The 55,303-nt window shown below is 63.8% G+C and carries 54 protein-coding genes and 2 pseudogenes (2 of these 56 only partly in view); 29 read left to right on the top strand and 27 right to left on the bottom strand.

Going from position 1 to position 55,303, the window contains the following annotated elements; all coding sequences use genetic code 11:
- From AC0L2K_RS06765 to AC0L2K_RS06745, 5 genes are all read left to right on the top strand, one after another.
- Positions 1-772, top strand: the 3' end of a protein-coding gene (locus AC0L2K_RS06765) for an ABC transporter substrate-binding protein (RefSeq protein ID WP_473530938.1). Its footprint begins 902 nt before the window's first position; the window shows 772 of its 1,674 coding nt (coding positions 903-1,674); the start codon falls outside the window, past its left edge; the stop codon is at positions 770-772.
- Between the two features lie 121 nt (positions 773-893).
- Entirely contained in the window at positions 894-1,922 is a 1,029-nt protein-coding gene (locus AC0L2K_RS06760) for an ABC transporter permease (protein ID WP_287226308.1), read from the top strand.
- Between the two features lie 11 nt (positions 1,923-1,933).
- A complete protein-coding gene (locus tag AC0L2K_RS06755; RefSeq protein WP_287171680.1) occupies positions 1,934-2,896 on the top strand; it encodes an ABC transporter permease in 963 nt (320 codons plus the stop codon).
- Positions 2,886-3,908 carry an ABC transporter ATP-binding protein gene (locus AC0L2K_RS06750; RefSeq protein WP_128171846.1) on the top strand — a complete coding sequence of 341 codons (1,023 nt, stop codon included), beginning with the start codon at positions 2,886-2,888 and terminating at the stop codon, positions 3,906-3,908. Before AC0L2K_RS06755 ends, AC0L2K_RS06750 begins: the two co-directional genes overlap by 11 nt.
- On the top strand, positions 3,905-4,897 hold the full coding sequence (locus AC0L2K_RS06745; protein WP_473530937.1) for an ABC transporter ATP-binding protein: 993 nt from the start codon (positions 3,905-3,907) through the stop codon (positions 4,895-4,897). Before AC0L2K_RS06750 ends, AC0L2K_RS06745 begins: the two co-directional genes overlap by 4 nt.
- 53 nt (positions 4,898-4,950) lie before the next feature.
- Here AC0L2K_RS06745 and AC0L2K_RS06740 read toward each other — a convergent pair.
- Both AC0L2K_RS06740 and AC0L2K_RS06735 read right to left on the bottom strand, forming a co-directional pair.
- Positions 4,951-5,846, bottom strand: a pseudogene (locus tag AC0L2K_RS06740) (arginase family protein).
- Positions 5,847-6,125: 279 nt separating this feature from the next.
- Positions 6,126-7,064 (bottom strand): LysR family transcriptional regulator, encoded by a 939-nt coding sequence (locus AC0L2K_RS06735; RefSeq protein WP_473530936.1) that lies wholly within the window; start codon positions 7,062-7,064, stop codon positions 6,126-6,128.
- Between the two features lie 80 nt (positions 7,065-7,144).
- On the opposite strand from AC0L2K_RS06735, the gene AC0L2K_RS06730 reads away from it, so the two are divergent.
- Positions 7,145-7,633 (top strand): cupin domain-containing protein, encoded by a 489-nt coding sequence (locus tag AC0L2K_RS06730; protein WP_128171848.1) that lies wholly within the window; start codon positions 7,145-7,147, stop codon positions 7,631-7,633.
- Positions 7,634-7,650: 17 nt separating this feature from the next.
- On the opposite strand, the gene AC0L2K_RS06725 is transcribed toward AC0L2K_RS06730, so the two are convergent.
- From AC0L2K_RS06725 to AC0L2K_RS06690, 8 genes are all read right to left on the bottom strand, one after another.
- Positions 7,651-8,727, bottom strand: a complete 1,077-nt coding sequence (locus tag AC0L2K_RS06725) for an ABC transporter ATP-binding protein (protein ID WP_023800441.1) — start codon at positions 8,725-8,727, stop codon at positions 7,651-7,653.
- A complete protein-coding gene (locus AC0L2K_RS06720) occupies positions 8,724-9,524 on the bottom strand; it encodes an ABC transporter permease (protein WP_473530935.1) in 801 nt (266 codons plus the stop codon). The genes AC0L2K_RS06725 and AC0L2K_RS06720 overlap by 4 nt, the downstream gene beginning before the upstream one ends.
- A gap of 1 nt (position 9,525) precedes the next feature.
- Entirely contained in the window at positions 9,526-10,386 is an 861-nt protein-coding gene (locus AC0L2K_RS06715; RefSeq protein ID WP_128245434.1) for an ABC transporter permease, read from the bottom strand.
- 70 nt (positions 10,387-10,456) lie between these two features.
- Positions 10,457-11,461 (bottom strand): ABC transporter substrate-binding protein, encoded by a 1,005-nt coding sequence (locus AC0L2K_RS06710; RefSeq protein WP_128245435.1) that lies wholly within the window; start codon positions 11,459-11,461, stop codon positions 10,457-10,459.
- 55 nt (positions 11,462-11,516) lie between these two features.
- Entirely contained in the window at positions 11,517-12,992 is a 1,476-nt protein-coding gene (locus tag AC0L2K_RS06705) for an aldehyde dehydrogenase (protein WP_473530934.1), read from the bottom strand.
- Positions 12,989-14,041: an LLM class flavin-dependent oxidoreductase gene (locus AC0L2K_RS06700; protein WP_473530933.1), complete on the bottom strand. Its 1,053-nt coding sequence runs from the start codon at positions 14,039-14,041 to the stop codon at positions 12,989-12,991. The genes AC0L2K_RS06705 and AC0L2K_RS06700 overlap by 4 nt, the downstream gene beginning before the upstream one ends.
- Positions 14,038-15,846, bottom strand: a complete 1,809-nt coding sequence (locus AC0L2K_RS06695) for an alpha/beta fold hydrolase (protein WP_473530932.1) — start codon at positions 15,844-15,846, stop codon at positions 14,038-14,040. The genes AC0L2K_RS06700 and AC0L2K_RS06695 overlap by 4 nt, the downstream gene beginning before the upstream one ends.
- Positions 15,839-16,426 (bottom strand): amino acid synthesis family protein, encoded by a 588-nt coding sequence (locus tag AC0L2K_RS06690; RefSeq protein ID WP_023800447.1) that lies wholly within the window; start codon positions 16,424-16,426, stop codon positions 15,839-15,841. The genes AC0L2K_RS06695 and AC0L2K_RS06690 overlap by 8 nt, the downstream gene beginning before the upstream one ends.
- Positions 16,427-16,572: 146 nt before the next feature.
- On the opposite strand from AC0L2K_RS06690, the gene AC0L2K_RS06685 reads away from it, so the two are divergent.
- From AC0L2K_RS06685 to kce, 4 genes are all read left to right on the top strand, one after another.
- Positions 16,573-17,244, top strand: a complete 672-nt coding sequence (locus tag AC0L2K_RS06685) for a GntR family transcriptional regulator (RefSeq protein WP_023800448.1) — start codon at positions 16,573-16,575, stop codon at positions 17,242-17,244.
- A gap of 150 nt (positions 17,245-17,394) precedes the next feature.
- Positions 17,395-18,201 (top strand): SDR family oxidoreductase, encoded by an 807-nt coding sequence (locus AC0L2K_RS06680; RefSeq protein WP_287190188.1) that lies wholly within the window; start codon positions 17,395-17,397, stop codon positions 18,199-18,201.
- 11 nt (positions 18,202-18,212) lie between these two features.
- Complete coding sequence (locus tag AC0L2K_RS06675) at positions 18,213-19,160, top strand: 3-hydroxyacyl-CoA dehydrogenase (protein ID WP_473530931.1); 948 nt, start codon at positions 18,213-18,215, stop codon at positions 19,158-19,160.
- Positions 19,157-20,119 carry a 3,5-dioxohexanoate:acetyl-CoA acetone transferase gene (gene kce, locus AC0L2K_RS06670; protein WP_128171861.1) on the top strand — a complete coding sequence of 321 codons (963 nt, stop codon included), beginning with the start codon at positions 19,157-19,159 and terminating at the stop codon, positions 20,117-20,119. Before AC0L2K_RS06675 ends, kce begins: the two co-directional genes overlap by 4 nt.
- A 69-nt stretch (positions 20,120-20,188) precedes the next feature.
- Here the strand turns inward: kce and AC0L2K_RS06665 are convergent, their stop codons facing one another.
- Positions 20,189-20,386 (bottom strand): hypothetical protein, encoded by a 198-nt coding sequence (locus AC0L2K_RS06665; protein ID WP_473530930.1) that lies wholly within the window; start codon positions 20,384-20,386, stop codon positions 20,189-20,191.
- Here AC0L2K_RS06665 and AC0L2K_RS06660 point away from each other — a divergent pair.
- Both AC0L2K_RS06660 and AC0L2K_RS06655 read left to right on the top strand, forming a co-directional pair.
- Positions 20,385-21,596, top strand: coding sequence for an acyl-CoA dehydrogenase family protein (locus AC0L2K_RS06660; RefSeq protein WP_287245514.1), 1,212 nt, complete (start codon positions 20,385-20,387; stop codon positions 21,594-21,596). The genes AC0L2K_RS06665 and AC0L2K_RS06660 overlap by 2 nt on opposite strands.
- A 31-nt stretch (positions 21,597-21,627) precedes the next feature.
- Positions 21,628-22,659, top strand: a complete 1,032-nt coding sequence (locus AC0L2K_RS06655; protein WP_473530929.1) for a phosphotransferase family protein — start codon at positions 21,628-21,630, stop codon at positions 22,657-22,659.
- Here the strand turns inward: AC0L2K_RS06655 and AC0L2K_RS06650 are convergent.
- The 6 genes from AC0L2K_RS06650 to AC0L2K_RS06625 all read right to left on the bottom strand — a co-directional run bounded on the left by AC0L2K_RS06650 (position 22,625) and on the right by AC0L2K_RS06625 (position 30,114).
- Complete coding sequence (locus tag AC0L2K_RS06650; RefSeq protein ID WP_473530928.1) at positions 22,625-23,179, bottom strand: sarcosine oxidase subunit gamma; 555 nt, start codon at positions 23,177-23,179, stop codon at positions 22,625-22,627. The two genes, AC0L2K_RS06655 and AC0L2K_RS06650, sit on opposite strands and share 35 nt — an antisense overlap.
- A complete protein-coding gene (locus AC0L2K_RS06645) occupies positions 23,172-26,126 on the bottom strand; it encodes a sarcosine oxidase subunit alpha family protein (RefSeq protein WP_473530927.1) in 2,955 nt (984 codons plus the stop codon). Before AC0L2K_RS06645 ends, AC0L2K_RS06650 begins: the two co-directional genes overlap by 8 nt.
- Entirely contained in the window at positions 26,123-26,419 is a 297-nt protein-coding gene (locus AC0L2K_RS06640) for a sarcosine oxidase subunit delta (protein WP_027152496.1), read from the bottom strand. The genes AC0L2K_RS06645 and AC0L2K_RS06640 overlap by 4 nt, the downstream gene beginning before the upstream one ends.
- A gap of 13 nt (positions 26,420-26,432) precedes the next feature.
- Positions 26,433-27,689, bottom strand: a complete 1,257-nt coding sequence (locus tag AC0L2K_RS06635) for a sarcosine oxidase subunit beta family protein (RefSeq protein WP_473530926.1) — start codon at positions 27,687-27,689, stop codon at positions 26,433-26,435.
- 9 nt (positions 27,690-27,698) lie between these two features.
- On the bottom strand, positions 27,699-28,847 hold the full coding sequence (locus tag AC0L2K_RS06630) for a M24 family metallopeptidase (RefSeq protein WP_473530925.1): 1,149 nt from the start codon (positions 28,845-28,847) through the stop codon (positions 27,699-27,701).
- A gap of 76 nt (positions 28,848-28,923) precedes the next feature.
- Positions 28,924-30,114, bottom strand: a complete 1,191-nt coding sequence (locus AC0L2K_RS06625) for a M24 family metallopeptidase (protein ID WP_473530924.1) — start codon at positions 30,112-30,114, stop codon at positions 28,924-28,926.
- Between the two features lie 216 nt (positions 30,115-30,330).
- Between AC0L2K_RS06625 and ehuB the strand changes: the two genes are divergently transcribed.
- The 5 genes from ehuB to AC0L2K_RS06600 are packed head-to-tail and all read left to right on the top strand — an operon-like array spanning position 30,331 to position 34,145.
- Positions 30,331-31,200, top strand: coding sequence for an ectoine/hydroxyectoine ABC transporter substrate-binding protein EhuB (ehuB, locus tag AC0L2K_RS06620; RefSeq protein WP_023800462.1), 870 nt, complete (start codon positions 30,331-30,333; stop codon positions 31,198-31,200).
- Between the two features lie 56 nt (positions 31,201-31,256).
- Positions 31,257-31,985 (top strand): ectoine/hydroxyectoine ABC transporter permease subunit EhuC, encoded by a 729-nt coding sequence (gene ehuC / locus AC0L2K_RS06615; RefSeq protein ID WP_091597301.1) that lies wholly within the window; start codon positions 31,257-31,259, stop codon positions 31,983-31,985.
- On the top strand, positions 31,982-32,641 hold the full coding sequence (gene ehuD / locus AC0L2K_RS06610; protein ID WP_023800464.1) for an ectoine/hydroxyectoine ABC transporter permease subunit EhuD: 660 nt from the start codon (positions 31,982-31,984) through the stop codon (positions 32,639-32,641). The genes ehuC and ehuD overlap by 4 nt, the downstream gene beginning before the upstream one ends.
- The gene (ehuA, locus tag AC0L2K_RS06605; protein ID WP_027152502.1) at positions 32,638-33,417 is read left to right on the top strand and encodes an ectoine/hydroxyectoine ABC transporter ATP-binding protein EhuA; all 780 of its coding nucleotides are present in this window, start codon (positions 32,638-32,640) and stop codon (positions 33,415-33,417) included. The genes ehuD and ehuA overlap by 4 nt, the downstream gene beginning before the upstream one ends.
- A complete protein-coding gene (locus AC0L2K_RS06600; RefSeq protein ID WP_128179680.1) occupies positions 33,414-34,145 on the top strand; it encodes a GntR family transcriptional regulator in 732 nt (243 codons plus the stop codon). Before ehuA ends, AC0L2K_RS06600 begins: the two co-directional genes overlap by 4 nt.
- A gap of 28 nt (positions 34,146-34,173) precedes the next feature.
- On the opposite strand, the gene AC0L2K_RS06595 is transcribed toward AC0L2K_RS06600, so the two are convergent.
- A complete protein-coding gene (locus AC0L2K_RS06595) occupies positions 34,174-34,470 on the bottom strand; it encodes a hypothetical protein (protein WP_473530923.1) in 297 nt (98 codons plus the stop codon).
- Positions 34,471-34,572: 102 nt separating this feature from the next.
- On the opposite strand from AC0L2K_RS06595, the gene AC0L2K_RS06590 reads away from it, so the two are divergent.
- Complete coding sequence (locus AC0L2K_RS06590) at positions 34,573-35,793, top strand: helix-turn-helix domain-containing protein (protein ID WP_473530922.1); 1,221 nt, start codon at positions 34,573-34,575, stop codon at positions 35,791-35,793.
- 9 nt (positions 35,794-35,802) lie between these two features.
- Complete coding sequence (locus AC0L2K_RS06585; protein ID WP_473530921.1) at positions 35,803-36,471, top strand: Vgb family protein; 669 nt, start codon at positions 35,803-35,805, stop codon at positions 36,469-36,471.
- Positions 36,472-36,531: 60 nt separating this feature from the next.
- Here AC0L2K_RS06585 and AC0L2K_RS06580 read toward each other — a convergent pair whose 3' ends face one another.
- Genes AC0L2K_RS06580 through AC0L2K_RS06570 form a run of 3 tightly spaced genes read right to left on the bottom strand, consistent with a single transcriptional unit; the run spans position 36,532 to position 38,420 of the window.
- Positions 36,532-37,020, bottom strand: a complete 489-nt coding sequence (locus tag AC0L2K_RS06580; protein ID WP_473530920.1) for a MaoC/PaaZ C-terminal domain-containing protein — start codon at positions 37,018-37,020, stop codon at positions 36,532-36,534.
- Between the two features lies 1 nt (position 37,021).
- A complete protein-coding gene (locus tag AC0L2K_RS06575; RefSeq protein WP_473530919.1) occupies positions 37,022-38,098 on the bottom strand; it encodes a Gfo/Idh/MocA family protein in 1,077 nt (358 codons plus the stop codon).
- On the bottom strand, positions 38,091-38,420 hold the full coding sequence (locus AC0L2K_RS06570) for an L-rhamnose mutarotase (protein ID WP_091597514.1): 330 nt from the start codon (positions 38,418-38,420) through the stop codon (positions 38,091-38,093). Before AC0L2K_RS06570 ends, AC0L2K_RS06575 begins: the two co-directional genes overlap by 8 nt.
- Before the next feature lie 150 nt (positions 38,421-38,570).
- On the opposite strand from AC0L2K_RS06570, the gene AC0L2K_RS06565 reads away from it, so the two are divergent.
- Together AC0L2K_RS06565 and AC0L2K_RS06560 are read left to right on the top strand one after the other, a co-directional pair.
- Positions 38,571-39,362 (top strand): IclR family transcriptional regulator, encoded by a 792-nt coding sequence (locus AC0L2K_RS06565; protein ID WP_473530918.1) that lies wholly within the window; start codon positions 38,571-38,573, stop codon positions 39,360-39,362.
- 51 nt (positions 39,363-39,413) lie between these two features.
- A complete protein-coding gene (locus AC0L2K_RS06560; protein WP_473530917.1) occupies positions 39,414-40,250 on the top strand; it encodes an amidohydrolase family protein in 837 nt (278 codons plus the stop codon).
- A 19-nt stretch (positions 40,251-40,269) separates the two neighbouring features.
- Here the strand turns inward: AC0L2K_RS06560 and AC0L2K_RS06555 are convergent, their stop codons facing one another.
- The 3 genes and pseudogenes from AC0L2K_RS06555 to AC0L2K_RS06545 form a co-directional block, all read right to left on the bottom strand.
- Positions 40,270-41,394, bottom strand: coding sequence for an ABC transporter substrate-binding protein (locus AC0L2K_RS06555; RefSeq protein ID WP_473530978.1), 1,125 nt, complete (start codon positions 41,392-41,394; stop codon positions 40,270-40,272).
- A 20-nt stretch (positions 41,395-41,414) separates the two neighbouring features.
- On the bottom strand, positions 41,415-42,575 hold the full coding sequence (locus tag AC0L2K_RS06550; RefSeq protein ID WP_473530916.1) for a CaiB/BaiF CoA transferase family protein: 1,161 nt from the start codon (positions 42,573-42,575) through the stop codon (positions 41,415-41,417).
- Positions 42,576-42,578: 3 nt separating this feature from the next.
- Positions 42,579-42,716, bottom strand: a pseudogene (locus tag AC0L2K_RS06545) (amine oxidase); the annotation flags it as partial.
- Positions 42,717-42,873: 157 nt separating this feature from the next.
- Between AC0L2K_RS06545 and AC0L2K_RS06540 the strand changes: the two are divergent.
- The 3 genes from AC0L2K_RS06540 (at position 42,874) to AC0L2K_RS06530 (ending at position 46,249) form a co-directional block, all read left to right on the top strand.
- A complete protein-coding gene (locus tag AC0L2K_RS06540; protein WP_473530915.1) occupies positions 42,874-43,971 on the top strand; it encodes a lactonase family protein in 1,098 nt (365 codons plus the stop codon).
- A gap of 101 nt (positions 43,972-44,072) precedes the next feature.
- Positions 44,073-45,590, top strand: a complete 1,518-nt coding sequence (locus AC0L2K_RS06535) for a S10 family peptidase (RefSeq protein WP_473530914.1) — start codon at positions 44,073-44,075, stop codon at positions 45,588-45,590.
- 77 nt (positions 45,591-45,667) lie between these two features.
- Entirely contained in the window at positions 45,668-46,249 is a 582-nt protein-coding gene (locus tag AC0L2K_RS06530) for a DUF1349 domain-containing protein (protein ID WP_473530913.1), read from the top strand.
- Between the two features lie 59 nt (positions 46,250-46,308).
- Here AC0L2K_RS06530 and AC0L2K_RS06525 read toward each other — a convergent pair whose 3' ends face one another.
- Positions 46,309-47,115: an SRPBCC family protein gene (locus AC0L2K_RS06525; RefSeq protein WP_473530912.1), complete on the bottom strand. Its 807-nt coding sequence runs from the start codon at positions 47,113-47,115 to the stop codon at positions 46,309-46,311.
- A gap of 460 nt (positions 47,116-47,575) precedes the next feature.
- On the opposite strand from AC0L2K_RS06525, the gene AC0L2K_RS06520 reads away from it, so the two are divergent.
- Positions 47,576-48,607: an isopenicillin N synthase family dioxygenase gene (locus AC0L2K_RS06520; protein WP_473530911.1), complete on the top strand. Its 1,032-nt coding sequence runs from the start codon at positions 47,576-47,578 to the stop codon at positions 48,605-48,607.
- A gap of 352 nt (positions 48,608-48,959) precedes the next feature.
- Here the strand turns inward: AC0L2K_RS06520 and AC0L2K_RS06515 are convergent, their stop codons facing one another.
- Positions 48,960-49,760 (bottom strand): IclR family transcriptional regulator, encoded by an 801-nt coding sequence (locus AC0L2K_RS06515; RefSeq protein WP_473530910.1) that lies wholly within the window; start codon positions 49,758-49,760, stop codon positions 48,960-48,962.
- 240 nt (positions 49,761-50,000) lie between these two features.
- On the opposite strand from AC0L2K_RS06515, the gene AC0L2K_RS06510 reads away from it, so the two are divergent.
- Genes AC0L2K_RS06510 through AC0L2K_RS06495 form a run of 4 tightly spaced genes read left to right on the top strand, consistent with a single transcriptional unit; the run spans position 50,001 to position 54,511 of the window.
- Positions 50,001-51,053, top strand: a complete 1,053-nt coding sequence (locus tag AC0L2K_RS06510; RefSeq protein WP_473530909.1) for a substrate-binding domain-containing protein — start codon at positions 50,001-50,003, stop codon at positions 51,051-51,053.
- Positions 51,054-51,072: 19 nt separating this feature from the next.
- Positions 51,073-52,581 (top strand): sugar ABC transporter ATP-binding protein, encoded by a 1,509-nt coding sequence (locus AC0L2K_RS06505; protein WP_473530908.1) that lies wholly within the window; start codon positions 51,073-51,075, stop codon positions 52,579-52,581.
- Positions 52,582-52,586: 5 nt separating this feature from the next.
- The gene (locus tag AC0L2K_RS06500) at positions 52,587-53,543 is read left to right on the top strand and encodes an ABC transporter permease (protein WP_473530977.1); all 957 of its coding nucleotides are present in this window, start codon (positions 52,587-52,589) and stop codon (positions 53,541-53,543) included.
- Positions 53,540-54,511, top strand: a complete 972-nt coding sequence (locus AC0L2K_RS06495) for an ABC transporter permease (protein ID WP_208602530.1) — start codon at positions 53,540-53,542, stop codon at positions 54,509-54,511. The genes AC0L2K_RS06500 and AC0L2K_RS06495 overlap by 4 nt, the downstream gene beginning before the upstream one ends.
- On the opposite strand, the gene AC0L2K_RS06490 is transcribed toward AC0L2K_RS06495, so the two are convergent.
- A protein-coding gene (locus AC0L2K_RS06490; RefSeq protein ID WP_287063069.1) for an amidohydrolase family protein crosses the window boundary here: on the bottom strand, positions 54,485-55,303 show its 3' portion. 120 nt of this gene lie beyond the right edge of the window; only the last 819 of its 939 coding nucleotides appear in the window; the start codon falls outside the window, past its right edge; it ends in the stop codon at positions 54,485-54,487. The genes AC0L2K_RS06495 and AC0L2K_RS06490 overlap by 27 nt on opposite strands.

Below are 55,303 nucleotides of genomic sequence, written 5' to 3'. Positions count from 1 at the left end.
GGCGATGTGGTATGCGCCGATGAACAACAATCTGGCGCCGTTCAACGACATCCGTGTTCGCCAGGCGGTGAACTTCGCCATCGACCGCGCCGCGATCATCAAGCTCTTTGGCGGCAGCAATCTGGCACAGCCGGCTTGCCAGATCCTGCCGCCGGGCTTCCCGTCATTCGCGCCTTATTGCCCATTCACCGCCAATCCGGGCGAAAAGTGGTCGGCGCCGGATATGGACAAGGCCAAACAACTGGTTGCTGAATCGGGAACTGCTGGTCAGGAGGTGACGATCATCACCGAGGACAGCAGCGTCTCGAAGTCGATCGGGGTCCATCTGCAGGACGTGCTCAACCAGCTCGGCTACAAGACATCGGTCAAGCCGATCTCGCAGAACATCCAGTTCACCTATATCCAGAACACCAACAACAAGGTGCAGATCTCGGTCTCGCAATGGTTCCAGGATTACCCGGCGCCATCCAATTTTCTGGAAGTGCTGTTCAGCTGTGCCTCATTCACGCCGGGCTCGGACGCCTCGGTCAACATTTCCGGGTTCTGCGACAAATCGATCGACGCGTCGATGGCCGAAGCAGAGACAGCCACCATCGCCGACCCAGCCAAGGGCGCAACACTCTGGACGGCCATCGACAAGGCGGTGACGGACAAGGCCCCGGTCGCTGTTTTGTTCACACCCAAGCGGGTCGATGTCGTCTCTTCCAGGCTGAAGAACTTCACCTTCAGCCCGCAATTCTACTGGATCGTCAGCCAGTCCTGGGTCGAATGATCCCCTCGAGCCAATGCGACGGAGTGCCACCGGCGCTCCGTCGCATTTCCTTTTCCGCCGGATCAGCGCATCTTCCAGGTCGAGATTTTTGCCAGGCAATCCCGTTTATGGTCCCCCGTTCATGGTCAATGTCATTGCGGACCAGCCTGCCGCCCCGGTCCGCCAGGCCGCCGCTGGCCCATGGCGCACGGCATGGCGCAAGCTTAAAGCCGATCGTTCGGCAATAGCGGCGTTCGGTGTGCTCGTCGTCATCGTCATCGCTTCGCTGGCGGCGCCGCTTTATGCGCAATACATCGCCCACACGGATCCTTTCGTAACCAATCTCAACGGCGAGATCGTCATCGATGGGGTGACCCAGCCGGTACTGCAGGCTTCCACCGAAGGCCTTGGCCTCGGCATGACGCCGATTGGGCCGACCTGGCGGATCGGGCCGTATCTGCTCGGCGCCGACAATCAGGGCCGTGACGTCGCGGCGCGACTGCTTTATGGCGGGCGGGATTCGCTGCTGATCTCGGGCGCTGCAGCTGTGCTGTGCCTCGTCCTGGCGACCTTTCTGGGGGTTGTTTCCGGGTTCTTCGGCGGCATTGTCGATGTCGGCCTGTCGCGCATTCTCGACGTGCTCTGGGCGTTCCCGGTTTTCCTGCTGGCGATTTCCCTGTCGATCGTGCTGATCGCGCAGAGCATCCAGATCGGTCCGTTCGAAATCCGCTCCGGCAGCCTGTGGCTGCCGATCTTCATCATCGGCATCGTCTATGTGCCCTATGTGGCACGGCCGATCCGTGGCCATGTCCTGACCTTGATGCAGGCCGAATTCGTCACCGCGGCGATCGGGCTTGGCGCGTCGCCCTGGCGCATCCTGCTGCGCGACATCATGCCAAATGTGGTGACGCGCATCATCGTTTTCGTGCCGTTGATCCTGGCACTCAACATGATGACCGAATCCTCACTGTCGTTTCTGTCGATCGGCGTGCAACCGCCGGACGCCAGTTGGGGCACGATCATCCAGGACGGTCAGGGCCTGCTCTATTCCAGGCCGATCGTGGCGCTGGCGCCCGGGCTTGCCATTGTCATCACCGTGCTGGCTCTCAACATTCTCGGCGACGGCGTGCGCGATGCGCTCGATCCGAAATCCTCGCCGAGGGGCATCTAGTGCTTGCCGCCATGAGTTTTCGGCTCGGCCAGATGGTGCTGGTCATGTTCGGCATCAGCGTCGTCGCTTTCCTGATCTTCTTCGCAACGCCCGGTGCCGATCCCTCGGCGCGCATTGCCGGCCGCAACGCGTCCCAGGAGACATTGGTCCAGGTCCGCCACGATTTCGGTCTCGATCGGCCATTGCCGGTGCAATACGGGCTGATGATGAACCGGCTTTTCGTCAGCCGCGACCTCACCTCCTTCGTCAATCGTGGGCAGCGCGTAATTCCCGCGGTGACAGCCGCCATTCCGGTTACGCTGTCGCTGGTCGGCGGCGCGGCGGTGCTGTGGGTGTTGGGCGGACTGATCGTCGGGGTGATCGCCGGGGCGACGCGCGGCACGTTTATCGACCGGGCGCTGATGATCCTGAGCCTGATTGGAGTGTCCGTTCCGGTCTTCTGGCTCGGCGAGGTCGCCAATCTGCTGACACAGAGCCGCTGGCATGACACCTGGCTGTTTTCTTGGGTTCCTCCGCTCGGCTACATCCCCCTGACACAGGACCCCTGGGGCTGGTTCAAGGCGCTCGTCATTCCGTGGTTCACGCTGGCGACGCTTTATGTCGGCCTTTACGGACGGGTGCTGAGGGCAAGTCTGATCGAGATGATGCAGGAGGATTTTATCCGCACCGCGCGGGCCAAGGGGATCGGCGAGCGGCGGGTTTTGCTGCATCACGGCCTCAGGACGTCACTGGTGGCATTCGTCACCATGTTCGGTCTCGATTTCGGTGCCTTGGTCGGCGGCGGCGCGCTGTTGACCGAAGTGGTCTTCGGGCTGCAGGGCGTCGGGAAATTGACCTATGAGGCACTGCAGACCCTCGACCTGCCGATGATCCTTGCCACGGTGATCTACGCCTCGTTTTTCGTGGTGATGGCAAACTTCGTCGTCGATGTCGTCTTCGTCTTTATCGACCCGAGGGCTCGCGATGTCCGTTAACGCTCCCCTTCTCGTCGTCGAGGGTCTCACCGTATCCTTCCGCAGCGACGCGGGGCTGGTGCGGGCTGTGGCAGGCGTCTCGTTTGCCGTCGAGCAGCGGGAGATCGTCGGTGTCGTCGGTGAGTCCGGTTCCGGCAAAAGCCAGACCTTGCTGGCCATCATGGGGCTGATCGACAGCCCCAATGCCGTCGTCTCCGGTTCAATCCGCTTCATGGGGCAGGAGCTCGTCGGGCTCAACCGGCGTGCGCTCGATGCCATTCGCGGCCGCCAGGTCGCGATGATCTTCCAGGATCCGATGTCGGCGCTCACCCCGGTGCATACGATCGGCAACCAGATCGGCGAGCAGGTGCGTGCGCATGAGAAAGTGTCGGCGCGGGCGGCGCGGGCGAGGGCGGTGCAGTTGCTGGATGCGGTCGGCATTGCCAATCCTGATCGGGTCGTCGACGGCTATCCGCACCAGCTCTCCGGCGGCATGCGCCAGCGTGCGGTGATTGCGATGGCGCTCTCGTGCAACCCGGCGCTGCTTGTCGCGGATGAACCGACCACGGCCCTGGACGTGACCGTGCAGGCGCAGATCCTCGAACTGATCGGACGGCTGCGCGATCAGTTCGGCTCGGCGGTGATCCTGGTCACACACGATCTTGGCGTCGTCGCCCAGGTCGCGGATCGGGTCTTGGTCATGTATGGCGGACGCTTCGTCGAGGAGGGCCGCAAGAGCAGCGTGTTCCGAACGCCGCTGCATCCCTACACATGGGGACTGTTCGGCTCGATCCCGCCGATGGATGGTGAGCGTCCGGTACGCCTCGCCGCGATTCCGGGAGCTCCGCCTTCCCTCTCCGACCTGCCGAAAGGCTGCGCCTTCGGTCCGCGCTGTGCCTTTCGCCACGATGCCTGCCTGGTCCAGCTCCCGACAATGCGTGGCGACGGCCATCGCGCCGCCTGCGTATTACCGGAAGCCAGACGCAAGCAATTCAACATCCACAAGGCTGTCGGCGTGGAAATGCAACGATGAGTGCTGCGCCACGCGAGCGCCCGCTACTTCGCGCCGGAGATCTTTCGAAGCATTATCACGTCGGCCGCTCGATTTTCCCGGCGCAGCGCCGGACGGTCCAGGCGGTCGACACGGTATCGCTCGACATCTGGCCCGGGGAAACGCTTGGCATCGTCGGGGAGTCAGGTTGCGGTAAATCCACTCTTGGCCGATGCCTGGTGCGTCTGACCGATATCACCTCCGGTTCTCTGGAGTTCGAGGGCCGCGACATTACCGACGCGTCCCAGCGTCAGCTCCGTCCGTTGCGGCGACAGATGCAGATGGTCTTTCAGGATCCGAGCGCCTCGCTCAATCCACGTCGGCGGGTGGGCGATCTGCTGGCCGATCCGTTCCGCATCCATGAGCGCATCTCGGCATCGGAAATGACGGACCGCGTCGCCGAGCTTCTGCGCCGGGTCGAATTGTCCCCCGAGCACGCGTCGCGCTATCCCCACGAATTCTCGGGCGGCCAGCGGCAGCGGATCGGCATTGCTCGCGCGCTGGCGCTCAGGCCAAGGCTGATCGTGGCCGACGAGCCGGTCTCGGCGCTCGACGTTTCGATCCAGGCCCAGATCGTCAATCTGCTGGCCGATCTGCGCGAGGAGTTCAACCTGACCTATGTATTCATCGCCCATGATCTATCCGTGGTGCGCCAGATTTCGACGCGCGTGGCCGTCATGTATCTGGGATCGGTCGTGGAGAGCGGGCCGACCGATCTGGTCTTTGCGGCGCCCAGGCACCACTACACCACGGCACTCCGTTCCGCGGTGCCGATACCCAGTATCGATCGGGCACGACGCGAGCGGCTTGTCCTGAAGGGTGACTTGCCGAGCCCGATGAACCCACCCTCCGGCTGCCGGTTTCACACCCGCTGCCTGGCTGCCACTTCCATGTGCCGCAACGAACGTCCGCTGCTGCAGAGCACGGGCGACGGTCGCCTGGTTGCTTGCCATCATCCGGGCGGCGGGTAAGGCGCGGTTGCGTGTGGCGGCGAAGTCGAAGCACAACGGTCTAGATTGCTCCCTCAAGCGGGCGCGGCTGTGCCGAGAGCTGCGGCCAGGACATCAGCGAGGCCACGGCCGGCGCTGCCGTCCTCGTCGAGGCGCGGATTGTAGATGGTGACCTCGATCCCGACCGCCTTGCCGCTCGCCAGGATGATGCGGAGCGCCGCCGACAGTTCGTCCCAAGACAGCCCGCCCGGTATGCGGAAATCGACCGCCGGCATGATCGCATCGTCGAGACAATCGGCGTCGAGATGGATGAAGAAGCCGTCGAGTTCCGCCCGCGTCAGGTGGCCAACGGCGGCCCGGGCGGCGGCTTCGACGCCCAGGCGGCGGATGGCGTGCAGATCGTAGGCCATGAACTCGGCTGGCAAAGGCTGGCTGCCGAATTCGGCCTGGTCCTCGTGGTCGCGAAATGCGAAGGCGACGACGTCCCCGGAGCGCACCAACGGGCGGCGGCCCTCCAGGTCGGTCAGCAGCGCCGGCCCGTAGCCGGTGACGAAGGCCAGCTCCATCGACGCGCCTTCGCTGTTGGGCTCCGCTTCCGGCTGGAAGAAATCGGCGTGGCCGTCGATGAAGAACAGGCCGTAGCGGCCGCGCCGGCGCAGCGCGAGCATCGGACCCAGCAGGATCGTACAGTCGCCGCCCAGCACCACCGGGAATTCGCGGGCGTGCAGCACCTCCTCCACGGCGTCGGCGAGCTTGGGTGACCACGCCGCGATCGCCTTGGCATTCAGCGTCAGGGTGGCAGGGTCGGGCTTCGGGTCTTCGGCGGGACGGCCAGCCGCCCGGCGCGGCGCGCATGGATGCGTTCGGCGAGGCCCAGTTCCAGCAGCCGACCGGGCAAGGCTTCAACGCCGTGGGTCGCCAGACCCAGCGAGGACGGCGCTTCAAGGATGGCATAGGGGCGGGTCGGCATCAGGTGCTCCCAGGTATCGCGAGTGAGAACCGGCGCAACGCCAGCGGTTTCCACTACTGAGCGCTGCTGCCGGTTTGACGGCCCCATAAGCGACGCTTTTGCAGCCAAAAAACTCGCCTCGCAGCCGGCGTAACCCAGTACGTGGGCGAAAGCGAGGAGATTTCAAGCCGCCGCCCAACTTCCCTGTTGAAGGCAGGATCGCAAGTTTTCCGACCGGTGGGAGACCGTTTTTGAGCGCATTCAGAGAGGACGATGCGCGGCCAAAACGGGGCGCTCTTCTCAAAGGCCCTCATCCCAATACGGTGCGCGTCCTATGCATCGAGCAAGGTGGTCGACGAAGGCACGGACCTTCATCGACATGAGCCTGTTGCTGGGATAGACGGCATAAATCGTGCTGGCTGGATGCTCCCAGGCATCCAGCACGCGGCGCAGCGCGCCGGTACGCAGCGGCTCCGCCACCGCCCATGTGGGCAATAGGGCGATGCCGATGCCGTCGAGTGCGGCAACGCGCAGCATCTCCGCATTGTTGCTGCGAAAGCTGCCGCCCACGGTCACCCGCACCTCGCCAATTTTGCCGGTAAGGCGCCATTCATCGCCCCAAGGCAAAAGGCTGGTGCAGAGGCAGTTGTGCTTGGCGAGGTCGCCCGGCTCGCGCGGCGCTTCATGCCTGGTGAGATAGGCGGGCGCAGCACAGGCGACGAGCCGGGATGGCGCGAGCTTGCGCACGACAAGCGGCGAATCCTCGAGCGCGCCGATACGGATCGCCAGATCCAGCCCCTCATCGACCAGGCTCACATGCGTTGGGCTCAAGGCAATGTCGACGGAAAGGTCCGGATAGCGCCTCAGGAATTCCGGGACGGCCGGCGCCACATGCATCCAGCCGAAGCTGTCGGGCGCCGATATGCGAAGCGTGCCGCGCGGTTCGCGCTGCAACGCGCTCGCCTCTTGTTCCGCCGCTTCAGCTTCGGCGAGAATCCGGGCGCAGTGGCGGTAGTAGGCTGCGCCCGCTTCGGTCATCGTGAGCCGACGCGTGGTGCGGTTGAGGAGGCGAATGCCCAGGCGCTGTTCGAGCCGCTGGACATGGGCGCTGACTGCCGATTTGGAGAGTCCGAGCCGGTGAGCCGCAGCCGAGAAACTGCCGCTGTCCACGACGCGAGCGAACGCCGCGATGCCATTGAGCGGGTCCATCATCGGATTGTCCTGAAATCCGGACAGCATGTCCATACAATTCCGGTTAATCGACGGACGAGAACGGCCTATCTCCTGGTGAACGACCTGAACCACGAAGGAGATCGACGATGGATGCCAAAGCTACAGCGGCTGAAGCGTTCGTGCGCGAGCCGGCGGCCGGCTCGACGCTCAACGTTTTGGGCATCACCCATATCTACAAGGCCACCGGCGCCGAGACCGCCGGGTCCTTCTCGCTCTGGGAGTCCGTGGTTCCGCCGGGCGCGGGAGTGCCACCGCACATCCATGCCCGAGAGGATGAAGGCTTTTATGTGCTGAGCGGCGAACTCGTCATCGAATTCGAGGGCCAATCCGCGCCCCATCGCGTTGCGCCCGGCGGCTTCTTCTTCGGCGCACGCGGCCGGCGCCATGCCATCCGCAATGTCGGCGACAAGCCAGCTCGCGTGCTCGTCTTCTGCGCACCGAGTTGCGGCCTTGATCAGATGTTCGCGGAATTGGACGCCGCGACTGCCGCCGGCACGCCGGAGATGGCAAAGGTCGTGGCCATCACCGCCAAATACGGCGTCACCATCGAGGCGCCGGCTGATCCGCCGCACTGAGGTCGAACGATCGTCTGTCAGGCCGGAAACAGAAATGCGGCGGCGGGATCGAAATAAATCTGTCTGCTCGAGGCGATGCCCTCCTGTGCTCGCGCCATGTCGGATGTCGGCCTGACGTCGATCTCCTGGCCGGCGGCGGTGCGTGCGATGACGCGCCGCCGCTCGCCGAAGAAGGCGGTGTCGATGAATTCGACCGCAAGCCCGGCCGTGGCCGCGCCGGGTCTCAGCCGAAACGCTTCCGGCCGCACCATCAGCCGGGTCTTCTGGCCTTGGCTGAACTCCCGATCGTTCCTGACGCCGGAGACGACCGAGCCATCGGCGAGGCGGATCGTGGCGGCGCCGTCGACGGTTTCAAGATGCTCGGCCGGCAGGAAATTGGAATTTCCGATGAAGCTGGCGACGAATTCGCTCGCAGGTCTCAGATAGAGGTCCTCACCGCTGCCGATCTGCTCGATGCGCCCGTCACGAAACAGGGCGATGCGATCCGAAAGATGCAGCGCCTCGTCCTGATCGTGGGTGACGTAAAGGATCGTTACGCCGGTTTCGCGATGGATGCGCCGTATCTCGGCCTGGATTTCCTCGCGCAGCTTCTTGTCGAGCGCCGAAAGCGGCTCGTCCATCAAAAGGATCGGCGGATCGTAGGCCAGCGCCCTGGCAAGCGCCACGCGCTGCTGCTGTCCGCCGGAAAGCGCGCCAGGATATCGGCCGCCGAAACTCTCGAGCCGTACCAGCGACAGCATCTCGGCGACTTTTCGGTTCACCTCTGCGTCCGGACGGCGGCGCACGCGCAACGGAAAGGCAACGTTCTCGGCGACGGTGAGATGCTGGAACAGCGTGTAGCGCTGGAACACCATGCCGATATTGCGCTTGTGCGACGGCACCGACAGCAGCGACCTGCCTTCGAGAAGAACGTCGCCGGATGTCGGGTGCTGAAAGCCGGCGATCGCATAAAGCGTCGTCGATTTGCCAGAACCGGAAGGGCCGAGAAAGGTCAGGAACTCGCCCTTGGGTATGTCGATGGTGACATCGTGTACGGCGACGAAGCTGCCGAACGCCTTGCGCAGGTCGCGAATGGAGAGGAACGGTTCGGTCATTTCGACAATTTCCGCCGAATGAGTGCGGTTACGATCATCAGGCTCAGCGTCAGAAGAACGAGAAGGCTGGAGGCCGCAGCGATGACCGGGCTGAGATCCTGGCGCAGGCTGCCCCAGATCTTGACCGGCAAGGTCTGCAAGGTGGGGCTTGCCATGAAGATTGCGACCACCACCTCGTCCCATGAGGCGAGGAAGGCAAAGATCGCCGCCGAAAAGATCCCGATCTTGATCGCCGGCAAGGTGACCCGGAGTTTTGCCTCGAAGGGGCTCGCGCCGCAGACGATCGCCGCATCCTCGATGGATTTGTCGAAACCTTCGAGTGCCGCAGTGATCGGAATGATGGCGAAGGGCAGTGCCAGGACCGTATGGGCGATGACGAAGCCTACCGTGGTGCCGCCGAGCTCGATCCGCAGGAAGAATGCATAGATGGCGATGGCGAAGACGACAACCGGCAGCACCATTGGCGTCAGCAGCAGGCCGCGAAGCGTATTGCGCCCGCGAAACTGTCCCCTGACCAGCGCGAAAGAAGCCAGCAGCCCGATGACGACGGCAAGAATCGCGGCCATGGTGGCAATGCGCGCGCTGGTCAGCGCCGCTTCGAGCCAGGCCGGATCGGCGAAGAGCTCCTCATACCATTTCAATGTCCAGCTTGGTGGCGGAAAAGCCAGCCACCGCGACGACCCGAACGACAAAAGCACGATGAAAACCACCGGCAGCAGCAGAAACGCGGCAACCAGGCCGGTGAAACCCAGAAGTGCTGCGCGCAGCCAGCCCAGCCGGTCGTAGTCGAGCAGCATCTCAGATGCCTCCTGTCATGCGCTTGGCGCCGACGAGGCGCAGCTGCAGCGCGTAGAGCGCCATGGTCACCAAAAGTAGGATGAAAGCCGCCGCGCTTCCGAGCCCCCAGTTGAGCAAGGACTGGATCATCTGGGCAATCATTGCGGCGAGCATCATGTTGGAGGTGCCGCCGAGCAGCGTCGGTGTCACGAAATAGCCGAGCGACATGACGAAAACCATCAGGCCGCCTGCAGCGATTCCGGGAAGCGACAAGGGCAGCAGAATGCGGCGGAAGGCGTCGAAGGGGCTCGCACCGCACAGAGCGGCGGCGCGCAGCGTCATCGGATCGATGGCGCGCAGCGTTCCGACCAGTGGCAGTATCATGAAGGGCAGCATGATGTAGACCATGCCGATGGTGACGCCGGTCAGGTTGTTGATCAGCGGCAGCGGCTCGCTGATCAGGCCGATATCCATCAGCGTCCGATTGATGACGCCGGTGCGTTGGAGCAGCACCATCCAGGCATAGGTGCGGGTGAGCAGATTGGTCCACATCGACAGGATGATGATGCCGAAGACGATCGAGCCGAGGGCAGGCGGCATGATCGCCAGCATCCAGGCGACTGGAAACGCCACGATCACGGTTACGGCGGTGACGACGGTGGCGACCAGAAAGGTGTTGAAGAAGACCCGCGCATAGGTGCCGTCGCCAAACAGGGTGGCGTAGTTCTGCAGGCCCGGCACGGGTTCGGTCAAGCTGCGCAACAGCAGCGCAACAACCGGCACCACGAAGAACAGGGTGATGAGGGTCAGCGCCGGCAAGGCGCCGCCGATACCGTCGGGCCTTCGGAGGATTGGCTGTCGATGAAGCAAATTGCCCGACATTGGCGATGATCCCGGCAGCTCAGGCGGGACGCCTAGCGACGCCCCGCCGGTTCATGGGTGAGGTCGGCGGCTATTTGGCCTGCCAGGCGTACCAGCGCTCGGCGATCTTATCGCGGTTTTCAGCCCAGTAGTTCATGTCGAGGTTGATCTGCCCGTCGACATAGGCGTCCGGCAGCGACTTGACGACATCGGCCGGCATTTCGGCCTTGGCTGCCGTGTTGATGGGTGCGTAGCCGCTTGCTTCAGCAAACATGGCCTGGCTTTTCGGGCTTGTCGCAGCGGCCAGGAATTTCATGGCGCTCGCCTTGTTCTTCGAACCCTTGGGAATGACGAGCACGTCGGCGGCGGTCATGTTCTGGTTCCAGGATACGCCGACATCGGCGCCGTCCTGCTCGAGGGCGAAGACACGTCCGTTCCAGAGCTGCCCGAAGGCTGCCTCACCGGAGGCGATCAGCTGCTGCGACTGCGCGCCGCTGTCCCACCAGACGATTTCCGATTTGATCGTGTCGAGTTTCTTGAACGCCCGATCGAGGTCGAGCGGATAGAGCTTGTCTGCCGGCACGCCGTCGGCCAACAGCGCAATCTCGATAACGCCCGGCGCCGACCATTTGTAGAAAGTGCGTTTGCCGGGAAATTTCGTCAGGTCGAACATGTCGGCCCAGCCCGCCGGTTCGGCCGACACCGCCCCTTTGTTCCAGGCAAGAACGAAGGAGTAGTAGAAGCTGCCGACCGCATGCTCGGTGGTGAAGCGAGGATCGAGATCGGCTTTCGGCACGACGTTGAAATCGATCGGCTCGAGCAGGCCGTCCTTGGCCGCCTTGATGGCGAAATCCATTTCGACATCGACGACATCCCAGGCGACGCTGCCGCCTTCCACCATGGCTTTCAGCTTGCCGTAGTCGGTCGGGCCGTCCTGCAGGACCTTGATGCCGGAACTGGCTTCGAACGGAGCGGCCCAGGATTTGGTCTGCGCCTCCTGGGTGGTTCCGCCCCAGCTGGTGAACACCATTTCATCGGCCCGTGCGGCGGTGGCTGCCAGGAGTCCGGCCAAAATGCCGGTCAAAATCAGTTTCATGTCGTTCTCCTCTGTTGGTTGTCTGGTTCTTGTTTTTATGAATTGCGCGATTGCCTCATCGCATGACGAACGGGTCCGGGATCGGCTCGTCGGATATCCGTATCCAGACGGATTTCGGGCGCGTGTAGTCGCGGATGGCGTCGAGCCCGCCCTCGCGGCCGAGCCCCGACTGACCGTAGCCGCCGAACGGCACGAGCGGCGAAACCGCGCGGTATGTGTTGACCCAGACGACGCCGGCATGGATGTCGCGCGCCATGCGGTGCGCCTTAGCGAGATTGGTGGTGAACACGCCCGAGGCGAGGCCGAACGGCGTGTCATTGGCAAGCGCCAGGGCTTCGGCCTCCGTGTCGAAGGTGAGAACGCTGAGCACCGGACCGAACAATTCCTCGCGCACGCAGGGCAGCGCTGAATCCTCGGCATCGATGATGGTCGGTGCGTAGTAGAAGCCGTGCGGATGATTGTCGGGCCTTTTTCCGCCGGTGACCAACGTCCCGCCATTGGCGAGGCTCTCGGCAACGATCTTCTCGATCCATTCCCGCTGACGTGGCGTTGCCAGCGGTCCCATTTCGGTGGCTGGATCCTGCGGATCACCAATTTTGATGGCCTCGGCCTTGTGCTTCAGCCTGTCCAGGAACTCGGCCTTTATCGAACGCTCGACAAGCAGCCGGGAGCCGGCGACGCAGCTTTGTCCAGACGCTGCGAAAATCCCGGCCACCACCGCGTTGGCCGCGCTGTCCAGGTCGGCGTCGGCGAAAACGACAACCGGACTTTTCCCGCCCAGCTCCAGCGTCGTATAGGCGAGATTTTCCGCCGTGTTGCGGACGATAGCGCGAGCGGTCGAAGGTCCGCCGGTGAAGGCGACGCGTGAAACCAGCGGATGACTTGTCAGGCGCTGGCCGCAATCGTGTCCGAACCCGGTCAGTATGTTGACGCTTCCGGCGGGAAATCCGGCCTCATGAACGAGTTCGGCGAAGGCCAGCAGCGGCGCTGGACCGTCCTCCGAGGCTTTCAGGACGACCGTGCAGCCGGCGGCCAGCGCCGGGCCGAGCTTAACGGCCGAAAGGAAGAGCTGCGAATTCCACGGCACGACGGCAGCGACGACGCCGATCGGCTCGCGTCGGATGGTGACGTCCATATCGGCCTTGTCGATCGGCACATGCGAGCCTTCATGCTTGTCGGCAAGCCCGCCATAGTAGCGATAATAGTCGCCGACATAGGCGATCTGGGCGCGGGTCTCGCGGATGATCTTGCCGGTGTCGCGCGTTTCCAGTTCGGCCAGGCGGCCGGCATTGGCGACGACCAGGTCGCCGAGGCGCACCAGCAGCTTGCCGCGCGCCGTCGCCGTCAGCGAGGCCCACGCGGCCGAGTGCAGCGTCCGGTGCGCCGCCTCGACGGCGCGGTCGACATCGGCCTCGGTTGCGGCGGGCATCGTCGCCCAGGGCGCTCCGGTTGATGGATCGATGCTTTCGAAGGTGGCTGTCGGCGTATCGAACGCCCCATCTATGAAGTTGCTGAAGGCCACAAGGGTCATTGCGGCCTCCAATGCCCGAAGGCCGGCATCACCTTGTCGACGAACAGCTGCAGCGACTTCTTCTTGCGCTCGTGCGGCAGACCGCTGTCGATCCAGATCGAGTACTGGTCATAGCCGAGCGCCTCATACGCCTTAAGCCGGGTGATCACCTCTTCGGCTTCGCCGATGACCAGGTTCTGTCGGATTTTGTCCGGCGCATATTGCGGCATGGCTGCGATCTCGTCGTCGGAGAGCGCTTCCAATATGCCTTGGCGAACCGGCTTCTTGTTCTGGAACCACGCGCCGAACTGGCAGTAGAACAGCGATAGGTCCCTCGTCAGTTGCTCCGCATCGGCGGCGTCTTCGGCAACGAATGTGTGCATCAGCAGCATGATCTCGGGGCGGGCCATGTCGGGATGCGCCGCGCACGCCGCGTTGAAGCGCTCCATCAGACTGGTTACTTCGTCGTCGCCGGAGGCGAGCGGCGTCACCTGGACGTTGCAGCCGTTGGAGACGGCGAAGTCGTGCGAGTTCGGATCGCGCGCCGCCACCCAGATCGGCGGGTGCGGCTTTTGCACCGGCTTGGGCGACGAGGTGGTCGAGGGAAACGACCAGAATTCGCCGGACATCTCGAAATCGCCTTCCCAGAGGCCCTTGATGGCCGGGATGATCTCGCGCATGCGCTGGCCCGCGCCCCAGGCGTCGAGCCCAGGGAACAGGCGTTGGTACTCGTAGCTGTAGGCGCCGCGGGCGATGCCGATGTCGAGCCGGCCGCCGGTGACGACATCGGTCATGGCTGCCTCGCCGGCGAGCTTGATCGGATGCCAGAACGGCGCGATGACGGTTCCTGTGCCGAGCCGGATGCGCTTCGTCCTGGCGCCGAGATAGGCGATGTTGATGAACGGGTTTGGCGAGATGGTGAACTCCATGCCGTGGTGTTCGCCGATCCAGGCCGTCTCGAAGCCTGCCGCCTCGGCCATCACGACCAGTTCCTCAAGCTCATCGATGAGGTCGGCATGCGGCTTTGCCGGGTCCGAGCGTTCCATATGAACGAAGAGCGAGAACTTCATATCTGTTGACCCGGACTGGAAGTGTTGATTGCTACCGGCTTGGCGAGCGGACGGACTTCACCTTCGACCTCGTTGCCGACATAGACTCCAAACGCATCCTCCCGACATTCGCGAACATAGCGGGCGAGCATCGAGCGCACGGCAGCGTCGGCGATGTTCAGTCCGGCAATCCTGTCGATGTCGACGAGCCGGACCTGGCGATCGCTGGAGTGGGGCGCGGCTACCGTGCCGCGGTAGTAGACGTGCGTTCGCGATGGGCTTGCGGCGTCGTCCCAGACCGCAAACAGGAATCCGAGATGAGCCTCGATGGCTTTCGCAGCGAGGCGTCCCCTAAGGCTTCGCGTGTCGCCGGGTGCCCCGAGCCCTCGGCCCGCCGGCAGTTCGAAAAAGCCGTCGGCGGTTTCGAGGAACAGCACGCGGCCTTCGTCTTCGAGGATGGCGCCGACCTCCATGTCGGGCGGCGCGGCCGCCAGTGCTTCCTGGCTGAGGCCGGGCGAGACGTAGGCGCCACGGCAATAGCCGAGGGGCTGCGATGAATTGTGGGAGAATTCGCGAACGCGGCCGATGAGGATCGAATGGTCGCCGGCGTCGACCAATTGCTCCATGTCACAGTCGAACGTCGCCACCGATCCAGCGAGCAGCGGGCTGCCGGTCGGGCCGAAGCGCCACTCGACAGCCGAGAACTTGTCCTGCGATTTCGAAGCGAAGACGCCGGACGCGGCTCGCTGTTCCTCCGAGAGCACGTTGACAGCAAAGCATTTCGAGGTCGAAAACACCGGATGACCCAGCGCTTTCTTGGCGATGCAGACCAGCACAAGCGGCGGATCGAGCGAAACGGATGTAAACGAATTGGCGGTGAAGCCTCGAGGCTCTCCTTCCGGCCCGATCGCGGTGACGATTGTAACGCCGGTCAGGAAGGAACCGAGCGCCCGCCTGAATTCGCCCGCGTCGAAGGCTGTGTCCATTGCCGGTCGCGCCGATGTGCTTGCGCCGTCGTTGCTCTCGAGAAAATCGACAATGCGCCGTGTGACCACGTCAGGCGAGGCTACGGCCATCATATGTCGTTCGCCCTCCAGAACGACGCAGCGACCGCGCGGCGCGAGGCGTGCCATCGCCGCCGACATCGCAGGCGAGGAATTCCTGTCCTGCGAGCCGGTCATGAACAGGCCCGGCATTGCGAGACCGGAAAGACGATCGCCATGCGCCGCATCGGCATGGGCGAAAAGTCGATAGGTGCGCGCATAGCCCTCGGAGCTGACGCTTTGCAGTGCCACGCGCGTCATCCTTGCCGCCTCGGCCAGGCTGTCGGGTACCGGGTTGCCGAACCAGCGCGCGATCGTTGCGTCCGTCCCCGACGGGTTTTCCGCGCCATTCAGTTCGGCGGCGCGCTCGCGCACTGCCTGCGCAAGCTCCGCCGGGCGGCGAAAAACCGCATTGAGCGAGACGAGGCTACGAACCCGTTCGGGTGCATTGAGAGCGATTTCCTGCCCGACCAGCGCCCCCATTGAATGGCCAACGATCGAGACGGCATCCAGGCCAAGGTGATCGAGAAGCCGAATTGCCTGTCCGGCATAATCGGCAAGGCTGGCGTCCTCGGGCGGCAAAGGCGACTGGCCGTGTCCCAGGATGTCGATTGCGATCACATCCCATCTGTTTTTCATCAGCTCGATCTGGGGTGCCCAGATCGCCGCGTTCATGCCGACACCGTGGATGAGAAGGACCGGCGCGCCGGATCCGGCACGGATGAAACCGGTGCCGTCAGGCGCCGTTCCGCGACGCCAGCCACGGTCCGTCAGCTCAGCCATGCAGGTCGCCGACCTCCTTGAGATCCTGGTAGCGGTCGCCGATGCGATGATGCGGTCGTCCGCCGATCGAGGCGCCAAGCGCCACCACCAACTCGTCCGGCGCCGGCGCGTCGCCGATCTGGAAGTGCACCGTCAGGTAGTGCGAACGTCGGCCTTCATCGTTCTTGTCCATGAGCGGGATCATGATCGGCGTGTTCGGCCCGCCGCGCAGGTTGGTGAAGGCAAGATAGGTCTTGGCGCCGACGGCACGCCGATAGTGGTTGCCGAAATGCAGCGTGTGGATGAGCGCCGAGGCATGCTCGATCTCGCCTGATGTGCCGCAGATTGCGGCCTTGCCGTAGCCTTCGATCGCTTCGCCGGATCCGGCAACTGCGAGGATTTCATGGGTCAGCATCTCCCCCAGAACCGGCGCATAGGCGCGGATCTCGGGCGAAAGGTCCTCCGTGAAACCGCGCCCGGCCCAGGGGTTGTCGAGCACCGCCGCCACGCCGATCAGGCGCAGCGGCCGGGGGGCCGCCTTGCCGCCTTCGATTAGCGTGTTCTCGACATGGGTGACGATCTTTCGAATGGCCGGCTTCATCGAATCCTCGGTGTCGGGTCGGCTGAGGCATCCGGAAAAGTTCCGCTTTTGCCTAGCTGTCTTATGGTATACCATACTATTGAAGACCAAATCCCTTGTCAACGGATCGTCGAATCTGTTTCTTGCGGATGCTGGGAGTATATGAATTGGCCGACGACACACTGAGGATCGAACGATCCGCCAAGACGCTGAGAACGCTGGCGCTGGAGCGCATGCGCGACGCGATCATGGGGTTTCACTTCCAGCCTGGCGAACGGTTGGTCGAGCGGCCGCTTTGCGACCAGCTCGGCGTCAGTCGCTCGGTGGTGCGCGAAGTCCTGCGGCAGTTGGAGACCGAGGGCCTCGTCCAGATGATACCTGGCCATGGACCCGCGGTGGCCAGGCCGGATCTCAGCCGCACCGACGAGATTTACGAACTGCGCGCTCTGATGGAGGGCATCGCGGCGCGCGCCTGCGCGCTGACGGCGACTGAGGGCCAGATCGCCGCGCTTGAGCGCGCGTTCGATGTGCTGCTCAAGGCGTGGGCATCAGCCAATCCGATCGAGGTGATGCGGGCGACCACAAAATTCTACGAGGTGCTTTTCGATGCCGCCGACAAGCGCATCGCCTGGGAGATCGTCCAGGGTCTGAACGTCCGCATCAACCAGCTGCGTTCCATGACCATCGCTTCCGAGAATCGCCGCGATGCCGCAATTGCCGAAATGACCGACATTATGAACGCGATCAAGTCGCGCAACGGCGATGCCGCCGAAGCCGCGGCCCGGCGGCATGTGGAGCAGGCCTGGCGAATTGCGCAACAGACCCTTCGCAACGGCTGAAGCAGAAATTTCACATTACGGAATCGTCCGTCGCCTTCGCAGAGGGCAGTGCTTTCGTCACAATTTCAGGGGCAATATTGTACCGCTTGGTCGTTCTGGGCGCTGTCATGGCGCTGCGCGAACGGCGGCTGCAATGAGAAGGGATACACGATGAGCAAAGGGGCGCCGACATCGGCGGATGATTTTCTGACCGGGCTGAAGGGGCAGCGCGTGCTGGTGACGGCGGGCGCCGGCGGCATCGGCCTGGCCATTGCAGAAACGCTGTCGCGGCTCGGCGCGCGCATCGTCGTTTGCGACGTCTCCGACGAGGCGCTGGCCGCCGCTCCGGACAGGATCGCCCTGGTCGCCGCGGTCAAGGCCGATGTCTCGCGCGACGACGACGTCGACCGGCTGTTCGAGACGGTGAAGGAAAAGCTCGGCGGCCTCGACGCGCTGATCAACAATGCCGGCATCGCCGGGCCGACCGGCGGCGTCGACGAAATCGATCCGGCGGAGTGGCGGCGCTGCATCGACATCTGCCTGACCGGCCAGTTCCTCTGCGCCAGGCGTGCCGTGCCGCTGATCAAGGCGGCGGGCGGCGGCTCGATCGTCTCGATGTCGTCCGCCGCCGGCCGCCATGGCTACGCTTTCCGCACTCCCTATTCGGCGGCCAAGTTCGGCGTCATCGGTTTCACGCAAAGCCTTGCCAAGGAACTCGGGCCGCACGGCATAAGGGTCAACGCCATCCTGCCCGGCATCATCGAGGGACCACGCATCGACAAGGTTATCGCCGACCGGGCCAGACAGCTCGGTGTGTCGAACGAGGAGATGACGGAGCGCTATCTCCACAACATCTCGCTGCGCCGCATGACCAGCCCCTATGACGTCGCCGCGATGGTCGCTTTCCTGTTGTCCGATGCGGCGATCAACATCTCCGGCCAGTCGCTCGGCGTCGACGGTAATGTCGAAACCCTTTGAGGAGCCCGACCATGATGAAAGTAGCGATTGTCGGCAGCGGGTTCATCGGGCGGGCCTGGGCGATCAGTTTTGCCCGCGCCGGCCACGATGTGCGGATGTGGGACCAGTCGCCGGCCGCGACCGAAGGTGCGCACGATTACATCGCCGGCGTGCTCGGCGACCTCGCTGCGAATGGTCTGCTGCGGGGGCAGGCAATCGACGTCGTGCTTGGTCGCATTGCCGTCGTTGCGGAGCTCGAAGAAGCGCTGGCCGATGCGGTCCATATCCAGGAGAACACGCCCGAAAACCTCGACGTGAAGCGCGAGGTGTTCTCGCAGATCGATGCAATGGCCGGTCCGCAAGCGGTGATCGCCAGTTCCACCTCAGCGTTGCTGCCGTCGAAATTCACCGACCATCTGCAAGGGCGGCACCGCTGCCTGGTCGTGCATCCGATCAATCCGCCCTACCTCATCCCGGCCGCGGAAGTCGTGCCGGCGCCATGGACGTCTTCCGAAACGGTCGAAAGGACCCGCGCCTTCCTCGTCGATGCGGGCCACGCGCCGCTGGTGATGAAGCACGAGCTCGACGGCTTCATCATGAACCGCCTGCAGGGCGCGCTGCTGGAGGAGGCTTTTCGACTTGTCGCCGACGGCTATGCCAGCGTCGAGGATGTCGATATCGGCATTCGCGACGGGCTGGCGCTGCGCTGGTCGTTCATGGGTCCATTCGAAACGATCGACCTTAATGCGCCGGGCGGTGTACGCGACTATATCGAGCGCTATCAATCGATCTATGCCAACATTTTTCCGCAGATGCTGCGCCGCGTCGACTGGGCCGGCGAAGTCATCGAGACGGTGGAGGACGACCGCCGCAAGCGGCTGCCGCGGGAAGAACTCGGCGAACGGCAGGTTTGGCGCGACCGCCGGCTGATGGCGCTGGCCGCGCACAAGAAAAAATCGGATCAGGAGTTTGGAAGATGACGGAAACAAGCCGCAAGCCCGGTGCTACGCAGACCAGGGGCAAAATTATCATCACCTGTGCGGTGACAGGGGCGATCCATACACCTACCATGTCGCCCTATCTGCCGATCACGCCGGACCAGATCGCGTCCGAGGCGATCGCGGCGGCGGAGGCAGGTGCGGCGATCCTGCACCTGCATGCCCGCGACCCCGAGACCGGCAAGCCCGACCAGACGCCGGCGGCCTTCGCCCGCTTCCTGCCGCGCATCAAGCAGGCCACCAATGCCGCCATCAACATCACCACCGGCGGCAGTCCCTACATGAAGGTCGAGGAACGCGTGCGCCCGGCCGCCGAGTTCAAGCCAGAGGTCGCCTCGCTCAACATGGGCTCGATCAATTTCGGGCTCTATCACCTCGTCGACAAATACGAGACTTTCAAGTTCGACTGGGAAAAGCCGCATCTGGAAGCGACGCGCGACCTTGTCTTCCGCAACTCGTTCAAAGACATCGAATACATTCTTGCGACCTGCTACGACAACGGCACGCGCTTCGAGTTCGAGTGCTACGACATTGCCCATCTCTACAATCTCTCGCACTTCGCCGATCGCGGGCTGGTCAAGCCGCCGTTCTTCGTGCAGTCGGTGTTCGGTCTGCTTGGCGGCATAGGCACGCACCCCGAAGACGTCGCCCATATGAAGCGCACCGCCGACCGGCTGTTCGGCGACCAGTTCCGCTGGTCGGTGCTTGGTGCCGGCGCCAGCCAATTGCGGATCGCGGCCCAATCGGCAGCGCTTGGCGGCAACATCCGCGTCGGGCTCGAAGACAGTCTGTGGGCCGGCAAGGGCAAGCTTGCCAAATCGAACGCCGAGCAGGTGGTGCTTGCCCGCAAGATCATCGAGGGGCTTGGCATGGAGGTGGCGACGCCCGACGAGGCGCGCGAGATCCTGTCACTGAAGGGCGGCGACAAGGTCGCGTTCTGAGGCGGCTCGCCTATCGCCGCACGGTGCCAACAGAGGAGGACGGCATGAAGATCGGAGTCGTGGTGGTCGTTACCGCGCCTCCCCGGCGATGGCGTCCTGCGCGGCAGCCTGTTCGCAAGAACCGGCCTTGGCATCAAGGGCGTTGCGGAACCACGCTTCGCCGGATGACGGCGGCTGCAAAAGGGGATAGAGGCGAATAAAGAAAACGAGCGCTCGCTCGATTTCTAGACGATGGCGGCCACCTCGCTTCGCTGAAAGTTTGTCCATGAACTTCGACATTCCAGCCCGCACCGAAGATTACCGCGTCCGCATTGCCGACTTCGTCGAGCGTGACATCCTGCCGCTCGAGGCCGACAAGACGTCCTATGACGCACATGGAAATATCGCCTTGCCGCTGCTGGAGACGCTTCGCGCCAAGGCGCGGATGGCGGGCCTGTGGTGCCTGCAGCTCAAGCCCGCATCCGGCGGCGCCGGTCTCGGCAAGATCGACATGGCGGTCTGCTACGAGGAGATGAACCGGTCGATCTTCGGACCCGTGGTGTTCAATTCGGCAGCGCCCGATGATGGCAACATGATGGTGCTCGAGGCGCTCGGCACGCCGGCGCAGCAGGAAAAATGGCTAAAGCCGATTGTCGAGGGCAAGGTGCGCTCGGCCTTTGCCATGACCGAACCGCACCCCGGCGGCGGCTCGGACCCTTCGATGATCATGACGCGTGCTGAACGGCGCGGCGACAAATACGTTGTGACCGGCCGCAAATGGTTCATCACCGGCGCCGAGGAGGCCAGCCATTTCATTCTGATCGCGCGAACCTCGGACGATCCGCGCCATGGTCTGTCGGCTCTGATGTTCCACAAGGACCAGCCGGGCTGGCGCATCATGCGCCGCATAGAGATCATGGGCCCGGAGGAGCATGGCGGGCATTGCGAGCTCGAATTCGATGGGCTCGAAATCCCTGTCGAAGACATGTTGGTTGGCGAGGGCAGGGGCATGAAGGTGACGCAGGTGCGGCTCGGCCCGGCGCGGCTTACCCACTGCATGCGCTGGCTTGGATTGTCCAAGCGTTGCGTCGAGATCGCGCGCGCCTACGCTGCCGAGCGCTATGGTTTCGGCCAGCGCCTCGCCGACCGCGAAAGCGTCCAGCTGAAGCTCGGCGACCTCGCCATGCGCATCGAGATCGGCCGCATCCTGGTGATGAAGGCTGCGTGGGAGCTGGACCGCGGCGGCTTTGCCCGCAAGGAAGTATCGATGGCCAAGGTCCAGGTCGCCAATGTGCTGCATGACGCGGCCGATGTGGCGATCCAGATCAATGGCGCGCGAGGCTATTCGAAGGACACGGTGCTCGAATGGATCTACCGCTATGCGCGCCAGGCGCGGTTGGTCGATGGCGCCGATGAGGTCCACAAGATGGTGCTGAACCGTTTCCTCAACGAGGAGGAGAAGGGCTTCTGGCGCTGGACCGTCGAAGGCGAGGCATAGCGGACGCGGGGCGGCATCTCAGGAGGAGAAGATGCCGTTGAATGCTGATTTCGATCCTGCGGCATTGAAGGGCTTTCTCGCGAACCGCTTCGGCGATGCCGCAATGGCGCTCGGGCGGATCGGCGGCGGGCAGTCCAACCCGACCTATTTCGTCGACTATGGTGCGCATCGCATGGTGCTGCGCAAGAAGCCGGCCGGGCCGATCCTGCGTGGGGCGCATGCCATCGATCGAGAATTCCGCGTGCTTGAAGCACTCGCACCGACCAACGTTCCGGTGCCAGGGCCGGTGCTCTTTCACGACGGTGTCGAGCCGCTCGGTACGCCCTTCTACCTGATGGAGCGGCTGGATGGTCGTGTCTTTCACGACTGTTCGCTGCCTGGCCTCGTCCCCGCGGAGCGATGCGCCATCTATTTCGGCATGGCCGAAGCGATGGCCAAACTGCATGCTGTCCGTCCCGACGCGGTCGGTCTCGGCGATTACGGCCGGCCCGGCAACTATTTCGAGCGCCAGATTGGCCGCTGGACCCGGCAGCTCAGGGAATCGCCGAGTGACAGAATTCCGGCACTCGAAGCCGTCGCCGACTGGTTGCCGCAGCATATGCCCGCTGATGATGGACGCGTGTCGATCGCTCATGGCGACTTCCGCCTCGGAAATCTGCTGTTCCATCCCGGCAGGCCGGAGGTGATCGGCATTCTCGATTGGGAGCTGTCGACGATCGGCCATCCGCTCGCCGATGTCGGCTTTTGCTCGATGACCTGGCATTCGACGCCAGACGAATATGGCGGCATCCTCGGCCTCGATCATGCCGCCCTCGGCATCCCCAGCCAGCGCGAATTCCTCGACCATTATTTCGCCCATGCCGTGCCCACTGCGCCCCTGCAACGGTTCCACCTGGTTTTTTCGCTGTTCCGTTTCGCGGTGATCTTCGTCGGCATCGCCGACCGGGCGCGGGCAGGCAGCGCGGCGTCGGCCGATGCTGCCAGCAAGTCGCCGCTCGCCGGTCGCTTTGCCGCACGTGCTCAAGAGATCATCCAAGGGGCAAGACCGTGGAGCGGCTCCTGACGGGAGCATTCGCGCCTGGCCCTTTCCCCGCGGCGTCAGCAATCCAGTCTGAGAGGCTTTGCGAAAAACTTCGCGGCACGATGAGTTCGCACGCGGTATCGCCGGTGCGCAGGAACAGCACGGGCACATGGTGCAAGGATGTCAGCACGGCGCGGCCCGGGGCGGCCGCCGGCGCGCACCAGTCGACCGCGATGCATCTGGAGAGCACTCCTGCGATGTCCGCCCCGGTCATTCTGAAACGCACGCGACCCTCGCCGAGAGAAACCGAACAGCCGAGATCCGGGTCGACTGCAAGCGAAGATGCTTGCGCGCCGTCGTCGAGAGCCAGCCACAAGCGGCGAGGCGCGACGCGGATGACGAGAAAACCTTTGTGACGGACCGTCTCTCCGACCGAGGCGGGAAGTTTCGTGCCGAGTGATGCCGAAAGGTTCGATTCGAATTGCGCCAGCGTGCCGTCCCAGCCCTCGATCTGGATGAGTGGGCAATCGACCACGGACAGGCTGAAATCCGGGCTAGCCATGCAGTCGCTCCCCCTGCGGATCGAGGAATACCGGCGAGACGATGCGGGCACGGACCGTTTCGGCTTTCATCGGATAGACTGCCACGACCTCGCTTCCTTCGCTGGCGACATCGCCGGCAAGCAGGGCCAGCCCGACATAGTGGCCGCGTTCGGGGCTGAAGGTGACGGAGGTGACGCGCCCGCGCCCGTGGCCATAAGGTTTCTCGCCCGGCAGAAACAGGATGGCGCCACCGCGAAGGCGTTTTCCCTCCTCGATGCACTCCAGTCCGACCAGGCGTTGGCGGTCGGGCGACTGGAAGGCGGGGCGCCGTCGCAGCACGTCGCCGACGAAGCCGGTACGCTTGCCCGCCATGCGGCCGAGGCCAAGATCGTCGAGCGTCGTGCGCCCATCGATTTCAGGTCCGGCGACATGGCCCTTTTCGACGCGCAGCGCGCCGAGCGCCTCGACGCCGTAAGGTTTCAGGTCGAGCGGCCTGCCTGCTTCGAGCAGGCGGCTCCAAAGCTGTTCACCGGCAGTTGCGCCGACATAGATTTCGTAGGCGCGCTCGCCGGAATAACTGAGGCGCAGGATGCGGAGCGCACGACCCTGCCATTCGCTTTCGAGCAATCCCATATGGGCAAGCGCTGCATCGGAAACGTCGAGAGCGGGAAACGCGGCACTCAGAATTGCGCGGCTTTTCGGTCCGGCAACCGACATCGCCGCCCATTCATCGCTCACCGAGGTCACGGCGACGCGCAAATCCGGCCAGGCCGTATCGAGCAGGAATTCAAGACGCGACAGCACGTCGGCGGCCTTGGCGGTCGAGGTGGTCATGAAGAACCGGTTCTCGGCCAGCCGCGTCGTGGTGCCGTCGTCGAAGACGATGCCGTCGTCGCGCAGCATGACGCCGTAGCGCGCACGGCCAACCGGCAGTTTGGCAAAGCCGTTGGCGTAGATGCGATCGAGGAAAATCGCGGCATCCGGGCCCTGGACGTCGATCTTGCCGAGAGTGGAGATGTCCATCAGGCCAGCGGCCTGGCGCACACTCCGCATTTCGGCGACATAGGCTTCGTTCACGTCGCGCCCGGATTGCCTGTAGAAATAGGGCCGCATCCAGAGCCCGACCTCCAGCATCTCGGCGCCGTTCGCCATATGCCAGTCGTGCATCGGCGTGCGGCGGATCGGCTTGAAATGATGGCCGATGGCGCGTCCGGCAAGCGCACCGATGGCAACCGGCGTATAGGGCGGTCGAAAGGTCGTGGCGCCGGTCTCGGGGATGGTTGCGTTGCGCAGCGCCGCCATCGCGGCAAGCGCCGCAAAATTGCTGGTCTTGCCCTGGTCGGTGCCCATGCCAAGCGTGGTGTAGCGCTTCAGGTGCTCGACCGATTGATAGCCCTCGCGATGGGCGAGTTCGATATCCCCGGTCGTCACGTCCATCTGGAAATCGACGAAGGCCTTTCCACGGCCGAGAGAAGAGATTTCGCGAAACGAGGCCGTGGCGGTCTCGCTGAGATCGAGTTTCGACGGAGCGGGCACCGGCGCCGACTTGCCGCAGAACGATGCTGCCGCGGTGCCGGCGCGATGACCGTTCTCGATGACATCGGCGGTCGAAAAAATTCCCATCATCGAGCCGGCGCCGAACCGGTCCGCCGGAAACGCGGCCGGCACGAAGCCGCCAATGTCGTCGCGATATCCAGGTTTGACGCCCAGGTGCGAGGTGAGATGCACGGTTGGCGACCAGCCGCCGGACACGCAGACCAGGTCGCATGCGGCCTCGGACTGGCCGTCCGCTCCGCTCAGCGTTGCACGCCTGACGGCATGGCCGCCGCGCACGTCGACGATGCGCGTTGCGGCTCGCACCGCTACGCCGAGCCGTTTTGCTTCTGCGGCAAGCGCCGTGGACGGCGCTGCACGCAGATCGGCAACCGTCACCTCTGCGCCGCCTGCGGCATAGTCGAAGGCGGTGCGCCAAGCGCCGTCATTGCTGGTGGCGACGACTATTTTCTTGCCGGGCAGGACGGCGAAACGGTTGAGGTAGGTCCGGGCGGCCGACGCAAGCATCACGCCGGGTCGGTCGTTGTTCGAGAATACCATTGGTCGCTCGATGGCGCCGGTGGCGAAAACGATCGAGCGGGCGCGAAGCATGGTCAATGTCTGCAGCACTTCGCCGGCCGGCCGCGGACTGGCTGGGTCGCGTTGCCCGACCAGTCCGATGACATTGCCGTCATAGATGCCGAAGACGGTCGTCCGCTTCATCAGGGCGACGGTTTTGAAGCCGTCCAGTTTGGCCTCGGCCTGTCTCAGCCATGCGGCCGCAGCGCTGTCGGAAGCTTCCGCCAGAAGCTGGCCGCCGAGCAGGAAATCCTGCTCGATCAGCGCCACCTGCGCGCCGGCCGCTGCGGCAGCACGCGCCGCCGACAATCCCGCTGGGCCGCCGCCGATGATTGCGACATCGGCAAAGGCATGCCTGATGTCGTAGCGGTCGGGGTCGGAGTCGGTGCCGGCTCTGCCGAGCCCGGCCGCCTTGCGGATGAAGTGCTCGTAGAACATCCAGGCGCGGCGCGTCGGGCCCATGAAGGTCTTGTAGTAGAAGCCGGCCGAAAGGAACGGCGCCAGCAGGCCGTTGGTGCTTTGCACATCAAAGGCAAGCGACGGCCAGCGGTTCTGGCTTTCAGCGATTAGGCCGTCTCCGAGTTCCAGCGTCGTTGCCGGCAGGTTCGGCTGGCGCCTGCCTGCGGTTGCGAGCGTGACCAGCGCGTTCGGTTCCTCGGGTCCGGCGGAAAAAATGCCGCGCGGACGATGATATTTGAAGCTGCGCCCGACCAGGGTGACGCCGTTGGCGAGCAGCGCGGAGGCAAGCGTGTCGCCGCGATATCCAGCCAGTTCGCGGCCGTCGAAGGTAAACTCGACCGGCTGCTCGCGGTCGATACGGCCACCCATCGACAACCGCTTGTGGTTCGAACTCATGCCGGCGATTTCCTGGCGGGTGATTTCCTGGCCGACAATTTCCTGGCCAGCTCGACCGATGCAATGGCGTGGTTGCGCGTGTCGCGTTCGACCACCAGCCATTGGCGGCAGCCGGTCACGTGCTGCCAGAACTCGCGGTGCAGGCCCGCCGGATTTGTCCTGACATAGACGTAACGGTACCAGGCCTCGGGATCGGGATCGTCGTGCGCCGGACGCGTGACGGAAGCGTCGCCGCTGTAGCGGAACTCGTCATGGTCGCGCGGACCGCAGCAGGGGCATTCGATGCGCAGCATTGTCTTGCGCCTCCTATTGCAGCCAGGCTGAGGGGCCGGCGCCGGCCTCGTCGAGCGTGTAGCCGGTGCGGAAACGATCGAGCCCATAGGCTGCGATCAACGGATGCGGCTTGCCGGTGGCGATCGTGTGGGCGAAGCACCAGCCGGAAGCCGGCGTCGCCTTGAAGCCGCCATAGCACCAGCCGCCGTTGAGATAGAGGCCTTCGATCGGTGTCGGGCAGATGATCGGGCTGGCATCGGGCGTCATGTCCATGACGCCGCCCCAATGGCGCAGCAGTCGGATGCGCGAAATGCACGGCATCAGAGCGATCGCCGCCTCCGCCACTTCGCGCACGACGCCCAGATTGCCGCGCTGGGCGTAGGAATTGTAGCCGTCGAGATTGCCGCCGAAGACCAGCCCGCCCTTGTCCGACTGGCTGACGTAGAAATGATCGGCGCCATAGGCGACAACATGGTCCACCAACGGCTTCAGCGGTTCGGTGACAAAGGCCTGCAGGACGTGGCTTTCGATCGGCAGTTCCAGGCCGGCCTTGGCGCCGAGCACGGATGTATGACCGGCAACAGCGAGGCCGACCTTGCCGGCGCCGATCCGGCCTTTCGTCGTTTCGACGCCGACGATCCTGTCGCCGTCGCGGAGGAAGCCTGTCACCTCGCAGTTCTGGATAATGTCGACGCCATGGCCGTCGGCGGCGCGCGCATAGCCCCAGGCGACCGCATCGTGGCGCGCCGTGCCCGCCCGGCCCTGGAAGATGGCGCCATGGATCGGGAAGCGGGCGGTGTCGGAAAAATCGAGATAGGGCACGAGACGGCGCACCGCGTCGCGGTTGAGGATATCGGCATCGATGCCGTTCAGCCGCATGATGTTGGCGCGGTGGCTGAAGCCGTCGAGCTGGTCGGCGGAATGCACGGTGACGAACTGGCCGCGCTGCGAGAACATGACGTTGAAATTCAGCGCCCGCGACATGTTCTCCCAGAGTTTCATCGAGAATTCGTAGAACTGGGTGTTGCCGTCGAGCAGGTAGTTGGAGCGGATGACGGTGGTGTTGCGGCCGATATTGCCGCCGCCGACATAGCCCTTTTCGAGCACCGCGACGTTGCGGATGCCGTGGTTCTCGGCGAGGTAGAAGGCGGTAGCGAGGCCGTGTCCACCGCCGCCGATGACGATCACGTCGTAGGACGGTTTTGGCTCCGCTGCCCGCCAGGCGCGCTGCCAGTTCTTCTGGCCAGACAGCGCGTTGCGGAAAATCGAAAATGCCGAGTAGCGCGCCATGCCTGCGGCCTATCGAACGATCGGGCCGGCCGGCGTGCGGGTAAGCACTTCGGCGCCCCCATCGGTCAGAAGCACGGTGTTGGAGACGAAGTCATCGCCGCGGCCGGTGCCCATCAGCCACGACAGGATGTGGAAGCTCATCCCGGTCTCGATTTCGAGATCGGAATCGTGCCTCAAGCCGGTCACCGAATTGCCGCCGGTCCATGATGGCGGCTGTCCGGCGCCGACAAGGTAGCCGCAGTGATGGCGGCGATAATGGGAAAGACCGGCCTCGTCGGCGACGGTCTGCCAGGCGGCGTAGACGTCGCGCGCCCTGGCGCCGGGCCTGAGTGCCTCGACGACGGCATCGAACGCCCTGGCGGTCACCTCCGCCATCGCGGCGTCTTCGTCGCTGATATGGCCGATGCGAACGAGCCGGCCGAGCGGCGCGTGATAACGCGAGATGCAGCCGGACAGTTCGATGAAGACCGGCTCGCCCTTGCGGTAGATCCCGTCGCCCCAGGTCGTATGCTCTTCGCCCAGGCGCGCGGCGGGGCGGATGAACGGGCCGAAGCCCGGAGCATGACCGCCGGCGCGGATCATCGCCGCAACGCACTGGGCTGCGACCTCCTGTTCGGAGACACCGTCCGAGATCGCGGCGATCGCGGCGCCGGCGGCGGCGTCGGTCACTTGTGCCGCCTGACGCATCAGTGCCTGTTCCTCGGCGCTCTTCACTCGCCGCATCCTGTCGACCAGCCCGGAAACATCGCTCCATCTGGCATCGGCCTGCGTCTGGAGTGCGACGGCAAGCCCATGGCTGAGGCCAGCCGTCCAGTATTCGAGGCCGATCCGCTTGCCGGACAGGCTGAGCTCCGCAAGCAGCCGCGCGGCAAGGTCGGCCGCCGTTTCGCTGTCGGAATGGCCGCGGAATTCCGCTGCCGTCACCTGTTTTTCGATCGTCACCCTTTCCATCGAGCGGGTGACCAGAACAGGTTTCCCTTCGAGCGGCACGATCAGCAGGTGTGGGGCGAAATATCCCCAGTGATCGAGCCCTGTGAGATAGAAGACGTTCTCCGGCGAAGCAAAGACCGCCGCGTCGAGCTCGCGCTCAGCCAGCGCCGTGCGGACCCTGACAAGGCGGTCGGCGATTTCGGCCTCGGAAAACGGATTACGGTCCATCAGGCGTCCTCGTGCTGGTTACCGGTTTCGTTGCCGGCATGATCTTTCGTCGGTGACCGGCTTCCAGTCCCCATGCTCAGTCGATGACGATGAGTTCGCGCGCCAGGTCGCAGAGGCGTTCGCCCCCGCGATCCGTGACGACGAAGGATTCCGAGATGGCGATGCCGAAATCGTCGAGCCAAACGCCGGCCATGAAATGGAAGCACATCCCGGACTGCATCTCGGTGGTGTCGCCGGGACGAAGACTTGCGGTGCGTTCGCCCCAATCGGGCGGGTAGGCGAGCCCGACCGGATAGCCGACGCGGCTCTCCTTCTTCAGCCCGTTCTTCCTCAACACTGCCTGCCAGGCGGCTTCCACCTCTTCGGCGGTGTAGCCGGGGCGCGCCTTCTCAAGGCCGGCGTCGACGCCCTCGACAATCGCCTCGGCCATGTCGACGAGGGCTTGCGGCGGCTTGCCGAAATGCACGGTCCGCGTCAGCGCCGCATGATAGCGCCGCCGCACCCCGGCGATCTCCAGAATGGCGAGGCCGTTGTCCGGCAGCGGCGCGTCGGACCAGGTCAGATGCGGCGTGCTGGTGCCCTCGCCGACGGGCATCAGCGGACAGATCGAGGCATAGTCGCCGCCCGCTCCGGGCACGCCCATGATCTGTGCCTGATAGATTTCCGCAATGACATGGTTCTGCGGCACGCCGGGCCGCATTTTTTCGATGCCGCGTTTCATGGCGTGCGTGCAGATCGCACCGGCCTCGCGGATCAGCGCCAGCTCGGCTTCGGATTTGACCAGCCGCGCCCAGTTGACGAGATCGTGGTTGTTGGCGAAGTGCGCGTCAGGCAGCCCGCTGACGAGATGGGCATGGCAGCGCGCGGTGTAATAATGCGCGTCCATCTCGACGCCGATGCGGGCGTTTCCCCAGCCACGCGACCGGATCAGCTGGGCGAGTTCGTCATAGGGGTGTTCGACAGGCTGCTGCACCAGCCGTTCCGAGAACGGCACGATGTTCTTCTCCGGCAGGCCGGTGGTCAGGCGTGCGCTCCTGGCGTCCTGCGCCCTGCCGAACCAGATCGGCCGGTCTTCCCTGAGATGGACGAGCACGCATTGCGGAACATAGAACGACCATCCGTCATAGCCGGTCAGCCAGCACATATTAGCTGGGTCCTGACAGATGATGAGGTCGAAGCCGGCCTTCTCCATGCGTGACTTCACGCCGGCCAGGCGCTGCGCATACTCCGCTTGCGTGAAAGTCCCGAAACCGCTCGCGCTCGCCACCGAAATCCCACCTGCCAGTACGCTGGTTTTTTCTTAAATTGTGCACAACTGGCAATAATGTGTGGTCCGATTACGAATTATTACCAGATTTCTGTAGTTTTTATATCTTAGCTTGCACAATGTCTAGGGCAGTTGTATACGTCTTGATAGGTAGGTGTCGACCTCGAAGAAGGCCGCGCCCGGGAATATCAGTCAGTTGTTCAATGGGAGAAAAGCATGTTCAAATCATCGATATCGCGCCGGATGGTCGTGAAAGCCGCCGCCTGCCTCGCGCTTGCCGCGACATCATTCACGGCGCTGCCCGCTTATGCGGAAACCACCCTCGAACAGGCCAAGAAGGACGGCTATATCCGCGTCGGCTTTGCCAACGAGGCGCCGTTCGGTTACGCCACGCCTGACGGCAAGCTGACCGGCGAAGCGCCGGAAGTTGCCAAGGCGGTGCTCGCCAAGATGGGGATCGCGCAGGTTGACGGCGTGCTGACCGAATTCGGCTCGCTTATCCCAGGTCTCAAGGCCGGCCGCTTCGATATCATCGCCGCCGGCATGTTCATCAATCCGAAGCGCTGTGCCGAGATCAATTTCTCCGAGCCGTCCTACGGCATCGGTCAGGCGATGCTGGTGGCAAAAGGCAATCCAAAGGGCGTGAAGGACTTTTCCAGCATCAAGGAAAACCCGGATCTCAAGCTCGCCGTGATGGCCGGCGCCGTCGAGGGCGGCTATGCCAAGGACGCTGGTGTCGCCGCAGGGCAGATCGTTGCCTTGCCCGACCAGTCCAGTCTGGTCGCCGCCGTCCAGTCGGGCCGTGCCGACGCTGCCGCACTAACCGCTCTTTCGATCGCCGACATGGCCAAGAAGGCCGACGGCGTCGAATCGACCAAGCCGTTCGGCGAGGTTGCCGGCAAGTCGGTGAAAGGCCATGGCGGCTTCGGCTTCCGCAAGGAAGATACCGATCTACAGGAGGCGTTCAACGCCGAGCTGAAGACGTTCCTCGGTTCGCCGGAGCACATCGCGCTGGTCGAGCCGCTCGGCTTCGGCAAGGACTACCTCCCCAACAAGACCACCGCGGAGCTTTGCGCGGGCAAATAGGTTCCCAACTGCTGGCGGCGCGAAAGCGCCGCCCCTTTTTTCCTGGGGGAATCCGCATGGGAATCCGTACGCTCGTTGCCATGCTGGTCGTCGCGCTTGTCGTGATCGGTGCCTTGGCAACACAGGAATCTTACAAAGTGTTTATGCCGGGGCTGCTGCAAGGCGCGGTCCTGACGATCGAGATCGCTATCCTCGGCAGCCTGCTGGCAATTGTCATGGGCGTGCTGGCGGCGCTGGCAAGGATGTATGGCCCGGCGCCGCTCAAATGGCTGGCCACGGTCTATGTCGAGATCTTCCGCGGCACCTCGGCGCTGGTGCAATTGTTTTGGCTGTTTTTCGTGCTGCCGCAATTCGGTGTCACGCTCAACGCATTCCTGGTTGCTGTCCTGGCGCTCGGCCTGAACGTCGGTGCTTACGGATCAGAAGTCGTGCGCGGCGCGATCCAGTCCGTCGCCCGCGGACAGTGGGAGGCATCTACCGCATTGAACATGAGCCGCCCCCAGATGCTGCGCCGGATCATCCTGCCGCAGGCTTTCGTCGCCATGATCCCGCCTTGGGGCAATCTGTTCATCGAGCTTTTGAAATCGACAGCGCTGGTCTCGCTGATCACGCTCTCGGACCTCGCCTTCAAGGCGCAGCAAATGAACCAGAACACGTTCAAGACCATTCCGATCTTCACCCTCGTCCTGCTGATGTACCTGGCAATGTCGCTGGTTGTGACCATCGGCATGCGGCTGCTCGAAAGGCGGGCTTCGCTCGGATTGGCGCGGGGGAAGGCAGCATGATCTGGGACTGGGCATTTGCTTTTGAAATCCTGCCGGTGCTCGCCAGCGCTGCCATCGTTTCCATCGAGGCGACGCTGATCGGGTTTGCGCTTGCCGCCTCGCTTGGCCTGGTGCTGGCGGTCGTCCGCATCGCCGTGCCGTGGACCGGCTGGACGATTTCGGTGCTGGTCGAACTGATCCGGTCGACCCCGTTGCTGATCCAGATATTCTTTCTCTACTTCGTCTTTCCGAAATTCGGTGTCGTGCTCGACGCCTTCACCGCCGGGGTGCTTGCCATCGGCATCCACTACGCTGCCTATTGTTCGGAGGTCTATCGAGCCGGTTTCGACAACATCCATCGCGGCCAGTGGGAAGCCTCGGTCGCCCTCAATCTGTCAGCCTGGACGACGTTCCGCGACATCATCATTCCGCAGGCGATCCCGCCGATCGTTCCGGCGCTCGGCAACTATCTGGTTGCCTTGTTCAAGGAGACGCCATTGCTTTCCGCAATCGCCGTGCTGGAGCTGATGCAGACCGCCAAGATCATCGGCTCCGAAACCTTCCGCTACACTGAGCCGATGACGCTGGTCGGCCTGTTCTTCCTTGCCATGAGCCTGGTTTCTGCCGCGCTCATTCGCTCCCTCGAAGGCTTGCTCAACCGGAGGACCATGCGATGACGGAACAACCGATGGTCCGCTTCGACAATGTTTCGAAACGCTACGGCGCGCTGACCGTTCTCGACGGGCTCAATCTGGACATAGCACGCGGCGAGAAGGTCTCGATCATCGGGCCGTCCGGCTCCGGCAAGACCACGGTGCTGCGCATGCTGATGACGCTGGAGACGATCAATGACGGCGTCATCTGGGTCGAAGGCGAGCCGCTCACCCACATGGAGAGGAACGGCAAGCTTGTTCCCGCCGATCTCGCGCACATCCGCAAGATCCGCGCCAAGATCGGCATGGTGTTCCAGTCGTTCAACCTATTCCCGCACATGACGGCGATGCAGAACTGCATCGAGGCGCCGATAACCGTGCTCGGCATGAAGCGGGCCGATGCCGAGGCGCGTGCGGCCGAGCTGCTCGACATGGTCGGCCTGTCGGAGAAGAAGGACCACTATCCCTCGCAGCTTTCCGGCGGCCAGCAGCAGCGTGTCGCCATCGCCCGCGCTTGCGCCATGCGGCCCAAGATCATGCTGTTCGACGAGGTGACCTCGGCACTCGACCCCGAACTCGTCGGCGAGGTGCTTGAAGTCATCCGAAAACTCGGCAGGGAACATGACCTCACCATGCTAATGGTCACCCACCAGATGGGATTTGCCAAGGAATTCTCCGATCGCGTTTGCTTTTTCCATGCCGGCAAGATCTGCGAGCAGGGGCCGCCAAACGAGTTGTTCGGCGCCCCCAAGAACGAGCGGACGCGGCAGTTCCTGCACGCTGTCCTGGAGGCTGGATGACGCTTGAGACGACTGCCACGCCCCTGGCCGTGACCGCCGCACCGCCGCGCCCGCTCTCGGCGCGGGAGCGGTTCGAGCGTATCTACCGGATACTGCGCGACCGCATCTGCCTGCTCGACTATGCGCCCGGCAGCCATCTCTCCGAGGAAGAGCTTGCCCAGGAATTCCAGATCAGCCGCACGCCGGTTCGCCGTGTCCTGGCGCGCCTCGAATCCGAGGGTCTGGTTCAGTCCGTCCATGGCGTCGGCACGATCGTCACCGATGTCGACATCGAGGAATTGCAGCAGGTCTATCACTTGCGCCTGGAGCTGGCGCTCCTCGTCGGCAAGCTTTCACCGATCCCGCGCACGGCGGACGACCTCGACCGGATAAGGGCACTCATCGCGCGCTGCGATTCCGATGTGCTCAATCCCGACCAGCGCGCTTTCCTGCGCCTCAACATGGATTTTTTCTACGAGCTCACCGCGATGACCGGCAACCAGCCGCTGCGCGAGATCAGCGAGCGCCTGTATTTTCAGGTCGCGCGCGTCGTCCTGAAGATGATGCCGCAGTTGGGCCTGGTCGAGGAGTTCACTGCGTTCCGCCGCGAAATGGAAGAGGTGCTTGCCGCCGCCGAGATTGGCGACTGGGAGTCGATCGGGCACATCAGGCGAGCCCATATCTCGATGAGCTTTCGCCGCATGATGCGTCATGCAGGCGAGGTCAACCTATCCGGCGGAACTCTGTAATTCACGTTTGACCTGGCGCACGCCCGGGTCACGACCGGTGGGCACCGATTCGTCGGCCGGCGACCAGCTTCAGCCAGGGCGCAAAATGGAAGGCGCTCATCAGCAAGTACATCATCGGCATTTCGTTCAGCGGCGACGCATCTTGCGCCGCGCAGATCATGTCGGCATCACCGGTAACGGCCGTCAGCAGCGCCATGATTGCGAAGGTGGGCGCGGCCGCCAGCGATAGCCAGTCGGCCGCGCCACGGGCGGCGACAGAGTCGGTTGGGAAATCGGCAGATCCGCTGCCTTCGGGCGGCATCTTCTGGTCGGGGTGGAGTGTCATCGAGATGTCATCCCTTTTCGACACGGCGCGCTGGCTGTTGGTGCTGAGATAGATTAGGAGCGGACATCGAAAGGTGAGAGTGACAAGTGTGACGGGATTCCGATGGACTCGCTGATCACCGCTGCGGCGCGCGCCCTTGCGACGGGTGATCCTCTTGGCGCTTTGAAGCGGGTCGCCCTGCGTGAGGATGCGCCCGCGCTTGCGCTGCGCGGCATCGCGATGGCGCAGCTCGGCGATCTCGTCCGAGCAAAGGCTCTTCTCAAAAGTGCTGCGCGCGCCTTCGGTCCGAGAGAGGCGGTGGCACGCGCGAGGTGCGTCGTCGCCGAAGCCGAGATCGCGCTCGTCTCGCGCGACCTCGGCTGGCCGGCGAAGGCACTCGACGCCGCGCGGTCGACGCTTGAAAAACACGGCGACCACGTCAATGCCGCGCATGCGCGCAATCTCGAAGCGCGGCGCCTGCTCCTGATCGGACGCCTCGATGAGGCGGAGGGCAGGCTGGCTGGCTTCGACCCGACAACGCTCCCACCCGCGTCGAGGGCCGCCCACGAGCTGGTGATTGCGGGGATCGCGATACGCCGCCTCCGCACCAAGGCGGCGCGCGCTGCGCTCGGGCGGGCCGCGCACGCGGCGGGCCAGGCGGACATTCCAGCGCTGACGGCCGAGGTTGAAGGCGCATCCCTGGTGATGAACACGCCCGCGGCGCGCCTGATCGCGCGCGGGGTTGAGCGCCCGCTCCTGCTCGAGGAGGTCGAAGCGCTGCTGGCGTCGGGGGCACTCGTCGTCGACGCCTGCCGCAATATCGTGCGGGACGCCGGCATGATCGTCTCGCTGGCGACGCGCCCGGTCCTGTTCGCGCTTGCGCGAGCGCTGGGCGAAGCCTGGCCCGCAGACGTGCCGCGGAGCACGCTCGTCGCATGCGCCTTCGGCGGCAAGCACGCCGATGAATCGCATCGCGCCCGGTTGCGGGTCGAAGTCGGTCGGCTTCGGGTGGAGTTGCGGTCACTGGCGGATGTGAGCGCGACCAAGCGAGGCTTTGCGCTTAAGCCGCGCCGCCCACGCGATGTCGTGGTGCTGGCGCCGCCCGCCGACGAGCCGCATGCAGCGGTGCTCGCCTTCCTCGCCGACGGCGAGTCGTGGTCGAGCTCGGCGCTCGCAATTGCGCTCGGAGCCAGCTCGCGCACCGTGCAGCGCTCGCTCGAGCAGCTTGCGGCAGCAGGCAAGGTGCAGTCGTTCGGCCGCGGGCGAGCGCGTCGTTGGATGACCCCGCCCGTGCCGGGATTCCCGACAATCTTGTTACTCCCCGGCTCGCTGTCGGGCTACTAGGATAGAAGCATGAAACGATCTGCAGCCGAAGTCCTCCGCGAATATGGACCCTTTCCGGATGTCGACCAGGTGGCTGGGGTTACGTTCGACGGTCAGCACGTCTGGTTTGCGTCAGGAGACAGACTGAACGCCCTGGACCCTGCGAGCGGCAAGGTGGTGCGCGCGATCGATGTCGCCGCGCACGCAGGAACGGCCTTCGACGGCCAGCACCTGTTCCAGATCGCCGAAGATCGCATTCAGAAGATCGATCCCAACACTGGCCGCGTGCTCGCCACGATTCCGGCGCCAGGTGGCGGCGGCGACTCCGGACTTGCCTGGGCCGAAGGCTCGCTTTGGGTGGGGCAGAATCGCGGTCGCAAAATCCATCAGATCGATCCCCAGACAGGGGCAGTACTTCGCACGATCGATTCCAACCGTATCGTCACAGGGGTCACCTGGATCGACGGCGAACTCTGGCACGGCACCTGGGAAGGTGACGAGAGCGACGTCAGGCGGATAGATCCTGAAACCGGAAAGGTCCTGGAGAAGCTTGATATGCCGCCTGGAACAGGCGTGTCGGGGCTCGAGTCCGATGGTGGCGATCAGTTCTTCTGCGGCGGTGGAAACAGCGGCAAGGTGAGGGCCATCCGCCGACCCAGGCGAGGCTCCGAAACCCCGGTCGACCCGACGGGCAAGTAACCGAAGCGGCCCTCGCGGGCGCGCTTTCCGCTTTGACGAACCGTCCGCCGGGAGCGGTCATCAATGCGGCGGACCGAATCCGCTGGAGCCCTTAAGCGCTGTTGGCTTGTCGCGACGCGCGACGATGTAGATGTGGTCGGCAGCCAGGACCACATCGCCATGCTGGTTGATCACCTCGCAGCGCTCGATGACGCGACCCGACTCTGGCCGCTTTGGGTCGTCTTGCTTGGCCGAGATGGTGGTGCGGGTCTTGATCGTATCGCCGATGAACACCGGCTTTATGAAGCGCAACCTGTCATAGCCATAGGAGAACGCGACCGGGTTGATGACGCTTGCCGTCAGTCCGACGCCGACCGAGAAGACCAGCGTGCCATGCGCGATGCGCTGGCCGAACGGCGTCGTCTTCATGAACTCGGCGTCCATGTGGTGGGGAAAGAAATCGCCGGTATGGCCGGCATGCACGACGAAGTCGGTCTCGGTGACGGTGCGTCCGCTGGTCATGCGCGACGAGCCGATCTGGTAATCCTCGAAATAGATCGTCTGCTCCATGTCAGGGCCTCGCCGCGATCGGTGTTGCCGGCGCCGCGCTCGATTGGTAGGCGGCCTCGACCAGCGCCATGGTGCTCCAGGCGTCCTCGACGGAACTGACAAGCTCGGCGTCTTCCTCGCAAGCGTAGCGCTGGACATTGGCCATGCGACCGACGAAGGCGTCCGGAAACCATTCGCCGACGAGTGGCACCGTGACCCAGCCGGAGCCGCCCTTCGGATAGATTTCAAGAATGTCAGGCTCGCCGCGCGGATAGTCGAGATTGAGGCCGAGTTTGAGATAGGCGGCGCCCTCGGTGCCGCAGATGCGGAACTCGCAGGCCTGGTGTTTTCGGCCAAATTTATGATCATGATTGATCGACAGCGCACAGCGCACTGTGTCGCCATAGTCGAGGATCGCGCTGGTGCGGGTTTGCGCAACCTTGTGACCGGGATGACCGAGCGTCCTGGCGTGAACGCCCCTGGGGTCGCCGAGCAATTGCCGGATCAGGTCGAGATAATGGATCGAGTGCATGGCGATCTCGACGCGCGGCGCCTTCAGCAGGAACTCCCAGAGCTGCCAGGGTGTCGCCAGCGCCAGCCAGGCGTCGAAGTCGACCACGTCGCCCAGCCAGCCCCTGGCGATCGCACCCTTCAGCGCCAGCATCATCGGCGCGAAGCGGAGCTGGAAATTCACCGCCGCCTTCAGCTTCTTGGCGCGGCAGATTTCGAGGATCTCGCTCGCCTCGGTGAGGTCGCTGCCCATCGGCTTCTGGATCAGCGCTACGGCGCCGTCGGGCAACGCCCTGAGCACGCCGGCATGATCAGCCGGCGGCGTCGCCAGGTCGAAGATGACGCCGTCGATTGACGTAGCCTCCTCGATCGACCGGTAAGCGGTGACGCCCCAGTTGGCCGCGAGTTTTTCCGCCTTGGCGTGGTCGGGATCAAAAAGCCCGTCGACCGGAAAGCCGGCTTTCCGATAGGCCGGGAAATGCGCGTCGCCGACGATCGAGCCGGCGCCGAAAATCACGATCGGCCGCGGCTTCGATGGCTTCGCCCAGGACTGGGAGAGCCAGGCTGGGTCGAAAACGCCATCAGTCATGATGGAAGACTTCGTCCATCGATGCCCACCATTCGCCCTCCTTGCGGGTCGGCAGCGGCTCCTGGCAAGGCATGCACAGCGCCCACCATTCCTGCGTCTTGGGATCGGCGGCCATCTTCGCCATGTCGGCGGCATAGTCGGTGCCGTGATACTCGAAAGTGCTGAACAAGAGGTGCTCCGGCTCCTTGAGGTAGATCGAATAGTTCCTGATGTTGCAGGCGGAAATCATCGCCAACACTTCAGGCCAGACGGCTGCGTGAAGCCGCACATATTCGGTGACCTTTTCCGGCTTGAGGCCGAGCACCATTGCCATCCGCTGCATGTCCGGCTCCTGTTTCACTATCGTCGTTATGAATGCCGCGATGCGTTGCGTTGCACCGGCGGTGATCTGCCCACTATTTACATACAAACAAATAATTTACACAATCACCAAGCCGATGGTCCTTTCGGATGCTGACCACGGGGAGTGACTATGGCGGAGGACGAGGACGATGACCGATATCGCGCGCCTGCGCTCGACAAAGGTCTCGACATCCTGGAGCTTCTGGCCGGCGTCGATGGCGGCCTGACGCAGGCGGAAATCGCGAAAAAGCTCGACCGCAGCCCCAACGAGTTCTACCGCATGCTGGATCGGCTGGTGCGGCGCGGCTACGTCACGCGGCCGGACGGCGACCGTTACTCGCTGACGCTCAAGCTGTTTGGCCTGGCGCATCTGCACGCGCCGGTGCGGCGGCTGGTTTCCTATGCGACGCCGCTGATGCGCGAGCTTGCCGAGGCCTCGCAGCAGGCAAACCAGCTTGTCGTCTTCGACCGCGGCTCCGCCGTGGTGATCGCCCAGCAGGAGGCGCCGGACTATTGGGGCATCTCGATTCGGGTCGGCGCGCATGTCAGCCTGTTCGACACCGGCTCCGGGCATGTGCTGCTGGCGTTCCGCTCGCCGGAAGAGCGGCGGATGATGATCTCCGAACATCTGCGCAGCGCCCACAAGCCGCCTCAATCGCCGGACTTCTTTGCCCGTCTCGACCAGATCCGGCAACGCGGCTATGAAATGATGGCATCGATGCAGACCGCCGGTGTATTCAACCTGTCGGCGCCTGTGCTTGGCTCGGACGGCAGGGCGATCGCCGCGCTGTCGATCCCTTACATAACCCTGATCAACGCGCCTAGGGCGCCCGACATTACGAGGACCATAGAACTGTTGCTGGCAGCGGCCGAAAACCTGTCGCAGCTGGCGGGAGCCGCTGCCAAGCAGGCGACTGATTGAACAATTTCTGCGTGAGATGTTTTTGAAACGGCGAAGGAGGAGCGCGCCATCATGATCTTCGATACCCATCTGCATCTGATCGACCAGTCGGCGTTGCGCTATCCTTGGCTCTCCGGCGTGCCGGCACTAAACCGCGATTTCCCCTACGACGAATATGCAGTCCAGGCTCGCCGCGCCGGCATAGAGGGCGCGTTGCACATGGAGGTCGATGTCGATCCAGCCGATATCGAGGCTGAGACCAGTCACGTAAAGGCGCTGTCACACCAGAAGGACAGCTTGCTGCGCGGGGCAATAGCCTCCTGCCGTCCGGAAGAGCCGGGCTTTGCCGCCTATCTCGAGCGCCAGCGCGCCGATCCTTTCGTCAGGGGTTTTCGCCGTGTGCTCCACGTCGTGCCGGACGAGCTTTCGGAAGGCGTGCTGTTTCGCGCAAACATCAAGCGGCTTGCCGGCACCAAACTGACATTCGACCTCGTCGTCCTGCCGCATCAGATCCCCAAGGCGATTGCGCTTGCCGACCTCGCGCCGGACGTGCAGTTCGTGCTCGACCATTGCGGCGTGCCCGACATCAAGGGCAACAGTGAGCATCCCTGGCGCGAGCATATGGCGGAGATTGCGCGGCGCCCGAACGTCGTCGGCAAAATTTCCGGTGTGGTCGCCTATGCGGACGCTGGATCCTGGGCTGTCGAAACGCTGCGTTCCTATGTCGAGCACACCATCGAATGCTTTGGCTGGGACCGCGTCGTGTGGGGCAGCGACTGGCCGGTCTGCACGCTTGGCGGCGGGCTTGCGACCTGGATTGCGGCGACGCATGCACTGCTCGGCGGTGCAAGCATCGATGAACGGCAAAAGCTGCTCTCCGCCAATGCGAAGCGGCTTTGGCGTTTGTGAGAAGTTAGCGAACTCTGCCTCATCTCAGCGCCGGGTGCCGGAGACTCTTCACAAACAGGCGATTGAGATCGGCGACGACGCGGCCGGCATCGTGCCTTTCGGTCAGGCCGAGATTGATACGATCGGAGGCCGCCTGCTGGAAGGCCATGTAGCCATCGTGGCGTGGCCTGACCCAGGCCCTCTCGAGCGTGGCGCGGGAGTCCTTGTAGAAATTGCCGGCGGCTGCGTTGACGGCGGCATCGTCCCAGGCTGCGGCATGGCCGGGCTGGCCGCCGGCCGACGCATAGGGGCCGCGCTGCACCTCGCCGCTGGCGATCCAGTAGGCAAAGTCGATGGCCTCTTGCGTGGCCTTCGAAAAGGCCGACACGGCAATGCCGGTTCCGCCGAGCGCCGACCCGACTACACCGGCGTCGCCGGCAGGCGGAATGTCGGCGAAGGCAAGGCGGCTGCTGCGGAATCCGGCGATGGCATAGGAGACATAGCCGTAGATCAGCGGCGCGCAAGCGATCCGCGTGCCGGAACTGGCCATTTCCTCCAGGACGTCGATCGGGTCCATGCCGAGGCAGGCCGGATCGACGAGAGCCGCGATCTCGCGCATCATCTCGAAAACGCGGCCGCCGATGTCAGGGTTTATGTGGTCGCCAGGCTCTTCGACGGCGGGCCTGCCGAGATTGCCGGCAAGCGTGTAGAACACCATCAGCGAATGCGGCGGCCTGAGCGGCAGCAACACGCGGCCTTGCCGCGCCAGGTCGAGCATCTCGGCCCAGTTCGCCGGCGCGGCGGAAAGCATGTCCGGCCGCCACGCCTGCACCTGGCTGGCCGTGTCGATCGGAAACGCCCACTGCCGGCCTTGCCAGTTGTAGCTAGGATACGACTGGCCGACGCTGCCTGCCGCCAGTGCCGCGCGTTCCTCTTCACGCCCCACAACGTCGAGCGGGGCCAGACAAGTCTCGGCGGTGATCTGGCCGACATGCGGATGATCGATGACGATCAAATCGTAGGCACGGGCCAGGTCCTCGACCGCAAACGATTCGAAATCCTGCAGCGAGCGCTTGTCCCATTCGATGGTGACGCCGGTCTGCCGCTTCCACAGTCCCGAACAGGCGACCATCGGGTCGTAGCCGCGCGGATGGCTCCAGGTCATGCCTTTGAGCGTCACGTCGCTCACAGCCCGAACTCCTCGCGGATCTTTGCGCTGTGCTCGCCGATGCGCGGCGCCGCCCGCTCGACCTTGGCGCGGACGCCATCGACCCGCAGCGGCGAACGCGTGGTGAGGATCGAGACGTCGTCCTCGCGCGTCACTGTCTGCAGCATGTCGAGCACCTGAAAACCTTCGCTGGCCATCATTTCCGGCCAGGTCAGCACCTTGGCGCACCAGATGTCGGCGGGCTCGAGGTTGGCAAGCCATTCGTCGACGGTTTTCGTCGCGATTTTTTGCGCAATGATCGCCTTGATCTCGTCGCGGGCGGTGAACCAGGTCGACGGCTGATCGCGATAGGGCGCAAGCTGTTCGAGCTCCAAAAGGTCGGCCAGCTTCGGGATCGGCGTCATGGCGATCGCCAGATAGCCGTCCTTGGCCGGATAGACGCCGTAAGGCGCCGACAGATAGGCATGGGCGCTGCGGAAGGCCGATCGCCGCGGCAGGCGGCGTCCGTCATTGAGATGCGTGGTCAGCACCTCGAACTGAAAATCAACCAGCGCTTCGAGCAGGCTGGTCTCGACATGGCTGCCGGTGCCGGTCACGCCGCGCCGCACCAGCGCGGCAAGGATGCCTTGCGCGGCGGCAGCGCCGGCCAGCATGTCGGCAATCGCCAGGCCGAACGGCACCGGTCCCTGGTCCTCGTCGCCGTTCAGCCACATCACGCCGGAACGCGCCTGCGCCAGCAGGTCCTGCCCGGGCCGCTTGACCCAGGGGCCTTCCTCGCCATAGCCGCTGATCGAGGCATAGACCAGGCGCGGATTGATCTTGCGCACCGCCTCGTAGTCGAGACCCAGGCGCTCGATGACGCCGGGGCGGAAATTCTGGATCAGCACGTCGGCCTTGGCCAGCAGGCCGCGCAGCGACGCCAGATCGGCCGCGTCCTTGAGGTCTATGGCAAAGCTTTCCTTGGCCCGGTTGATGGCGTGGAAGATGGTGGAATCGCCGCCGATCTCGGTGTCGCTGAGATAGAGCCGGCGCGACAGGTCACCGCCATCCGGTCGCTCGATCTTGATGACGCGGGCTCCGAGGTCGAGCAGCCGCAGCGAGCAGTAGGGCCCTGACAGGAACTGGCTCATGTCGACGACGACGAGCCCGGTCAGCGGCAATTCGGCAATGGCAGCCATCGCCTATTTCTCCGTCTTGCCGGCGAAATCGGCCGGATTCCGGCACTTTACCGTCTGCAGGTGCTCGCAATAAAGCACGAGTTCTCCTTCACCCTTGAAGACTTCATAGCTGGCGCGGATCAGCCCCATCGCCTTGTACTTGGTTTCGTGTCGAGATTGGATTGCACGATCGGTCCCCGCGTCGATCTTCTCTAGTGAATAGCATTTTCACATATGGGATTGTGTTTCAAGCGTGAACAGGCGAAATCTTGCCGCGATCCGCTGCGGCTGGATGCCGGCGGAACAAGGGGAGGATTTGATGAACGACGCCTGTCTGGTCTTCGTCGGCAGCCTCAATCGCGAGGCGCCTTATTTTCAGGGCGCGCGCGGCGTTGGGCTCAGTGTCTACAGTTTCGACGAAGAGACGCTGGAGACGAGGAAACTGGCCGAGACGGGAGACGTCGACAATCCGACCTTCCTGTCGGTGACGCCGGACGGCTTCCATGTCTATGCCAACTCGGAAGTGTTCACCTGGCGCGAAGGCGTGGTCTCGGCCTACCGCTTCGACAGGCAAACCGCCGCGCTCTCCTACATCAACAAGCAGCCGACGCTTGGCAGCATCACGGCGCACAACACCGTCACGCGCGACGGGACGAAGCTTCTGGTCGCCAATTACGGCATGGGCGAAGGCGGCCCCGATCGCTCAGTCGTGGTTTACGGACTGCGCGACGATGGCGGCCTGACTGCGCCGTTGTCGAGCGTTGCCCATAGCGGAACTGGTCCCGACGCAACTCGTCAGGAACGTTCCCATGCCCACAGCGTCACCGAGACGATTGCCGGTGGCGTGGCGATGGTCGCCGATCTCGGCATCGATCGGCTTGTCACGTACCGCATCGGGCCCGACGGCGGCCTGACCAGACTGGCGGAGTCGGCGCTAGCGCCCGGCGCCGGGCCACGTCACGTGGCGCTGCATCCGGGCGGGCGCTTCGTGTTCGTCATGAACGAACTGGATTCGACGGTCGTCTCGCTTGCGCTGGACGAAGCGTCAGGCAGGCTCACCGAGATCGACACGAAGCCAGCCGTGCCGGCCGCGGCGCGCGAGGGCAATCATTGCGCCGACATCCAGATATCGCCCGACGGCCGCTTCCTCTATGGCTCCAACCGCGGGCATGACAGTGTCGCCGTGTTTTCTGTCGACCAGCAGACGGGCACGCTTGCGCTGGTCGACCATGCGCCATGTGGGGGCGCTACGCCGCGCAATCTGGCGCTGACGCCCTCAGGTCGCCATCTCTTCTCGGCCAACCAGAACGCCGACCGCATCTCGATTCTTGCACGCGATGCGGCCACGGGGCGGCTGGCCGACACCGGGCGGTTTATCGATGTCGCCACGCCGATGTGCGTGAAGATCGTGCGTTGAAAGCCTTGGTCTCCCTTCCAGCAGCGAGGGCGTGCACGATCCTGTGATTTCGGCTGAGCCATCAGCGTGGTAGCTTCCAGTCGTTCCGCTGCGGAGTCGTCATGCGTACCAAGCTGCTAGAAATCACCCTTGCTATGCTGGTGCTGGTCGGCGGCCTTCCAGCCGGCCATGCGCAAGTGGCCGAGCGGCCGTCGCCTTCGGGCGGCGTTCTGTCGCTGCTCCCGCCGCGCCAGGTCTCAGATCATTCGATCGTGATCGCGGGGCGCACACTCAACTATCAGGCGAGGGCCGGCACGCTGTCGTTGCTATCCGGCAAGGGCGACGTCACCGCGGAAATCTTTCATGTCGCCTACACGCTGCGTCCCGAGCCAAGCCGGGAACCTGATCCCCGGCGCCCGATCACTTTCGTATTCAACGGTGGTCCCGGAGCAGCTTCCGCCTATCTGCATCTTGGCGCGCTCGGTCCACGCGTGATGGCGACAGCGGCCGATGGAAGTTTTCTCCCACCGCCGCAGCGGCTTTTGGACAACTCGAACACCTGGCTCGACATGACCGACCTGGTCTTTGTCGATCCCGTCGGAACCGGTTACAGCCGCGAAGCACCCGGCACCGAGGCACGCAGCTTCTGGGGCGTCAACCAGGACGCGGCCGCGATGGGCGCCTTCATCCGACTCTATCTGGCCCAAGCGGGCCGCACAGCGTCGCCGGTGTTTCTTGCCGGCGAAAGCTATGGCGGGTTTCGGGCGGCACTGCTTGCCAAGACGCTCCAGGATGATATCGGCATCAGCCCTCGCGGCATCGTGCTCATCTCGCCGGCGCTCGAATTCACGCTCGTGCGGCCCGACGAGTTCCAGCCGCTTCACTGGGCGCTTGAGCTGCCGTCGCTGGCGGCGGTGCGCCTGCGCAGCCAAAGCGTCACCGGTTCCGAACTGCAGGAGCGGTTGGCCGATGTCGAACGCTATGCGCTTGGCGACTATCTCGTCGCACTTGCCAGCGGGCTCGAACAGGGCGGGCGTCTGGCGAGCCCGCGCGTTGCCGAAATCACCGGCCTGCCGCTCGAACTCGTGAAACGAAACTTTGCACGCATTCCCACCGCGCTCTTCGCCAAGGAGTTTGCGCGGGCAAGGGGCAATGTTCTCAGCGTCTATGACGGCACGATCGAAACGGCAGACGTTGCCCCGGAAAGTCCAAGGCCCAGCGGTCCTGATCCGGTGCTCGACCGAAGCGTGCCGGCGCTCACTTCCGCCTTTGTCAGCTATGTCAGGGAGGAACTGAAATTCCGCACCGATCTAAGCTATCGGCTTCTCAGCCGTGAAATCAGCGGCAATTGGGATTACGGGACGAGCCCGACGCGTCAGGGCTATGCCGGCGTGATGGATGACCTTCAGCAGGCGCGCGCGTTAAATCCCGGCCTCGGTGTTTTGATCGTCAACGGCTACACCGACCTGGTGACACCTTATTTGGCGTCACGCTATCTTGTCGGCCAGGTTCCTTCGCTTCCCGGCGCAAAGCCTATCCGCGTCGAGCTGCTGGAAGGCGGCCACATGATGTATTTCAGGCCGGAGAGCCGGCGCGCGCTGAGAGAGGCCGCGTCCGAGCTTTACCAAGCGCCGAAATGAGCGCGTAAAAGAGACAAATCCGCCTCGTCGCATGAGAGGCGGATGACGCAACACGAACCGGCGAGGCGAACAAGTCGATGACATCCGAGCCTGCAGAACTGACTTGGCTCAACCCGCCACCGCATCATGCCTTCGGCGACAGCACCGTGCATGTTCGGACCGGCAAGGAAACCGATTTCTGGCGCGAGACTTTTTATGACTTCTGGCGTGACAATGGCCACTTTCTCTACCGGCAGGTCGAGGGCGATTTCAGCGCCGAGGTCACCGTCAAGGGGGACTACAAGGTGCTCTATGATCAGGCCGGTTTGATGGTCCGGCTGAGCGAGACGCATTGGGTCAAGGCCGGCATCGAGTTCACCGACGGGCTCGCCTATTTTTCCGTCGTCGTCACCAATGATGCTTCCGACTGGTCGTTGGTCAGCATCCCGGCCGGTCCGGACGGAGTCAGGATCCGGCTGACCCGCCATGCCGAGACAATCCGCGTTCAGTATCTCGATGCCTCCGACCATCGCTGGAAGCCGGTGCGGCTCGCCTACTTCCCGCCCTCGAAAACAGTCGATGTCGGCATGATGTGCTGTTCGCCGCAACGTGAAGGTTTCGAAGTTACATTCAGCGATTTTTTGGTCGGCCCGGCGATCTCGAGGGAACTCCACGACTGACGCGTCCTGGGCGCTGCCCAGGCGGCCGACCTTCTGGCCGGCCGATCCAGAAGCATCCGTCAGCCCGGATGCTTGAAGGTTTCGCCAAACCAGTTTCGCCACTTGGGCTCGCCCTCGGCGGCGCGCTGTTCGGCGTCGTCGCCATAAAGATACAGGGCTATGCTGGCGTTTGCGCTGCCGTCGATATCATAGGTTCCGATCAGGGCAATGCCGGGAGCAGGTGCAGTCAGGCGCAGCGCGATGAAGCGCTGCTTGTCATCCTGCCGCACGCGTTCGACTATGCCGGATAGTCTCTCCGGCTGCTGCGGTCCATTCCGCTGCTCGCCGACATTTGCGCCGGCCAGTCCGAGCGTCTCGGTAAGTTGCCTCCAAATCGAGAGCTGGTCGGCCTTCGTGCTGGCCATGACGCTGAAGCTGGCGGCGTTTTCGCCGGCGAAATGCGAAAGGTAAATGCGCAGCACCTCGAAAAAGCCGGGCCAGCCGCTCTCGAACCCTTCCAGCTGATCATCCCAATCGTCGGTCGAGGCAAACAGCGAATGGACCATGCGGACAACGCAACGATCACCCGACCGGCTGGTCACGGCGATCTCCGTTGCGACAGGCGGCGCGCCTTCGCTCCAGTCGCGTTCGACATAGCCGAAACGGAACGGCGGCTCCCAAATCGTCACTTCGCCGGTGGACGCGCCATTGGGACCGAAGTCGAAATGAAGCCTGCCGCCGACATGCTCGTCGATTGTGGTTTTTGTGAACCAGGCAGTGTTGCCGGGACCCGTCGCAATGGCCCGCCACACCTGCTCGGGTGTGCCGGGCGTGATGAACTCCATCTCGACCCAACGCTTTCCGGTTTCATCTTTCTTGATCGGCATGGGAACTCCTTTCAGGGTTTGGCGTCCTCACGGTCGGGGCCGGGTGCGGTACGACGCCACTACGAGCCGATGCGGCCGCCCGCCAAAGCTCAAGCATACTCATTTTCGTGTTGACAAAATATTTTGTCAAGACGCGCGCTGATGGCTCAAAGCGGCTATGGCGCGTCGTCGCCGTGTCGTGTGATCTGAGCGTTCGCAATCAAGCATCCTGAAGAGAGGGCGAACGGCCGGCGAAACTGAGACCGCAGAAACTTTTAATGCAATGACATTGCAGCGTCTGGCCGTGATGCCATTGTGCCATGGAACAGCCGTTCGGTCGTTATTTGCCTGCCGGCCGCCAAACGCAGCGCTGACTTTCTGTCAATGGCATCGAGATTGGATCGAGCGTTGCTTTGATCGCAACGACCTGCGTGTCACCGTAAAAGCCTGATCCCAAGCCTGAGGCAGGAGGAAGTCGATCATGGCCAGGATTGTACCGGTGCTCGATCTCAGCCGTCTTGAGCAGGGAGCATCGGAGCGTCGGACCTTTCTGTTCGACCTGCGCACGGCGGCCCGCGATGTCGGCTTCTTCTATCTCAGCGGCCACGGAATTTCGGGTGTGGAGATCGATGAGGTGCTCGACGCCTCGCGCCGGTTCTTTGCCTTGCCGGAAGCCGACAAGCTGGCCATCGAAATGGTCAAGTCCCCGCAATTCCGCGGCTACACGCGCACCGGTGGCGAACTGACCAGGGGCAAGGCCGATTGGCGCGAACAGCTCGACATCGGCGTCGAGCGTCGGCCCATACCAAAGGGGCCGGGCATTCCTGCCTGGACGCGGCTGCAAGGGCCGAACCAGTGGCCTTTGGTCCTCCCGGAACTCAAGCCGGCGCTGCTGGCATGGCAGACCAGGGCGACGGCGGTGGCGATCCGCCTGCTGAAGGCTTTCGCGCTGTCGCTCGACCAGACCGAGGACGCTTTCGATCCGATCTATAGCGGTGAGCCCAACCATCGCATGAAGATCGTGCGCTATCCCGGACGCGACACAACCGGCGGCGACCAGGGCGTCGGCGCACACAAGGACGGCGGTTTCCTGACGCTCCTGCTTCAGGACGACAACAAGGGGCTGCAGGTCGAGTATGACGGAAGCTGGGTGAATGTGGATCCGATCCCCGGAACGCTGGTGGTCAACATCGGCGAACTCCTCGAACTGGCATCGAACGGCTATCTCAGGGCAACGGTTCACCGTGTCGTGACGCCGCCGGCCGGTGTCGAGCGGATTTCCGTTCCGTTTTTCTTCAGCGCCCGGCTCGACGCGACGATCCCGCTGCTCACCCTGCCTGAAGAACTGGCTGCCGAGGCGCGCGGACCGGCGAGCGATCCGGACAATCCACTGTTTCGCGACGTCGGCACCAATGTGCTGAAAAGTCGCCTGCGCTCGCATCCCGACGTGGCGCGCCGGCACTATGCCGATCTGCCAGAGACAAGGGTTGAGACAAGGGCGTCACCCGTCTGAACAGGTCAGAGCACATAGAACAGGAATTTTCGTCATCCCGCCGGCCTTTGGAATTTTGTTCGTCGCCACCCGCCCAAAACAAGCTCAAACAGGCAGCACCGTTCGACGGTTTTCTCCCATCCGTTGAACGGTGTTCCCCTCTGAAGGTTGTAACCTTCTTTTGGCCGGGCCGTATTCGAGCCCGGCCATTTTTTCCGCTCCATTGGCGAAGGCGTCAGGGCAATTCTTCAGGAAGCGTCGCGTCAAAGCAATTCGCGAGACGCGTTAAGTTCCTGCTTTATGCATGTCGTTATCCCAAACCGCTGCGCACCCTCGAGTGAGGCTCGAGGGCACGCTTTTTGGGCGACATGCATCAGCTTCCCGCCAACGACAGTCCGCGGGCGCGTTCGCACAGCAGGGCAAGCAATTCGCTGCGCCGCGCTTCCGGTGTGTCGACTGGCAATACGAAGCAAAGGGTCTTGCTGACGGCGCCGTGGCCATCGCGGATGGGCGCGGCCATGCACCACGTGAAGCGGTCGGCGAGGGCTGTGGTCTCGCTGAAACCTTGCTGGCGGGCCAGAGCGACATCGCTGAAGAATTCGGCCGGCGCAATGACGCGGCCGTCGGGAAGCTTGTAGTCGCCAGGCGGGATGAAGTCCTTCACTTCTTGCTCGCTCATATGGCCGAGCAGGAGCCGCCCGGACGCCGTCCACGGGATCGGCACCTCGAACCCGACATCGCTTGAAATCCGGAACGGGCCGGAAGAATCCCGGCAATCGAGAACGATATATTTGTTCCCGCGCAGGCCGCATAACTGCACGGTCTCGCCTGTCTCCGCGGCCATCCTGTCCAGCGTCTCTATGATGCGCCGATAGTGGGCGTTGTGATGCGAATAGGCCCAGCCGAACAGATGCATGGCCCGACCGAAATAAAGGTAGCCTTCCGTCCCGACGTTTTCGAGCATTTCGGCTTCGAGCAGGCTGTTGACGATTTCGTAGGTGGTCGAACGCGGTGCGCCGATCATCTTGGCGATGTCGCCGACGCGCATAGGCGCGCGGTGCCGCAAAAGCGCTTCCAACAGCACGATGACGCGGTCGATGCCTCGGCGGCGTTCGCCATTGCGAGGCCCGGCGCCGGCTTCCGTTTCGATCAGACCAGTGGCGCCATCGCTCATGTCGGCCGCATCCCCGAAAAAAATCAATTCGGCCCTCGTCTCAAGACGCTTGAAAGATGTCAAGGCTCAGTCTAGCATCCCATTTGTCCGATATACAGACACATTGTCTGAAATATCAGACAATAATGAGCCGGCGCAGACAATTCTGATGAGAAAACGGGCGGTTTCCGGATGCGGCAACCCTGCGGGTTTCCTCGTCCCGATCCCGCACGTCCGGCAGAACCTCAGAAGGGAACAATCATGACGAAATCATCGTTTTTCGCATCCGCCAGTGCCCTTTGCCTCGGTCTCCTGCTGAGCTTCGGCGCCGGTTCGCAGGCCAATGCGGCCGCCAAATGCATCAAGGGCGACCGCAAGGCGCCGTACACGATCGGCTGGGCCAACATCTATTCCGTGCCAACCTGGATGAAACAGACACAGGGCACGATCGAAGCCGAAGTCGAGACGCTGAAGAAGCAGGGGCTGGTCGACAAGCTTGTCGTGACCGACGCCCAGGGCGACGCCAACGTCCAGATCCAGCAGATCCAGTCGATGATCGATTCCGACGTCGACGCCATCATCCTGATTGCCGGCTCGTCGACCGCGCCGGCGCGTGTGCTGGCGGACGCCTGCGCCAAGGGCATCGCCATCATCAACTTCGACAGCCTCGTCGACACCGACCAGGTCACAGCCAAGGTCAACACCGATTCCGCGCAGTGGGGCGATCAGGCGGCCAAGTTCCTGATCGACGCCATCGGTGGCAAGGGCAAGATTCTCGTCCTCAACGGCCCGGCCGGCGTTTCGGTCAGCGACGATCGGCGCAAAGGCGCTGACGCGGCGCTCAAGGCCCATCCTGAGGTGACGATCCTTGCCGAGACCAACACACCCTACAATGTCGCGCCTGCACAGGAAGCCGTGACCAGCCTGCTGTTCGCCAATTCCGAGATCGACGGAATTCTGTCGCTCGGCGGCGCCTTGTCTGCGGGCGCGGTACTCGCCCTCGACAAGCAAGGCCGCGAACAAGTGCCGATCACCGGCGAGAATGCCCGCCAATTCCTCGAACTCTGGAAGGAAAAGGGCCTCAAGAGCTGGGCAACCATGCAGCCGAACTGGCTCGGCGCTTTCGCCACCTACACCGCCGTCCAGGCGCTGGAAGGCAAGGATGTGCCGGCTTTTGTCAAGATCCCGCTGCCGGTGATCGACAATTCCAATATCGATCAGTACCTCGCACGGGCGGCCGACTTTCCGGCCGACGGCTATATCTATTCGCCCTACGACGAGGAGTTGTTCAAGAAACTTCTGGCTGAGCAATAAGCCTGAAAGGTCGCAGAAAGTGCTGGCCACGGCTCCGCTTCTTGCCGCGCGGGGGGTGTCGAAGTCCTTCTTCGGCAATCCCGTCCTGCGCGATGTTTCCATCGCTCTCCAGCCGGGCCGCGTGCATGCGTTGCTCGGCGAGAACGGCGCCGGAAAGTCGACGCTGATCAACCTTTTGTCCGGTGCCTTGCGCCCGGACGGCGGGGCGATCGAGGTCGATGGGCGCCCGGTGTCGCGCATGAGCCCTGCCTATGCGCAACAGGCAGGGATTGCCGTCGTCCAGCAGGAACTCAGCCTGACGGCCAGCCTCTCCATCGCCGAGAACATCGGCCTTGGCGCCTATCCGCGCCGGTTCGGTTTGCTCGACTATCCCGAACTCGCAGTGCGGGCCAGGGCAGCATGCGATCTTGTCGGACTTCACGAACCGCTCTCGATGCCGGTCGGACAATTGTCGCTTGGCCGCCGGCAGATGGTGGAGATCGCCAAGGCGCTTTACCGCCGGCCGCGCGTGCTCATTCTCGACGAACCCACTTCGTCGCTTTCGGCAATCGAAACGAAAATCCTGACGGACCTGTTGGAGAGGCTGCGCGGCGAGGGCATCGCCATTCTCTACATTTCGCACCGGCTGAACGAAGTCATGGCGCTGTGCCAGCACGTCACCGTCCTGAAGGACGGCACCTGCACGGCGGACCGCACCCTGGAAGGAACCGACGCCAGAGGACTGGTACGGCTGATGGTCGGGCGCGACCCCGGCGACCTCTTTCCGCATTGGCAGCCTTCGGCATCGGCTGCCAACGCCATTTCGGTTCGCAATTTTTCGGCCGGCCTGATGCGCGACGTCGATCTCGACATCAGGACGGGTGAGGTGCTTGGCATCGGAGGCCTGGTCGGGCAAGGGCAGGAAGATTTGCTGCTCGGCCTCTACGGTGCCATTCCGGCCAGGACGGCATCCGCGATCGTTAAGGGGGCTTCGGGTTTGCCCAGCGGTGTGCCGAAAGCCAACGCGCTTGGCCTCGCCTATGTCCCGGCCGACCGCAAGCGCGAGGGCCTGCACCTGATCCATTCCATCATCACCAACCTGATGCTGCCCGCTTTCGCAAGACTGCCGGCGCTGAAGCTGCGCAGCCGCCGTGCCGAGCGCGAGACGGCAAGAGGTCTCGCTGCCCAGCTTGGTATCAAGGGCGACCTCGACCGGCCGGCGCAGGCCCTCTCGGGCGGCAACCAGCAGAAGGTCGCGCTGGCGAAATGGATGCCGCACGACCCGCTTGTGCTTCTCCTCAATGACCCGACGCGCGGCGTCGATGTCGAGACCAAGCGCGAAATCTACATGATGCTTCGCAACTTCGCCGCCGCCGGCAAGGCGGTCGTGCTGCTCAGTTCCGACACACCCGAACTGGTGCACCTTTGCGACCGCGTCGCGGTGGTCCGGGAGGGTCACATCGTTGCCATGCTCGAGCGCGGCGCGCTGAGCGAGGAAGCGATCGTTTCCGCCGCGATGGGCGCCGAACAGCGAAAGGTGGCGGCGTGAATACGGTGGCTCCCTCAGGGCAAGCCGGCGCTCTCTACTGGCCGGTTCAACTGCGCCGCAATGTCGGCGTGCGCAGCCTGTTCGCCGTGGTTATGGCGTTCCTCGTCGCCTATGGCTTCCTCTTTCCTGGCCTCTTGACCGCTTCCGGCTTCGCCAAATTCACCCAGAGCTGGTTTCCGCTGGCGCTGGTCGCCATGGCCCAGGCGATCCTCATGCTCACTGGTGGCATCAGCCTGGCGATCGGCGCAATGGTCAGCCTGGGCGCGGTGATCGCCGCGACGACGATAACCGGGCCGCTGGGCGTAGCCGGCGGTGCCGCTGCGGTGGCGCTGACCGGTGTCGGCATCGGTGCCGCAACCGGGTTCATTGTCGTGAAACTTCGGTTGCCGGCGATCGTGGTGACGCTCGCCGGCTCCTTCATGATCGGCGGTGCTGCGCTGCTCATCCTGCCGAGACCCGGCGGCGCCATTCCGGAATGGCTGTCGGACCTGCTTGCCGGCAACACGCCCGCAGCCTTCGTGCTGCTGATGCTCATAGTCCTTCTGTGGAAGCTCTATCTCGCCACGCCGCTTGGTTTGAGCCTCTATGCTGCCGGCGAGAATCCCGTCGGCGCCTATCGCTCCGGCGTGCCGGTCGATGGCGCACGGATAGCGGCTTACGCGATCAGTGGCCTGCTTTGCACAGGCGCCGGTCTGTTCGTTGCCGCGCAAACGGGTTCGGGTGATCCGGTCATCGGCACGGCCTTCACGCTGAATTCCATCGCCGCCGCCGTGCTCGGCGGCATCGGCTTCCTCGGCGGTCAAGGCACGATGCGCGGCGCTCTTGCCGGCAGCCTGCTGCTCAGCCTGATGATCAGTGTGATGTTCTTCCTCGGCTTCACGCCGGTCGCCCAGTATGTCGCACAAGGCCTCATCATCATCGGGGCGGTCGCCACCCCGCAATTCCGCAAGGTGCAGCAATGACAGCATGGAAAGAGAGCGCAGGCGGCAGGCGCGCCCTGACAATCCTGCGCAGCCGGCCTTTTCTCACCGTTGCCATCGTTGCCGCGGTGTGGATCGTCGCGAGCTTCGTTTCGCGTGGCTTCGGCGCCTATGGCCATTTGCGCTATCTGGTCGAACTGGCCGCGGTAATTGGCCTGGTTGCGGCGGGCCAGACCTTCGTGGTGATTGCCGGTGGCATCGACCTTTCCGTCGCGGCTATCGTCACAGTGAGCGCCGTCAGCCTGCCGCTGCTGTCGTGGCAGGGGGATCCGACCGGGCTCACCGCCGTCCTTGCCGTCCTTGCGTTGACGACGACAATCGGTCTGGTGAACGGGCTGGGCGTGGCGCTGTTGCGCGTCCATCCGATGATCATGACCCTGGCCATGGCGACATTCCTGCAGGGTCTGCTGATCATCATCGCCGGCGGCAGCGCCGTGACCGCCGAAAACCCGCTGGTCCGCTGGCTCGGCAATGCGCGGCCGGCCGGTATTCCCGCAGGTGTGCTCTTGTGGGTGGCCGTCTCCGTGATCGTTCTGGCCGCAATGCATGCCACATCCTTTGGCGCACGGCTCTTCGCCATGGGCGCCAATCCGCTCGCCGCGGCACTGTCGGGGGTTCCAGTAACCTCGACGACGCTGGCGGTCTACGGCATCAGCGGCTTCAATTCAGGGCTTGCGGGCGTGCTGGTGCTCGGCATGAACGGGCAAGGCTATGTCGGGATCGGCGATCCCTATCTGCTCGCCTCGATTGCCGCCGTCGTGCTCGGCGGCACCTCGATCCTCGGCGGGCTCGGCACCTATGCCGGCACCATCCCCGGCGCCATCCTGCTGGTCACGATTACGGCTCTCATAACCGTCGTCAACGCATCGCCGGGCTGGCGCAGCATTCTGTTCGGTTCGCTGATCCTGGGGCTGCTGCTTCTCTCAGGCAGGGAGCAGGCCCGCCGATGACATATCGTCAAGCCGGTAGATGCGCCTTGCGTTGCCGAAGAACAGCGCCGTCTGCTCGTCTGCGGAAAGCTCCCCGGCAATGGCCTTGAAGCTGTCATATACTGCATCGAACGACGCGTGCAGACCGGCCACCGGGAAGTCACTGCCGAACATCGCGCGCCGCGTGCCGAAACAGTCGATGCAATGCATGACAACCGGCTTCAGGCTGTCGAGCGTCCAGTCATGATCGTAGGCGACCAGATCCGATATCTTGATGGCGACGTTGTCACACTGGGACAAACGCCGAACCCCTTCGCGCCACGCCCGCATTCCGTCGGCGTCGCGATCGATCGGGCTGCCGCAGTGGTTGAGAACGAACTGCTGGTTCGGATAGGCCGCTGCGAGGCGCGCGGCACCAGCGAGCTGACGCGGAAACACCATGAGATCGAAGACCAGCCGATGGCCGGCAAGCAGGGCCAGGCCGGCGCGCCAGGCCGGATCGTTCATGATGCCGTCACGGGCCGCGAAACGGCGGGCAGGATCTGGATCCCAGCTCAGTATGTCACGCACGCCGACGACACGGTCGAACGCCGCCTGCGCCTCGACCAGCGCCGGGGCTTGGCGGTTCGCCAGCGGAACGTGAACGACGTAGCGGGCCGCCACGCCCTGCGACTTGCCGAGCGTTTCAAGCCACCGCGTTTCGCCGACGCAGTCGTCCCCGGCCCAACCGGCTTCGACATGGACGGTGGCGACGACATTGTGCCGGCTGGCGTCGCGCAAATAATCCTCAGGAAGATAGTTTCGCCGCAACTT

The organism is Mesorhizobium sp. WSM4817, from assembly GCF_055811135.1.
This window is presented reverse-complemented; position numbering and strand designations above follow the sequence as displayed.

Excerpts from the sequence above, each read along its gene's own strand:
- AC0L2K_RS06565 (WP_473530918.1), top strand. The coding sequence starts at position 38,571 with ATGGCGGAGGACGAGGACGATGACCGATATCGCGCGCCTGCGCTCGAC.
- AC0L2K_RS06715 (WP_128245434.1), bottom strand. The coding sequence starts at position 10,386 with ATGTCGGGCAATTTGCTTCATCGACAGCCAATCCTCCGAAGGCCCGAC.
- AC0L2K_RS06635 (WP_473530926.1), bottom strand. The coding sequence starts at position 27,689 with ATGGCGCGCTACTCGGCATTTTCGATTTTCCGCAACGCGCTGTCTGGC.
- ehuC (WP_091597301.1), top strand. The coding sequence starts at position 31,257 with ATGGGAATCCGTACGCTCGTTGCCATGCTGGTCGTCGCGCTTGTCGTG.
- AC0L2K_RS06735 (WP_473530936.1), bottom strand. The coding sequence starts at position 7,064 with ATGCTGTCCGGATTTCAGGACAATCCGATGATGGACCCGCTCAATGGC.
- AC0L2K_RS06495 (WP_208602530.1), top strand. The coding sequence starts at position 53,540 with ATGACAGCATGGAAAGAGAGCGCAGGCGGCAGGCGCGCCCTGACAATC.
- AC0L2K_RS06575 (WP_473530919.1), bottom strand. The coding sequence starts at position 38,098 with ATGACTGATGGCGTTTTCGACCCAGCCTGGCTCTCCCAGTCCTGGGCG.
- AC0L2K_RS06705 (WP_473530934.1), bottom strand. The coding sequence starts at position 12,992 with ATGACCCTTGTGGCCTTCAGCAACTTCATAGATGGGGCGTTCGATACG.
- AC0L2K_RS06720 (WP_473530935.1), bottom strand. The coding sequence starts at position 9,524 with ATGCTGCTCGACTACGACCGGCTGGGCTGGCTGCGCGCAGCACTTCTG.
- AC0L2K_RS06725 (WP_023800441.1), bottom strand. The coding sequence starts at position 8,727 with ATGACCGAACCGTTCCTCTCCATTCGCGACCTGCGCAAGGCGTTCGGC.
- AC0L2K_RS06560 (WP_473530917.1), top strand. The coding sequence starts at position 39,414 with ATGATCTTCGATACCCATCTGCATCTGATCGACCAGTCGGCGTTGCGC.
- AC0L2K_RS06650 (WP_473530928.1), bottom strand. The coding sequence starts at position 23,179 with ATGGCTAGCCCGGATTTCAGCCTGTCCGTGGTCGATTGCCCACTCATC.
- AC0L2K_RS06695 (WP_473530932.1), bottom strand. The coding sequence starts at position 15,846 with ATGGCTGAGCTGACGGACCGTGGCTGGCGTCGCGGAACGGCGCCTGAC.
- AC0L2K_RS06640 (WP_027152496.1), bottom strand. The coding sequence starts at position 26,419 with ATGCTGCGCATCGAATGCCCCTGCTGCGGTCCGCGCGACCATGACGAG.
- AC0L2K_RS06730 (WP_128171848.1), top strand. The coding sequence starts at position 7,145 with ATGGATGCCAAAGCTACAGCGGCTGAAGCGTTCGTGCGCGAGCCGGCG.
- ehuD (WP_023800464.1), top strand. The coding sequence starts at position 31,982 with ATGATCTGGGACTGGGCATTTGCTTTTGAAATCCTGCCGGTGCTCGCC.
- AC0L2K_RS06630 (WP_473530925.1), bottom strand. The coding sequence starts at position 28,847 with ATGGACCGTAATCCGTTTTCCGAGGCCGAAATCGCCGACCGCCTTGTC.
- AC0L2K_RS06675 (WP_473530931.1), top strand. The coding sequence starts at position 18,213 with ATGATGAAAGTAGCGATTGTCGGCAGCGGGTTCATCGGGCGGGCCTGG.
- AC0L2K_RS06665 (WP_473530930.1), bottom strand. The coding sequence starts at position 20,386 with ATGGACAAACTTTCAGCGAAGCGAGGTGGCCGCCATCGTCTAGAAATC.
- AC0L2K_RS06585 (WP_473530921.1), top strand. The coding sequence starts at position 35,803 with ATGAAACGATCTGCAGCCGAAGTCCTCCGCGAATATGGACCCTTTCCG.
- AC0L2K_RS06515 (WP_473530910.1), bottom strand. The coding sequence starts at position 49,760 with ATGAGCGATGGCGCCACTGGTCTGATCGAAACGGAAGCCGGCGCCGGG.
- AC0L2K_RS06660 (WP_287245514.1), top strand. The coding sequence starts at position 20,385 with ATGAACTTCGACATTCCAGCCCGCACCGAAGATTACCGCGTCCGCATT.
- ehuB (WP_023800462.1), top strand. The coding sequence starts at position 30,331 with ATGTTCAAATCATCGATATCGCGCCGGATGGTCGTGAAAGCCGCCGCC.
- AC0L2K_RS06760 (WP_287226308.1), top strand. The coding sequence starts at position 894 with ATGGTCAATGTCATTGCGGACCAGCCTGCCGCCCCGGTCCGCCAGGCC.
- AC0L2K_RS06550 (WP_473530916.1), bottom strand. The coding sequence starts at position 42,575 with ATGGCTGCCATTGCCGAATTGCCGCTGACCGGGCTCGTCGTCGTCGAC.
- AC0L2K_RS06745 (WP_473530937.1), top strand. The coding sequence starts at position 3,905 with ATGAGTGCTGCGCCACGCGAGCGCCCGCTACTTCGCGCCGGAGATCTT.
- AC0L2K_RS06530 (WP_473530913.1), top strand. The coding sequence starts at position 45,668 with ATGACATCCGAGCCTGCAGAACTGACTTGGCTCAACCCGCCACCGCAT.
- AC0L2K_RS06520 (WP_473530911.1), top strand. The coding sequence starts at position 47,576 with ATGGCCAGGATTGTACCGGTGCTCGATCTCAGCCGTCTTGAGCAGGGA.
- AC0L2K_RS06600 (WP_128179680.1), top strand. The coding sequence starts at position 33,414 with ATGACGCTTGAGACGACTGCCACGCCCCTGGCCGTGACCGCCGCACCG.
- AC0L2K_RS06555 (WP_473530978.1), bottom strand. The coding sequence starts at position 41,394 with ATGACCTGGAGCCATCCGCGCGGCTACGACCCGATGGTCGCCTGTTCG.
- AC0L2K_RS06645 (WP_473530927.1), bottom strand. The coding sequence starts at position 26,126 with ATGAGTTCGAACCACAAGCGGTTGTCGATGGGTGGCCGTATCGACCGC.
- AC0L2K_RS06580 (WP_473530920.1), bottom strand. The coding sequence starts at position 37,020 with ATGGAGCAGACGATCTATTTCGAGGATTACCAGATCGGCTCGTCGCGC.
- AC0L2K_RS06690 (WP_023800447.1), bottom strand. The coding sequence starts at position 16,426 with ATGAAGCCGGCCATTCGAAAGATCGTCACCCATGTCGAGAACACGCTA.
- AC0L2K_RS06680 (WP_287190188.1), top strand. The coding sequence starts at position 17,395 with ATGAGCAAAGGGGCGCCGACATCGGCGGATGATTTTCTGACCGGGCTG.
- AC0L2K_RS06595 (WP_473530923.1), bottom strand. The coding sequence starts at position 34,470 with ATGACACTCCACCCCGACCAGAAGATGCCGCCCGAAGGCAGCGGATCT.
- AC0L2K_RS06710 (WP_128245435.1), bottom strand. The coding sequence starts at position 11,461 with ATGAAACTGATTTTGACCGGCATTTTGGCCGGACTCCTGGCAGCCACC.
- AC0L2K_RS06535 (WP_473530914.1), top strand. The coding sequence starts at position 44,073 with ATGCGTACCAAGCTGCTAGAAATCACCCTTGCTATGCTGGTGCTGGTC.
- AC0L2K_RS06755 (WP_287171680.1), top strand. The coding sequence starts at position 1,934 with ATGAGTTTTCGGCTCGGCCAGATGGTGCTGGTCATGTTCGGCATCAGC.
- AC0L2K_RS06510 (WP_473530909.1), top strand. The coding sequence starts at position 50,001 with ATGACGAAATCATCGTTTTTCGCATCCGCCAGTGCCCTTTGCCTCGGT.
- AC0L2K_RS06750 (WP_128171846.1), top strand. The coding sequence starts at position 2,886 with ATGTCCGTTAACGCTCCCCTTCTCGTCGTCGAGGGTCTCACCGTATCC.
- AC0L2K_RS06570 (WP_091597514.1), bottom strand. The coding sequence starts at position 38,420 with ATGCAGCGGATGGCAATGGTGCTCGGCCTCAAGCCGGAAAAGGTCACC.
- kce (WP_128171861.1), top strand. The coding sequence starts at position 19,157 with ATGACGGAAACAAGCCGCAAGCCCGGTGCTACGCAGACCAGGGGCAAA.
- ehuA (WP_027152502.1), top strand. The coding sequence starts at position 32,638 with ATGACGGAACAACCGATGGTCCGCTTCGACAATGTTTCGAAACGCTAC.
- AC0L2K_RS06540 (WP_473530915.1), top strand. The coding sequence starts at position 42,874 with ATGAACGACGCCTGTCTGGTCTTCGTCGGCAGCCTCAATCGCGAGGCG.
- AC0L2K_RS06590 (WP_473530922.1), top strand. The coding sequence starts at position 34,573 with ATGGACTCGCTGATCACCGCTGCGGCGCGCGCCCTTGCGACGGGTGAT.
- AC0L2K_RS06655 (WP_473530929.1), top strand. The coding sequence starts at position 21,628 with ATGCCGTTGAATGCTGATTTCGATCCTGCGGCATTGAAGGGCTTTCTC.
- AC0L2K_RS06700 (WP_473530933.1), bottom strand. The coding sequence starts at position 14,041 with ATGAAGTTCTCGCTCTTCGTTCATATGGAACGCTCGGACCCGGCAAAG.
- AC0L2K_RS06525 (WP_473530912.1), bottom strand. The coding sequence starts at position 47,115 with ATGCCGATCAAGAAAGATGAAACCGGAAAGCGTTGGGTCGAGATGGAG.